Origin of the sequence: Micromonospora sp. NPDC049523 (assembly GCF_040676775.1) — a bacterium.
Lineage (GTDB): Bacteria > Actinomycetota > Actinomycetes > Mycobacteriales > Micromonosporaceae > Micromonospora_G.
In genome coordinates, this window is sequence record NZ_JBFAPP010000026.1 from 56,163 (window position 1) to 107,671 (window position 51,509).

49 protein-coding genes (1 of these 49 only partly in view) are annotated in these 51,509 nt (G+C 71.0%); 16 read left to right on the forward strand and 33 right to left on the reverse strand.

Going from position 1 to position 51,509, the window contains the following annotated elements:
• Positions 1-476, forward strand: partial view of a glycoside hydrolase family 3 N-terminal domain-containing protein gene (locus AB0J90_RS30290; RefSeq protein ID WP_363601658.1) — the end only. The gene continues 1,936 nt to the left of window position 1, outside the view; only the last 476 of its 2,412 coding nucleotides appear in the window; its start codon lies beyond the left edge, outside the window; its stop codon occupies positions 474-476.
• Between the two features lie 19 nt (positions 477-495).
• Here the strand turns inward: AB0J90_RS30290 and AB0J90_RS30295 are convergent, their stop codons facing one another.
• The 4 genes from AB0J90_RS30295 to AB0J90_RS30310 form a co-directional block, all read right to left on the reverse strand.
• Positions 496-927, reverse strand: a complete 432-nt coding sequence (locus AB0J90_RS30295) for a DUF2267 domain-containing protein (RefSeq protein ID WP_363601660.1) — start codon at positions 925-927, stop codon at positions 496-498.
• Positions 928-1,031: 104 nt separating this feature from the next.
• Complete coding sequence (locus AB0J90_RS30300) at positions 1,032-1,448, reverse strand: TraR/DksA C4-type zinc finger protein (RefSeq protein ID WP_363601662.1); 417 nt, start codon at positions 1,446-1,448, stop codon at positions 1,032-1,034.
• A 173-nt stretch (positions 1,449-1,621) separates the two neighbouring features.
• Positions 1,622-2,260 carry a uridine kinase gene (locus AB0J90_RS30305; RefSeq protein WP_363601664.1) on the reverse strand — a complete coding sequence of 213 codons (639 nt, stop codon included), beginning with the start codon at positions 2,258-2,260 and terminating at the stop codon, positions 1,622-1,624.
• Between the two features lie 23 nt (positions 2,261-2,283).
• On the reverse strand, positions 2,284-2,940 hold the full coding sequence (locus AB0J90_RS30310; protein WP_363601666.1) for a winged helix-turn-helix domain-containing protein: 657 nt from the start codon (positions 2,938-2,940) through the stop codon (positions 2,284-2,286).
• Between the two features lie 193 nt (positions 2,941-3,133).
• Here AB0J90_RS30310 and AB0J90_RS30315 point away from each other — a divergent pair, with 193 nt between their 5' ends.
• A complete protein-coding gene (locus AB0J90_RS30315) occupies positions 3,134-4,057 on the forward strand; it encodes an AEC family transporter (protein ID WP_363601668.1) in 924 nt (307 codons plus the stop codon).
• 30 nt (positions 4,058-4,087) lie between these two features.
• Here AB0J90_RS30315 and AB0J90_RS30320 read toward each other — a convergent pair whose 3' ends face one another.
• From AB0J90_RS30320 to AB0J90_RS30370, 11 genes are all read right to left on the reverse strand, one after another.
• On the reverse strand, positions 4,088-4,693 hold the full coding sequence (locus AB0J90_RS30320; protein ID WP_363601670.1) for a winged helix-turn-helix domain-containing protein: 606 nt from the start codon (positions 4,691-4,693) through the stop codon (positions 4,088-4,090).
• Between the two features lie 57 nt (positions 4,694-4,750).
• Complete coding sequence (locus AB0J90_RS30325) at positions 4,751-5,233, reverse strand: rhodanese-like domain-containing protein (RefSeq protein ID WP_363601748.1); 483 nt, start codon at positions 5,231-5,233, stop codon at positions 4,751-4,753.
• Positions 5,234-5,250: 17 nt separating this feature from the next.
• A complete protein-coding gene (locus AB0J90_RS30330) occupies positions 5,251-5,703 on the reverse strand; it encodes a cysteine dioxygenase family protein (protein WP_363601672.1) in 453 nt (150 codons plus the stop codon).
• 162 nt (positions 5,704-5,865) lie between these two features.
• A complete protein-coding gene (locus tag AB0J90_RS30335; RefSeq protein ID WP_363601674.1) occupies positions 5,866-7,008 on the reverse strand; it encodes an ABC transporter substrate-binding protein in 1,143 nt (380 codons plus the stop codon).
• A 91-nt stretch (positions 7,009-7,099) separates the two neighbouring features.
• Positions 7,100-7,885: an ABC transporter permease gene (locus AB0J90_RS30340; RefSeq protein ID WP_363601676.1), complete on the reverse strand. Its 786-nt coding sequence runs from the start codon at positions 7,883-7,885 to the stop codon at positions 7,100-7,102.
• Positions 7,882-8,733: an ABC transporter ATP-binding protein gene (locus tag AB0J90_RS30345; RefSeq protein WP_363601678.1), complete on the reverse strand. Its 852-nt coding sequence runs from the start codon at positions 8,731-8,733 to the stop codon at positions 7,882-7,884. Before AB0J90_RS30345 ends, AB0J90_RS30340 begins: the two co-directional genes overlap by 4 nt.
• Entirely contained in the window at positions 8,730-9,581 is an 852-nt protein-coding gene (locus tag AB0J90_RS30350; RefSeq protein ID WP_363601680.1) for an ABC transporter permease subunit, read from the reverse strand. Before AB0J90_RS30350 ends, AB0J90_RS30345 begins: the two co-directional genes overlap by 4 nt.
• Before the next feature lie 80 nt (positions 9,582-9,661).
• Positions 9,662-10,714 (reverse strand): TIGR03842 family LLM class F420-dependent oxidoreductase, encoded by a 1,053-nt coding sequence (locus AB0J90_RS30355; RefSeq protein ID WP_363601682.1) that lies wholly within the window; start codon positions 10,712-10,714, stop codon positions 9,662-9,664.
• Between the two features lie 21 nt (positions 10,715-10,735).
• Positions 10,736-12,217 carry a CoA-acylating methylmalonate-semialdehyde dehydrogenase gene (locus AB0J90_RS30360; protein ID WP_363601684.1) on the reverse strand — a complete coding sequence of 494 codons (1,482 nt, stop codon included), beginning with the start codon at positions 12,215-12,217 and terminating at the stop codon, positions 10,736-10,738.
• Between the two features lie 22 nt (positions 12,218-12,239).
• On the reverse strand, positions 12,240-13,643 hold the full coding sequence (gene hydA, locus AB0J90_RS30365; protein WP_363601686.1) for a dihydropyrimidinase: 1,404 nt from the start codon (positions 13,641-13,643) through the stop codon (positions 12,240-12,242).
• A gap of 48 nt (positions 13,644-13,691) precedes the next feature.
• A complete protein-coding gene (locus tag AB0J90_RS30370; RefSeq protein WP_363601688.1) occupies positions 13,692-14,531 on the reverse strand; it encodes a nitrilase-related carbon-nitrogen hydrolase in 840 nt (279 codons plus the stop codon).
• Positions 14,532-15,073: 542 nt separating this feature from the next.
• On the opposite strand from AB0J90_RS30370, the gene AB0J90_RS30375 reads away from it, so the two are divergent.
• On the forward strand, positions 15,074-16,216 hold the full coding sequence (locus tag AB0J90_RS30375) for a cellulose binding domain-containing protein (protein ID WP_363601690.1): 1,143 nt from the start codon (positions 15,074-15,076) through the stop codon (positions 16,214-16,216).
• Between the two features lie 128 nt (positions 16,217-16,344).
• Here the strand turns inward: AB0J90_RS30375 and AB0J90_RS30380 are convergent, their stop codons facing one another.
• The gene (locus AB0J90_RS30380) at positions 16,345-17,280 is read right to left on the reverse strand and encodes an RNA polymerase sigma-70 factor (RefSeq protein ID WP_363601692.1); all 936 of its coding nucleotides are present in this window, start codon (positions 17,278-17,280) and stop codon (positions 16,345-16,347) included.
• Positions 17,281-17,481: 201 nt separating this feature from the next.
• Here AB0J90_RS30380 and AB0J90_RS30385 point away from each other — a divergent pair, with 201 nt between their 5' ends.
• Positions 17,482-17,967, forward strand: coding sequence for a carboxymuconolactone decarboxylase family protein (locus AB0J90_RS30385; RefSeq protein ID WP_363601694.1), 486 nt, complete (start codon positions 17,482-17,484; stop codon positions 17,965-17,967).
• Between the two features lie 117 nt (positions 17,968-18,084).
• Here the strand turns inward: AB0J90_RS30385 and AB0J90_RS30390 are convergent, their stop codons facing one another.
• Entirely contained in the window at positions 18,085-18,861 is a 777-nt protein-coding gene (locus tag AB0J90_RS30390) for a class I SAM-dependent methyltransferase (RefSeq protein WP_363601696.1), read from the reverse strand.
• Positions 18,862-18,919: 58 nt separating this feature from the next.
• Positions 18,920-19,903, reverse strand: coding sequence for a 4-hydroxy-tetrahydrodipicolinate synthase (dapA, locus tag AB0J90_RS30395; RefSeq protein ID WP_363601750.1), 984 nt, complete (start codon positions 19,901-19,903; stop codon positions 18,920-18,922).
• On the opposite strand from dapA, the gene AB0J90_RS30400 reads away from it, so the two are divergent.
• Positions 19,902-20,819, forward strand: coding sequence for a LysR family transcriptional regulator (locus tag AB0J90_RS30400; RefSeq protein WP_363601699.1), 918 nt, complete (start codon positions 19,902-19,904; stop codon positions 20,817-20,819). The two genes, dapA and AB0J90_RS30400, sit on opposite strands and share 2 nt — an antisense overlap.
• A 160-nt stretch (positions 20,820-20,979) precedes the next feature.
• Here AB0J90_RS30400 and AB0J90_RS30405 read toward each other — a convergent pair whose 3' ends face one another.
• A complete protein-coding gene (locus tag AB0J90_RS30405; protein ID WP_363601701.1) occupies positions 20,980-22,053 on the reverse strand; it encodes a lytic polysaccharide monooxygenase in 1,074 nt (357 codons plus the stop codon).
• A 406-nt stretch (positions 22,054-22,459) separates the two neighbouring features.
• A complete protein-coding gene (locus AB0J90_RS30410) occupies positions 22,460-23,905 on the reverse strand; it encodes a hypothetical protein (protein ID WP_363601703.1) in 1,446 nt (481 codons plus the stop codon).
• Between the two features lie 142 nt (positions 23,906-24,047).
• Here AB0J90_RS30410 and AB0J90_RS30415 point away from each other — a divergent pair, with 142 nt between their 5' ends.
• The 4 genes from AB0J90_RS30415 (at position 24,048) to AB0J90_RS30430 (ending at position 26,465) form a co-directional block, all read left to right on the forward strand.
• On the forward strand, positions 24,048-24,761 hold the full coding sequence (locus AB0J90_RS30415) for a DUF305 domain-containing protein (protein ID WP_363601705.1): 714 nt from the start codon (positions 24,048-24,050) through the stop codon (positions 24,759-24,761).
• 64 nt (positions 24,762-24,825) lie between these two features.
• Positions 24,826-25,218, forward strand: coding sequence for an ankyrin repeat domain-containing protein (locus AB0J90_RS30420; RefSeq protein ID WP_363601707.1), 393 nt, complete (start codon positions 24,826-24,828; stop codon positions 25,216-25,218).
• Between the two features lie 52 nt (positions 25,219-25,270).
• On the forward strand, positions 25,271-25,522 hold the full coding sequence (locus AB0J90_RS30425) for a hypothetical protein (RefSeq protein WP_363601709.1): 252 nt from the start codon (positions 25,271-25,273) through the stop codon (positions 25,520-25,522).
• Positions 25,515-26,465: a DUF3500 domain-containing protein gene (locus AB0J90_RS30430; protein ID WP_363601711.1), complete on the forward strand. Its 951-nt coding sequence runs from the start codon at positions 25,515-25,517 to the stop codon at positions 26,463-26,465. Before AB0J90_RS30425 ends, AB0J90_RS30430 begins: the two co-directional genes overlap by 8 nt.
• A 113-nt stretch (positions 26,466-26,578) precedes the next feature.
• Here the strand turns inward: AB0J90_RS30430 and AB0J90_RS30435 are convergent, their stop codons facing one another.
• The 6 genes from AB0J90_RS30435 to AB0J90_RS30460 all read right to left on the reverse strand — a co-directional run bounded on the left by AB0J90_RS30435 (position 26,579) and on the right by AB0J90_RS30460 (position 34,497).
• Entirely contained in the window at positions 26,579-27,067 is a 489-nt protein-coding gene (locus AB0J90_RS30435; protein WP_363601713.1) for a DUF2231 domain-containing protein, read from the reverse strand.
• A 152-nt stretch (positions 27,068-27,219) separates the two neighbouring features.
• Entirely contained in the window at positions 27,220-27,963 is a 744-nt protein-coding gene (locus AB0J90_RS30440) for a GAF and ANTAR domain-containing protein (protein ID WP_363601715.1), read from the reverse strand.
• A 187-nt stretch (positions 27,964-28,150) separates the two neighbouring features.
• The gene (gene secA2, locus AB0J90_RS30445) at positions 28,151-30,445 is read right to left on the reverse strand and encodes an accessory Sec system translocase SecA2 (RefSeq protein ID WP_363601717.1); all 2,295 of its coding nucleotides are present in this window, start codon (positions 30,443-30,445) and stop codon (positions 28,151-28,153) included.
• 88 nt (positions 30,446-30,533) lie between these two features.
• The gene (locus AB0J90_RS30450; RefSeq protein WP_363601719.1) at positions 30,534-32,282 is read right to left on the reverse strand and encodes an ABC transporter ATP-binding protein; all 1,749 of its coding nucleotides are present in this window, start codon (positions 32,280-32,282) and stop codon (positions 30,534-30,536) included.
• Positions 32,283-32,366: 84 nt separating this feature from the next.
• Complete coding sequence (locus AB0J90_RS30455) at positions 32,367-33,479, reverse strand: zinc-binding alcohol dehydrogenase (protein WP_363601721.1); 1,113 nt, start codon at positions 33,477-33,479, stop codon at positions 32,367-32,369.
• Complete coding sequence (locus AB0J90_RS30460) at positions 33,472-34,497, reverse strand: Gfo/Idh/MocA family oxidoreductase (protein WP_363601723.1); 1,026 nt, start codon at positions 34,495-34,497, stop codon at positions 33,472-33,474. The genes AB0J90_RS30455 and AB0J90_RS30460 overlap by 8 nt, the downstream gene beginning before the upstream one ends.
• A gap of 200 nt (positions 34,498-34,697) precedes the next feature.
• Between AB0J90_RS30460 and AB0J90_RS30465 the strand changes: the two genes are divergently transcribed.
• From AB0J90_RS30465 to ctaD, 4 genes are all read left to right on the forward strand, one after another.
• Positions 34,698-35,720, forward strand: coding sequence for a glucosyl-3-phosphoglycerate synthase (locus AB0J90_RS30465; RefSeq protein ID WP_363601725.1), 1,023 nt, complete (start codon positions 34,698-34,700; stop codon positions 35,718-35,720).
• Between the two features lie 16 nt (positions 35,721-35,736).
• Positions 35,737-36,891: a glycosyltransferase gene (locus AB0J90_RS30470; RefSeq protein ID WP_363601727.1), complete on the forward strand. Its 1,155-nt coding sequence runs from the start codon at positions 35,737-35,739 to the stop codon at positions 36,889-36,891.
• A 67-nt stretch (positions 36,892-36,958) separates the two neighbouring features.
• Positions 36,959-37,435 carry a DUF4383 domain-containing protein gene (locus tag AB0J90_RS30475; RefSeq protein WP_363601729.1) on the forward strand — a complete coding sequence of 159 codons (477 nt, stop codon included), beginning with the start codon at positions 36,959-36,961 and terminating at the stop codon, positions 37,433-37,435.
• 313 nt (positions 37,436-37,748) lie between these two features.
• The gene (gene ctaD, locus AB0J90_RS30480) at positions 37,749-39,749 is read left to right on the forward strand and encodes a cytochrome c oxidase subunit I (protein WP_363601731.1); all 2,001 of its coding nucleotides are present in this window, start codon (positions 37,749-37,751) and stop codon (positions 39,747-39,749) included.
• Between the two features lie 65 nt (positions 39,750-39,814).
• On the opposite strand, the gene AB0J90_RS30485 is transcribed toward ctaD, so the two are convergent.
• The 4 genes from AB0J90_RS30485 to AB0J90_RS30500 form a co-directional block, all read right to left on the reverse strand.
• The gene (locus tag AB0J90_RS30485; RefSeq protein WP_363601733.1) at positions 39,815-41,008 is read right to left on the reverse strand and encodes a SigB/SigF/SigG family RNA polymerase sigma factor; all 1,194 of its coding nucleotides are present in this window, start codon (positions 41,006-41,008) and stop codon (positions 39,815-39,817) included.
• Between the two features lie 254 nt (positions 41,009-41,262).
• On the reverse strand, positions 41,263-42,669 hold the full coding sequence (locus AB0J90_RS30490) for a hypothetical protein (protein ID WP_363601752.1): 1,407 nt from the start codon (positions 42,667-42,669) through the stop codon (positions 41,263-41,265).
• Positions 42,670-42,944: 275 nt separating this feature from the next.
• On the reverse strand, positions 42,945-44,735 hold the full coding sequence (locus tag AB0J90_RS30495; protein ID WP_363601735.1) for a thiamine pyrophosphate-requiring protein: 1,791 nt from the start codon (positions 44,733-44,735) through the stop codon (positions 42,945-42,947).
• Positions 44,728-45,852 carry a Vms1/Ankzf1 family peptidyl-tRNA hydrolase gene (locus AB0J90_RS30500; protein WP_363601737.1) on the reverse strand — a complete coding sequence of 375 codons (1,125 nt, stop codon included), beginning with the start codon at positions 45,850-45,852 and terminating at the stop codon, positions 44,728-44,730. Before AB0J90_RS30500 ends, AB0J90_RS30495 begins: the two co-directional genes overlap by 8 nt.
• Positions 45,853-45,996: 144 nt before the next feature.
• On the opposite strand from AB0J90_RS30500, the gene AB0J90_RS30505 reads away from it, so the two are divergent.
• A complete protein-coding gene (locus AB0J90_RS30505) occupies positions 45,997-46,551 on the forward strand; it encodes a hypothetical protein (protein WP_363601754.1) in 555 nt (184 codons plus the stop codon).
• A 35-nt stretch (positions 46,552-46,586) separates the two neighbouring features.
• Here AB0J90_RS30505 and AB0J90_RS30510 read toward each other — a convergent pair whose 3' ends face one another.
• Entirely contained in the window at positions 46,587-46,922 is a 336-nt protein-coding gene (locus AB0J90_RS30510; protein WP_363601739.1) for a DUF3817 domain-containing protein, read from the reverse strand.
• A gap of 213 nt (positions 46,923-47,135) precedes the next feature.
• Here AB0J90_RS30510 and AB0J90_RS30515 point away from each other — a divergent pair, with 213 nt between their 5' ends.
• Positions 47,136-48,617, forward strand: a complete 1,482-nt coding sequence (locus tag AB0J90_RS30515) for a glutamate--cysteine ligase (RefSeq protein WP_363601740.1) — start codon at positions 47,136-47,138, stop codon at positions 48,615-48,617.
• Between the two features lie 2 nt (positions 48,618-48,619).
• Here the strand turns inward: AB0J90_RS30515 and AB0J90_RS30520 are convergent, their stop codons facing one another.
• Complete coding sequence (locus AB0J90_RS30520) at positions 48,620-49,792, reverse strand: zinc-dependent alcohol dehydrogenase (RefSeq protein ID WP_363601742.1); 1,173 nt, start codon at positions 49,790-49,792, stop codon at positions 48,620-48,622.
• 37 nt (positions 49,793-49,829) lie between these two features.
• Positions 49,830-50,783, reverse strand: coding sequence for an SRPBCC family protein (locus tag AB0J90_RS30525; protein WP_363601744.1), 954 nt, complete (start codon positions 50,781-50,783; stop codon positions 49,830-49,832).
• A gap of 547 nt (positions 50,784-51,330) precedes the next feature.
• Here AB0J90_RS30525 and AB0J90_RS30530 point away from each other — a divergent pair.
• The coding region (locus tag AB0J90_RS30530) for a glycogen/starch synthase (protein ID WP_363601756.1) at positions 51,331-51,509 on the forward strand (179 nt) is incomplete at its 3' end.

Below are 51,509 nucleotides of genomic sequence, written 5' to 3' on the forward strand. Positions count from 1 at the left end.
CGACCGCCCGCCACCCGTTCGGACACGGCCTGTCCTACACCCGCTTCGAGTGGAGTGACGTCCTCGTCGACGGTGTCGAACCCGCCGACGGCGAGCGTACGGAGATGGCGACCGGCGGTACGGTGACGGTCTCGGTGGCGGTACGCAACACCGGGGAACGCGACGGCGCCGAGGTGGTGCAGCTCTACCTGCACGACCCGGTGGCGCAGGTGACCCGGCCGGTGGTCCGGCTGACCGGCTACGCCCGGGTCCCGCTCGCCGCGGGTGAGGCCCGGCGGGTGACCTTCCGGGTGCACGCCGACCTGACCTCGTTCACCGGCCGCGACGGCCACCGGGTGGTCGAACCCGGCGACCTGGAGTTGCGGCTGTCCGCGTCGAGCGCCGAACACCGGTTCGTGGTGCCGCTGCGGCTGACCGGCGCCGAGCGTCGGGTGGACCACCGGCGGCGGATGGTCGCGGAGGTGACGGTGCGCTGAGATCCGACCGGTGCGCAGGTCAGGGGATGATCGTCGCCAGGTCCTCGGGCATGGTCGACCTGACGTCGTCCCACTCCCCCGGGCTGATGTGCCGCCGCAGGGCGTCGAGGACGGTCTGCACCACACCCTCGGCGCCCCCGTCGACCTCGTACGGGAAGCCCTGCCGAACCTCGTAGAGGAAGTCCTCGCGGTTCAGCTTGACCGGTACGTCGCTCGGTTCCCAGCCCTCGTAGTAGACGCCGCGCACCAGTACCGGCAACTGGGCCGCGAACTGGACGCTCTCCTGCACCGGCAGCCGGTCACGGAGCAGTTGCAGCACCGTGCGCAGCGCCGCGTACGACTGGTTGCGCCGTTGCTTCGGCCACCCGTACGCCTGCTCGATGTCCTTCAGGATGAGGTTCGTCTTCTCGATCGACGCCTCGAAGGTCGAGTACGGATTACTGGCCACCATGTTCCCCCGTCCGGTGAGTTCACCGGCTCTCCCGCCGGTGATCTCACCAGGCTGGCGCCGGGGCGGGTGAGCGGGGTTCACCCCGGCCGGGTGAACGGGTCCGCTCAGGCGGCCCGACGTTCGCGCGACTGCTTGCAGGAGACGCAGGTGGTGGCGGACGGGAAGATTTCCAACCGCTCCACCGGGATCGGTGCCGAGCAGCCCTCGCACCAGCCGTACGTGCCCTCTTCCAGCCGGGCCAGCGCGTGCTCGAACTGCGCCCGGCGGTCGAGGATGGTCCGCAGCAGCGACTGCGCGGTGTCCCGCTCGGCGGTCTTGGTTCCGCTGTCGGCCTGGTCGTCGCCGGCGGTGTCGCCGACCTCCACCAGCCGCAGCACCTGGCTCTGTAGCACGGCGTCGTCGTACTCGCCGGTCAGCTCGTCGTAGCGAGCCTCCAGCGCGAGCCGGATCAGGTCGGTGTCCGCCTGGGAGCGGGCCGTGTCGACCGCATCGTTGACGACGACCGCATCGTTGACGAGCATGCGTTGCCCTGCCTTTCCGTGACGGCGGTGGACTCGCTGCCAGGACCCGGTTGGTCCGGCGCGGTCCACCGTGACCGGGCGCATACCCAAACGGGGCGGCCGTCAAACAGGGAAAATCCGCGCCGTGATCGGGTCCGCGACCCCTACGTCAGGGACTGGGTCGGGGGCGAGGTTCAGGCCGGGTCGCCCGGTTCCACCAGGGCGGGGTGGCGTGGGTCGTCCATCCGTACCACCACGTCGGCGAACGTGGCCGGGAACACCTCTTCGCGGTAGCGGGCGAAGGCGGGCAGGGTCCAGGAGTCTGCCGGGTCGGTGCGCCGGGCCAGCGCCGCGGGCGACAGGACAAGGTGGATGGTGAGGTCGAAGGGCAGCCCTCCGCCGAGCAGGAACGGGCCGCTGACCAGGAGCACCGCACCGGTCGGCAGGTCGAGGTAACCGGCCCGGCTGGCCCGGTCGGTACGCGGATTCCACAGCGAGGGCAGGATCCGGCCGCTGCCCGAAGGCCCGGCCGGATCGAGCACCTCGCGCCGCAGCCCCGCCTCGTCGAGCCAGTCGGTGTAGAACGCGTCCGGGTTGTCCCGGCCGAACTCGTAGCGCAGTGACGCGGGCCGGAGGAAGTCCTCGGCCCTGATCGGCAGCGCCGGCCGACCTCGCAGGCGCAGCGGGTCGACCAGGGCGTCGGCGAGTTGGTCGGGCCCGGCGGCGGCCGGACCGTCGACCGCCACCCGCAGCGGCTGCCCGGGACGTTCCGCGGCGAGCCGGTCGGCCAGTTCCTGGACCAGTGACTCCGGGCTGATCGGGCGGATCTTCACCCGGCCCATCCTGCCCGAACGGGTCAGCCGGTCTGGTCGATGGTGACCCGCGCCTCGTCGGCGAGTCGGTAGCCGACGCCGTAGACGGTGGTCACCAGCGGTACGTCGGCACCGACCTTGCCGCGCAGCCGGCGTACGTGCACGTCGACCGTACGGACGCCGGTGTGCTCGTAGCCCCAGACCGCGGCGAGCAGTTGCAGCCGGGTGAAGACCCGGCGCGGGTGCTCCACCAGGTGCAGCAGGAGGTCGAACTCCAGTCGGGTCAGCGGCAGCGGCTGGCCGTCGACGAGCACGGAGCGGGAGGCGGCGAGGATGCGTACCTCGGGCACGTTCGGGTCGGCGGTGCCCGGGTCGGTGATGGACGGTCCGGTCTGGATCGGCTCCGACACCGGCCGGGGCGGTGGGCGCAGCGCGGCCGGTTCGGCGGTACGCCGGTCCGCGTAGACCGGTCCGGGGGTGACCGTGGCCTGTCCGTGCTCGATCAGTTCACGGGCGGCTTCCAGCAGTCGTTGCGCCGACGGGGTCAGCGCCTCCTCCCCGCCGAGCGGGATGGACAGTGTCACGGTCAGCGCGGGCGCCCCGGCGCTGGTCGGGCGCCGCTGGGCACCCGGCGGGCGACCGGGTCCCGCTGGCTGGGACGTATGCCATCCGGCACGCGACGAGGCGGGGCTGACCGACATGGTCCTCCTTGGCTGATGGGGGGAACTCCCCGCGGCTCGTGGTGCCGCACGCTCGATGTTTCCGGGCACCACCGTTAGGGTCAAGGGGCCACTACGTTGCATGAATGTGACAATTGACGCACGCATCGGAATTGAACGCTCGCTCTGCGTACCAGATCTTGGGAAATCCGGCGGGGCGGTCCACGATGATCGAGTGCGGGGAGTACTGACCGGTTTCACGGTCATCTGGACGGTCACGCTCGCCGGTTACCTGATCGGCCGCATCGGCCTGCTCGGCCCCGACGGGACCACCGTGCTGGCCCGACTCGCGTTTTTCGTCGCCGCACCGGCACTGCTGTTCACCACGCTGGCCCGCTCGTCGCTCGCCGAGGTGTTCACCCCGGCCCTGGCCGCGTTCGTGCTCAGTACGGTGCTGGTCGCCGCCGTCTACCTGGCGCTCGCCCGCTGGGTGTGGCACCGGCCGGCCGGCGAGGCGACCGTGGGCGCGCTCAGCGCGTCGTACGTCAACGCGGCGAACCTCGGCTTGCCGGTCGCGGCGTACGTGCTCGGCGATCCGTCCTTCGTGGCGCCGGTGCTGCTGTTCCAGGTGCTGCTGGCCTCACCGCTGGCACTCGGGGTGCTGGACGCGACCGCCACCGGACAGCGGCCATCGGTACGCCGTCTCGCCCTGCTGCCGGCCCGCAACCCGATCATGCTGGGCTGTGCCGCCGGGCTGGCCGTCACGGTCACCGGGCTGCCGCTGCCCGAACCGGTGATGCGGCCGTTCGAACTGGTCGGGTCGGCCGCCGTACCGCTGGCGCTGCTCGCCCTGGGCATGTCGCTGCGCGGCAGCCGTCCTCTCGACCGCGGCCCGGAGGCGGGCGAGCGGTACACGGCGGTCGGCCTCAAGGTGCTGGTGCAGCCGGCGCTGGCCTACCTGATCGGACGGTTCACCCTCGGGCTCACCGGGCCGGCCCTGCTGGCCGCCGTGGTCACCTCGGCCCTGCCGACCGCGCAGAACGTCTTCGTCTACGCCACCCGGTACCAGCGAGCCGAGTCGCTGGCCCGGGACACGGTGGTGCTCTCCACCCTCGCCGCCGCCGTCACGCTGGTGGCCATCGCGGCCTGGCTGGGCTGAGCCGCACCCCGCCGTCGCGTGGAGTACGCGCTACGCGTCGCGGTCCACGCTGATCCGGGCCTCGTCGGCCAGCCGGTAGCCGACCCCGTACACCGTCGTCACCAGCGGCACCGTCTCGCCCACCTTGGCCCGCAGCCGGCGTACGTGCACGTCGACCGTACGGGCGACCGCGTGTTCGTAACCCCAGACACTGTTGAGCAGTTGCAGGCGGGTGAAGACCCGGCGCGGGTGCTCGGCCAGGAAAACGAGCAGGTCGTACTCCAGCCGGGTGAGCGGGACCGGCGTACCGCCACGCAGCACCTTGCGGGACCCGGCGAGGATCCGAAGTGGAGCGGACTCCGGCCCACCCGCCTCGTCAGCCCGGGGCAGGGCCGGTGCCGGCTCGACGACCAGCCCGACGACACCGGGAGCAGCGGCGACGGTCGCCCGGTCGCCCTGCTCGACGAGCTGCTGGACCAGCTCCAGCAGCCGGGACGCCTGCGGGGTGAGCGTCTCGCCGCCGTTCAGCGTGATGTCGAAGGTGACGGTGAGGGTGGCGGGGGCGTTGCCCGGTTCGATCCGTCGGCGGCCGATTGTCGACCGTACCGATCCGCTCGACGGTGGGTACGTGCGCGGGCTGATCGCGATGACCGACATGAGGGGCCTCCTAGCGCTGGTGTGCCGTGCCGTCCCGCGGCGCGGTGGCGCGCGGGATCAGGTGTACGCCCGGCCGGCGATCGCCGGGGGCGCGGTGGTCAGGTGGGCGTAGACGTCGGTGGGGCCGAACGCGGGCAGACCGGCCAACCGCCAGGCGGCGAAGCCACCCGCGATGTCGGTGGCCAGGTAGAGGCCAAGGTCCTGGAGCGCGGCGGCGGCCAGGGAGGAGGTGTAACCCTCCTGGCAGAAGATCACCACCGGCAGGTCGTACCGGTCCGCGACCGGCAACCGGGCGCTGCTGCGCGGGTCGAGCCGCCACTCCAGCACGTTGCGTTCGATCACCAGCGCGCCGGGGATCGAGCCGGTCGCGGCCCGCTGGGCGGCCGGCCGGATGTCGACCAGCAGCGCCCCTTCCCGGTACGCCAGGTGCCCCGCCTCCGGTTCGAGCCGGTGCAGTCGCAGCCGGGCCGACTCGAGGATGTCGTCGATGCCGCGGGAGCCGGCCGGTGCGGTCGTGTCCGGACAGCTCGCCTGCCGCAGCGATGAGTTGATCAGTTTCACCAGGCCACCCCTGCCTCGGCTACCTCGGCCACCCGCAGCTTGCCGCCGTCGAGTTCGTAACGGGTCATCCGGCGCAGCGCCGGAAGGTAGACGTGCACGCTGACCGCGGGCTCGGTGCCCCGGTTGCTGACCCGGTGCACGTGCCGCGGGCCGAACTGCCGTCCGCTGTCGGCCGCCAGCACGGTGGGCCGCAGCTCGCCACCGACCACTATCTCCTCGGTGAGCGCGCCGGCGGCCACGAGGAAGCCGCCCGACGAACCGCCGTGGTCGTGCAGGTCGGTCGTCTGACCGGGCAGCCAGGTGAGCAGCCAGACCTCGTACGCGTCGGTGCTGGCCAGCCGGGCGTACCAGCGTTCGACCGGGTCGAACTGGGCGGTGACCGGCCAGGCGGCCGGGTTCGAGGCGTACTTCCGGGCGATGGCGAGCGGGTCGGTGGAGTTGATGGTCATCGTCATTCCTCGTCGAAGGCGATCGGTCCAGTGCCACCACCCTAGCCAATAAAACCTATAGGCTTGGTAGGTAATTGACTTCGTCTCATCTGATGGGAAGCGAGGGAGACCCGCCCCGCCGGACAGGACGGAACGGGCCCCTCGACGCGGCCGTACCGAAGCTCAGGCGCCGCCCTCGTTCAGGGTCACCGTGGCCGGTTGGAAGCCCGCACCGGTCACGTCGACCCCCGAACCCTTGAGCGCGTCCAATGCCCGTTGGACGTACTCGTTGGTGTACGCGGCCGGATCCGGCTGCTTGGTCAGCACCGTCTGGCCGTCCTGGTTGCGGGCGGTCAGGGCCAGGTCGACGGTGGCCTTCCAGGCCGCCTCGTCGATCAGCCCGACCCCCTTCGGCGCCGGCCAGATCAGCTTGTTGACCTCGTTGGTCTGCCAAAGCTGGTGGCTGGCACCGAGCTTGGCTCCCCGGGCGACCACCAGGTCCCGGCACACCTGCGGGTTGTCCCTGCAGTACGCCCACCCCTTGATCGTGCCGGTGAGGAACTTCACCGCCGTCTCCTGGTACGCCTTGTCCTTGGCCAACCGCTCGCTGTTGGCCCAGACCGCGTCCTGCAGCATCGCGGTGCCGATCGTGTTCCAGTCCAGCACCGTGAACGCCTCCGGCCGGTAGAGCTGACCGGTCTTCGGGTCCTTCGCCTCCAGTAACTGGGCGTACTCGTTGTAACTCATCGCCTGTGCGGCATCGATGTCGCCGCGCAGCAGCGCCTGCATGTCGAACTGCTGCTGCACCAGCGTGACGTCCTTGCCCGGATCGAGGCCCGCCTTGGTCATCCCGGCGAACAGCTCGAACTCGTTGCCGAAGCCCCAGTTGCCGACCTTGCGACCCTTGAGGTCGGCCGGCGTACGGATCCCCCGGTCGGCGAAGCTCACCTGGTACGTCCCGGACCGCGCGAAGATCTGGCCGATGTCGGTGATCCCGGCACCCTGCTCCCGCGAGGCGAGCGCCTTCGGCACCCAGGCCACGGCGAAGTCGGCCTGTCCCTGCGCCAGCACCGTCTGCGGGACGATGTCGACACCGCCCTCGACGATCTCCACCTCGAGGCCCTGCTCCTGGTAGAAGCCCTTGTCTACAGCGGCGATGTAACCGGCGAACTGGGCCTGCACGAACCACTGCAGCTGCAACTTGACCGAGGTCTTCCCGCCCGGCGCGGTGGATCCGGAACCGGTGCCGTCCGCGGTGCCGCAACCGGCCAGCACCGCACAACTCACCAGCCCGGCGACAAGGCGCCGTCTGCTGAGACTACCCATCTGTCCTCCAGCGGTTGACTCTGCGCATCGGGGCCGGTCGGCCCCGACGTCGGGCGGCGCCGGGCGGGCGAAGGCCCAGCAGCGGCCACCGTCAGCCGGACCGCCGCGCCCGCCAGGGCATCGTCAGGCGCTCCAGGCCGAGGGCGGCCAGGTAGAAGACAAGACCGAGTACGCACGCGCCGACCACGAACGCCCAGGCACGCGGGTACGCGGTGTACGACGCCGCCGAGGTGATCCGCGATCCGAGGCCGTCCTGCCGACCGCCGAAGTACTCCGCGACCACCGCCGCGATCACCGCCAGGGAGGACGCCTGACGCAGACCGGTGAAGACGAACGGCAGCGCGCCGGGCAGGCGTACCAGCCGGGTGAAGGTCCAGCCGGTGGCGGCGTAGCTGGTCATCAGCTCGCGGTGCACCGGGTCGATCTCCCGCAGCCCGCGCAGGGTGTTGAGGAAGACCGGGAAGAACACCACGATCGCCACCACGCTGCGGCGCGGGATGCTGCTGGTGGACTCGAACATGTTGTTGAGGATCGGCGCGAGCGCGATGATCGGCAGCGCGTTGAGTGCCGCCGCGACCGGCACCGCCACCTCGCCGAGGAAGTCGAACCGGCTGGCCACCATCGCCGCGAGGATCGCCAGCACCGCTCCGGCGACCAACCCGACCAGCGCGTTCGCGCCACTGGCCAGACCGACCTGCCAGATCACCGCCCGGTTGTCCACCAGTTCGGTGCCGATCGCGGACGGCGCCGGCAACAGGAACGGTGCCACCCGCCCCAGCGTGACGGTCAGCTCCCACGCCACCAGCCCGCCCACCCCGACCAGCAGCGGCGGACCGACGCCGCGCAGCGCCCGGCGTAGCCGGCCCGCGGTGGTCACCGGGACACCGCCGGGTCCGCCGGTTCCGCCTCGCCCACCGGTCCCGCCTCGTCCGGGCGTTGCGCCGCCGGCCCGCCCCGCAGCGCCTGCCGGACCCGGGTGATGCCGGCGAAGAACTCGGCGGTCTGCCGGGTGGTCTCGTTCCGCTGCGCCAGCTCGATGTCGATCTCGGCGGTGATCCGTCCGGGACGGGCCGACATCACCACCACCCGGTCGGAGAGGTACACCGCCTCCGGGATCGAATGCGTCACGAAGATCGTGCTGGTGCCGGTACGGGCACAGACCCGCAGCAGCTCGTCCTGCAGCCGCTCCCGGGTCATCTCGTCCAGCGCCCCGAACGGCTCGTCCATCAGCAGCAACGGCGGGTGTACCGCCAACGCGCGGGCGATCGCCACCCGCTGCTGCATGCCGCCGGACAGTTGCGCCGGATAGTGCCCGGCGAAGTCGGCCAGCCCGACCAGCTCCAGCATCTCGCGGGCCCGTACCCGCCGCTCCCGGCGCCCGGTGCCGCGCAGTTCCAGCGGCAGTTCGACGTTGCGCTGCACCGTACGCCACTCGAACAGACCCGCCTGCTGGAAGGCGATGCCGTACTCCCGGTCCAGGCGGGCGGTGCGGGCCGGTTTGCCGGCCACCCGTACGGTGCCCTCGCTGACCGGGATCAGGTCGGCGACCAGGCGCAGCAGGGTCGACTTGCCGCAGCCCGAGGGCCCGATGAGGCTGACGAACTCGCCCCGCCGTACGGTCAGGTCGACGCCGGTCAGCGCGGTCACCCGGTCCGGGCGGCCGGGGTTGAAGACCTTGGTCACGCCGGTGATCTCGACCGCCGGTTCGTGTTCCGTGGTGGTCACCGCATCGACGCCCTTCGTCCGGGGGTGAGCAGGATTTCCGCGAGCCCGACCACGCCCGCCACCAGCAGGCCGAGCAGCACCGCGCCGAGCAGCGCGGTGTAGACCTTGGCCGGGTCGGTGGTCGCCTCGCGCGAGTATTCGATGACCAGCCGTCCGATGCCGCCGCGGGTGCCGGTGGAGATCTCCCCGACCACGGCACCCACCACCGCCGCCGCACCGGCCAGCCGCAGCGCCGGATAGAGGTACGGCGTGGCCGCCGGCAACCGCAGTTTCACCAGCGTCCGCCACCAGCCGGCGGCGTAGCTGCGCATCAGCTCCTCGGCGATCGGTGCCGGCGAGGTCAGCCCGCGCAACAACCCGACGGCGATCGGGAAGAACGCCAGGTACGCCGCGATGGTCGCCACCGACATCCACGGCTGCCACGGGTACGAGCCGATCGACAGCCGCCCGCCCCAGCCGGCGATCACCGGGGCGAGCGCGATCAGCGGCACGGTCTGCGACAGCACCACGTACGGCAGCAGCCCGCGCCGGACCCAACGCAGGCGCTGCATCAGCACCGCGAGCAGCAACCCGACCAGCGCCCCGGCGAGGAAGCCGACCGCGACACTGCGCAGCGTGACCAGGCCGGCGTTCGTCACCACCAGCCAGATCGGATCGCCGCCGACCCGCTCCGGATCGCCGAAGCGGCCCAGTATCTCGGTCAGGTGCGGCATGGCGGCGTCGTCGGCCCGGGGCAGCACCCGTACGCCGAACAGCAGCGTGCCGTCCGGGTCACCGACCGCCTTGTAGCCCTCCCAGACCAGCCCCCCGAGCAGCACCGCCCCGAGCACCCCGAGCGCCGTACGCACACCGCGTCGACCCGGTGCCGGGGCTGCCGATCCACCCGCCCGTGCCGGGGCTGCCGATCCGCCCGCCGGTGCGGCGCCGGTCATCCGGCGTTCGCGGCGGACTCGGCCCGCTCGACCGGACCACCCCGGCCGGACCCGTCCCGCAGGACCGGGATGACCTGCTCGCCGTACGCGGCCAGGGTTTTCTCCTTGGCGTCGTGCTGCAGGTAGACCGCGAACTGGTCGACCCCGAGGGCGCGCAGCCGCTCCAGCTTGTCCAGGTGCTCCGAAACCGGGCCGAGCAGGCAGAACCGGTCGACGATCTCGTCCGGTACGAAGTCCGCGTGCCGGTTGCCGGCCCGGCCGTGTTCGGCGTAGTCGTAGCCCTGCCGGCCGGCGATGTAGTCGGTGAGCGCCTGCGGCACCGCTCCGGTCGCGCCGTACCGGCCGACGATGTCGGCGACGTGGTTGCCGACCATGCCGCCGAACCACCGGCACTGGTCGCGCTGGTGGGCCAGGTCGTCACCGACGTAGGCCGGGGCGGCGACGCAGAACCGGATCGCCGCCGGATCCCGACCGGCCCGTTCCGCCGCCGCCCGCACCGCGCCGATCATCCAGGCGGCGATGTCCGGGTCGGCGAGTTGCAGGATGTAACCGTCGCCGACCTCGCCGGCCAGGGCCAGCGCCCGCGGCCCGTACGCGGCCACCCAGACCTCCAGCCCACCGTCGGTGGCCCAGGGGAAGCGCAGTTCCTGTCCGCGGTAGTTCGCCGGTCGCCCGTTGGCCAGTTCCCGGATCACCGTGACGCAGTCGCGCAGTTCGTCGATGCTGGTCGGCGGGTAGCCCAACGTACGCAGCGCCGAGTCGCCGCGACCGATGCCGCAGACGGTGCGGTTGCCGTACATCTCGTTGAGGGTGGCGAAGTGCGACGCGATGACGGTCCAGTCCCGGGTGCCGGGGTTGGTCACCATCGGCCCGACCACCACCCGCTCGGTCTGGGCCAGGATCTGCGAGTAGATGACAAACGGTTCCTGCCAGAGCAGGTGCGAGTCGAAGGTCCAGACATGACTGAATCCGGCCGCCTCCGCCCGCTGGGCCAGCGACACGAGTTCCCGGGCGGGTGGGTCGCACTGGAACACGACTCCGATGTCCATCGTCTGCTCCTCGTGGTCGGGCTAGCGGACCTTGGGGAAACCGAGGTCGACCTCGCTCGTCGCCGGGTCCGGCCAACGGGAGGTGACCACCTTGGTACGGGTGTAGAACCGCAGCCCCTCCGGCCCGTACATGTGCAGGTCGCCGAAGAGGGACGCCTTCCAGCCGCCGAAGCTGTAGTAGGCCACCGGCACCGGGATCGGCACGTTCACCCCGACCATGCCGCAGACCACGTCGTACTGGAACCGGCGGGCCGCACCGCCGTCACGGGTGAAGATCGCCGTGCCGTTGCCGTACTCGTTGGTGTTCACCAGGTCCACGGCCTGCTCGTAGGTGTCCACCCGGACCACCGACAGCACCGGCCCGAAGATCTCGTCGGTGTACAGGTCGGAGTCGGTGCTGACGTGGTCGACCAGCGAGGCGCCGAGGAAGAACCCGGGTCCGTCGGCGGCCGGTAGCGTCCGCCCGTCGACCACGAGTTCGCCGCCGGGCCGGTCCAGGTACGACCGCACCCTGTCCCGGTGCTCGCCGCTGATCAGCGGCCCCATCTCGGCGTCCGGGTCGGTGGCCGGGCCGACCCGGATCCGTCCGATCCGCTCCGCGATCGCCGCGACGAGGGGGTCCGCGACCGCGCCGACGGCAACCACCACGGAGACCGCCATGCACCGCTCCCCCGCCGACCCGAAGCCGGCCGAGATCGCCGCGTCGGCCGCCGCGCCGAGGTCGGCGTCGGGCAGCACCACCATGTGGTTCTTCGCCCCGCCGAGCGCCTGCACCCGCTTGCCTGCCCTGGTGCCGGCCTCGTAGACGGCACGGGCGACCGGGGTCGAGCCGACGAACGACAGCGCGGCCACGTCCGGGTCGGCGAGCAGCGCGGTCACCGCGGAGCGGTCCCCCTGCACCACGTTGAACGCCCCGTCGGGCAGGCCGGCCCGGCGCAGCAGGTCGGCCAGGAGCAGCGAAACACTCGGGTCCTTCTCGCTCGGCTTGAGGACGAACGTGTTGCCGGCGACGAGCGCGGTGCAGAACATCCACATCGGCACCATGGCCGGGAAGTTGAACGGGGTCACTCCGGCGACCACACCGAGCGGCTGGCGGATCGAGTAGACGTCCACCCCGGTCGCGGCCTGCTCGCTGTAGTCGCCCTTGAGCAGGTGCGGCGCCCCGGTCGCGAACTCGACGTTCTCCAGCCCGCGGGCGAGTTCACCGGCGGCGTCGGCGACGGTCTTGCCGTGCTCGGCGGAGAGCAGGGTGGCGATCTCCTTGCTGTGCGCGTCCACCAGGTCCCGGAACCGGAACATCACCTCGGCGCGGCGGGACAGCGACGCGGCCCGCCAACCGGGCTGCGCGGCGCGGGCGGCGAGCACCGCGGCGCGTACCTCCTCGTCGGTGGCCGCGACCACGGCGGCCTGCTGCTCGCCGGTGGCCGGGTCGAAGACCGGCAGCCGGCGGTCGCCGCTGCCGGCCACCTCGACCCCGTTGATCCAGTGTGGAATCTCACGCATGGTTGTCACGTTCCCTTGCTCGCTAACCGAGGTACGACGACAGGCCACGGGGCAGGTACCGGCCGTGACCGGCTCGCCCGTGGTATGTCCCGTCGGAGACCAGCACCGTGCCCCGGGAGATGACCGTGTCGACCCGACCGGCGATCCGGTAACCCTCGTACGCGGAGTGGTCCATGTTCATGTGGTGGGTCTCGACGCTGATCGTGGTCTGCCCAGCGGGGTCGTAGAGCACGATGTCGGCGTCCGAGCCGGGCGCGATGATGCCCTTGCGCGGGTAGAGGCCGAACATCCGGGCCGGTGTGGTGGAAATCGTCTCCACCCAGCGTTCCAGTGACAGCTTGCCGTCGACCACGCCCTGGTAGACCAGGTCGACCCGGTGCTCGACGCCGCCGATCCCGTTCGGGATCTTCGAGAAGTCGCCCAGGCCCAGTTCCTTCTGGTCCTTGAAGCAGAACGGGCAGTGGTCGGTGGAGACGATGGCCAGGTCGTTGGCGCGCAGCCCGCGCCACAGGTCACGGCGGTGCGACTCGTGCCCGCTGCGCAGCGGGGTGGAGCAGACCCACTTGGCACCCTCGAAGCCCGGCGCGCCGAGCTGCTCCTCCAGGGTCAGGTAGAGGTACTGCGGGCAGGTCTCGGCGAAGACGTTGCGTCCCGCGTCGCGGGCCGCCGCGACCTGTTCGAGTGCCTCGCTGGCGGACAGGTGCACGATGTAGAGCGGGCAGTCGCGGGCCACCTCGGCCAGCCGGATCGCCCGGTGTGTCGCCTCCGCCTCCAGCGCCGCCGGCCGGGTCAGGCCGTGGTGGATCGGGTCGGTGTCGCCACGGGCCAGGGCCTGCTGCACGAGCACGTCGATCGCGATGCCGTTCTCCGCGTGCATCATGATCATCGAGCCGTTCTCCCGGGCCCGCTGCATCGCCCGCAGGATCTGGCCGTCGTCGGAGTAGAAGACCCCCGGGTACGCCATGAACAGCTTGAAGCTGGTGATGCCCTCGTCCGCGACGAGCTGGTCCATCGCCTTGAGCGAGTCGTCGTCGACCCCGCCGAGGATCATGTGGAAGGCGTAGTCGACGTGACAGTTGCCGGCCGCCTTCGCGTGCCAGGCCGCCAGCCCGTCCTGGACCACCTCACCGGTCCGCTGCACCGCGAAGTCGATGATCGTGGTGGTGCCGCCGTACGCCGCCGCACGCGTGCCGGAGTCGAACGTGTCGGAGGCGTTCGTGCCACCGAACGGCAACTCCATGTGCGTGTGCGCGTCGATGCCGCCGGGGATCACGTACCGCCCGGTGGCGTCGATGACCTCGTGGTCGCCGTCCGGCGCCCGCCCCGGCGCGAACAGGGCGGCGATCGTCTCGCCCTCGACCAGCACGTCCGCGCTGTGCGCCCCGGTCGGGCCGACCACGGTGCCGCCGGTGATCAGCAGTGCCATCTCCCGCTCCTCCCGTACGTTTCGATCGACCCGAAGCCGGGCTCGGGGCTACGGCTGCACGAGCCCCTGGTACGCGTCGGGCCGCCGGTCCCGGTAGAAGGCCCACCGGTCGCGTACCTCGGCGAGCAGCCCGAGGTCGAGGTCACGCACGATCAGCTCCGGCTGGTACGCGTCACCGACCGCGCCGACGAACTTGCCCTCGGGGTCGACGAAGTACGAGGTGCCGTAGAAGTCGTTGTCGCCGAGGTCCTCGATGCCGGTCCGGTTGATCGCGCCGATGAAATACTCGTTCGCGACCGCCGAGGCCGGCTGTTCCAATTGCCACAGGTACGACGAAAGCCCCCGACTCGTCGCGGACGGGTTGAACACGATCGTCGCGCCGGCCAGGCCGAGTGCCCGCCAGCCCTCCGGGAAGTGCCGGTCGTAGCAGATGTAGACGCCGATCCGGCCGACCGCAGTGTCGAAGGTCGGGAAGCCGAGATTTCCGGGACGGAAGTAGAACTTCTCCCAGAAGCCGTGCACCTGCGGAATGTGCGTCTTGCGGTACTTGCCGAGGTAACTGCCGTCGGCGTCGACCACCGCGGCGGTGTTGTAGAGCACGCCCGGCTGCTCCTGCTCGTACATCGGCAGGACCATGACCAGGCCGAGTTCGGCCGCGAGGGCCTGGAAGCGCTCGGTGGTCGGCCCGGGAATCGACTCGGCGTACGCGTAGTAGCCGGGGTCCTGCACCTGGCAGAAGTACGGACCGTAGAAGAGTTCCTGGAAACAGATGACCTGGGCTCCCTGGGCGGCCGCCTGCCGGGCGTACTCCTCGTGGGCCTTGATCATTGACTCTTTGTCCCCGGTCCAGTTCGTCTGCACCAGGGCGGCGCGGATGCTGTCGGCCACGGTCGTTCCTCCCTCGGGTGTTTCCGGGTGGATGGCGTAGGACCTTAGTGACACTTGCCGGGGTGGACAATGGCCAATCTGTTACAGGCTTGTTCGGAGAAATGACACGCTGCAATTGATCATCGTCGCGGGGATACCCGCGTCCACCTCGGCAGGTTAAGATCGGCACCGGTGATGAGGTGCGGCCGGACGACCCAAGCCGGGTCGACGCGAACACCGCCAGCGCGACCTGGTACGTGTCGAACGCGCGAGCCGCACCCGCGTCCGCCTCCGAGTGCACGAAGAGGTCGACGATCTAATCGTCGCTGACGCCGACGGTCAACGCGATCCGCAGTTGCCCGCGGGGTTCGTGGGTGCCCGGCGTGGCGGCGGTCGCGACGCAGACCAGGGCCCGGCTCCGGTCGTCGAGCGCGGTCCTGGTCCAGGAGTCACCGCAGGTGTGAGCGGGGACCGCAGTTGAACCACAGGAAGTTACCTGCTTCAATGCCTTGGGAGCACCGGGCCGTCATACCTTTCACTGCGCACCGTGACAGGAGACGACCATGCTCCGCAAACCCCTCGGTCAGGCCGTGCTGGCCACGCTGGCCGTACTGATCGGGCTCGCCATCGCGACGCCCACCCTGCCGGCCGCGTCCGCGCCGGTCACCGCGCTCGCCCCGGTCAGGATCATGCCGCTCGGCGACTCGATCACCGGCTCGCCCGGCTGCTGGCGCTCCATGCTCTGGAACCGGCTGCAGAGCACCGGCTACACCAACGTCGACTTCGTCGGCACGCTCGGCCCACAGGGCTGCGGGCAGCCGTACGACGGTGAGAACGAGGGCCACGGCGGGGCCCTGGTGACCAACGTGGCCAACCAGAACCAGTTGCCCGGCTGGCTGTCGGCCACCCTGCCGGACATCGTGCTGATGCACTTCGGCACGAACGACGTCTGGAGCAACGTCGCACCGGCGACCATCCTCACCGCGTACGGCAAGCTGGTCGACCAGATGCGGGCCAGCAACCCGGCGATGAAGGTCCTGGTCGCGAAGATCATCCCGATGGCGCCGAGCACCTGTTCGGAGTGCGGCCAGCGGGTGGTCGCCCTGAACGACGCCATCCCCGGCTGGGCCAGTGCGAAGAGCACCGCGGCCTCACCGGTCGTGGTGGTCGACCAGTGGACCGGCTTCAGCACCGGCAGCGACACCTACGACGGGGTGCACCCGAACGCCGCGGGCGACCAGAAGATGTCCGACCGCTGGTACCCGGCGCTGACCGCCGCCCTCAACGGCGTCAGCCCGACCACCAGCCCGACACCCACCCGTACGCCCACGGCGAGCCCGACTCCGACCCGTACCCCGACGACCGGGCCGCCGACCACCCCGCCGACGACAACCGCTCCCCCGATCGGTGGCTGCACGGCGACGTACCGGGTGATCGGGCAGTGGCAGGGCGGTTTCCAGGCCGAGGTGACCGTACGCAACGGGAGCAGCGGGGTCTTCGCCGGTTGGGCCGCCTACTGGTCCTTCGGGGCCGGTCAACAGGTCAACCAGGCGTGGAACGCGACGTTGACCCAGAGCGGGACGAACGTGTCGGCCCGCAACGTGGGCTACAACGGCAACCTGGCGCCGGGAGCGACGGCAACGTTCGGCTTCCTAGCGAGTTGGAACGGCTCGAACCCCGTACCGACGGTGACCTGCACCGCCTGAACCTCACGATCGACGCGGGCGGAGGGTACGAGGCACGACAGCGCAACGGCCCGGACCTGAGGGTTCGGGCCGTTGCGCGGTCGGTCGTCTGCACCAGGAAACGCCGTTCACTGGTCGAGGGGTCGACATCAGCGACGTAGCACGGTCTCCCGCTCCATGTGCGACAGCTTCTCGGGATTGCGCACCGCGTAGAGGCCGGTGACGAGGCCGTCGTCGATGCGTACCGCGAGAACGGTGTCGATCTCGCCGTCGACTCGGAAGATCAACGCCGGGTAGCCGTTGACCTGGGCCGGGCGCAGCGACCCCAGGGCGGCGACCCTGGGCAGCCCGGCGGCCAGCACGCGGGCCACCTTGTCCGCTCCGACGATGGGCCGCGGCACCGCCTGCTTGACCCCGCCACCGTCACCGAGCAGGACAACGTCCGGTGCGAGGATGTCGAGCAGACGCTGCAGGTCGCCGGTTTCCGTCGCCCGCTGAAAGGCCTCCATCGCCTCCCGGGTCTCGGCCCGTGTGACGACACCGCGTGGTCGGCGCGCTGCGACGTGTGCCCGTGCCCGGTGGGCGACCTGCCGGACCGCGGCAGGGGTCTTGTCGACGGCTTCCGCGATCTCGTCGTACCCGAGGTCGAACACCTCGCGCAGCACGAACACCGCCCGCTCGGTCGGCGTGAGGGTTTCCAGCACCAGCAGCATCGCCATCGAGACGCTGTCGGCTAACTCGACGTCCTCGGCCACGTCGGGCGTGGTCAGCAGCGGCTCGGGCAGCCACGAGCCGACGTAGGACTCCTTACGTCGGCCGAGCGTACGCAGCCGGGTGAGCGCCTGGCGGGTCGTGATCCGGACCAGGTAGGCGCGCTGGTCCCGTACGGTGTCGAGGTCGACGCCCGCCCACCGCAGCCAGGCTTCCTGGATGACGTCCTCCGCGTCGGCGGCCGAGCCGAGCATCTCGTAGGCGACGGTGAACAGCAGGTTGCGGTGCGCGAGGAACGCCTCGGTGGCGGGGTCCGGACGGTCGTCCCGGCTGTCGCTGCGCTCGTCGGACGCGCTCCGCGGCGTGCCGGTCATGACGGACTCCTCTTCACGTTCGACTGGGTCACCCCATCAGACGCCGGGCACCGCTGTTCTGTGACATCCGGACCGTACCGATGTCCGCCCACCTGCCGGTGTCGCTCGTCACGTCACCGGCGTTGTCACAAGGATCGGGCCGCCGGCATCTCGTGTTCGTCCAGTGCAGTCGCACCCGACACCACGAGTGAGGACGAAGCCATGGAAGCCCGTATCGACCTGTTCAGCAACGAGATCGGCGTCAAGTTCGCCAAGCGGTTCGCCAACGCCGGTCTGGTGGTCGTCCAGTCGACGCTGCCGAAGGCCACCCAGGAACTGGTGAGCCTGCGCGCCAGCCAGATCAACGGCTGCGGTTGGTGCATCGACATGCACACCAAGGAGGCCACGGCCGGCGGCGAGACCGCCGTCCGGCTGCACCTGGTCGCCGCCTGGCGCGAGTCCACCGTGTTCACCGAGGCCGAGCGGGCGGCGCTGGCGCTCGCCGAGGAGGGCACCCGGCTCGCCGACGCCCACCAGGGCGTCTCCGACGAAACCTGGGACCAGGTACGCAAGCACTACGACGACGACCAGATCGCCGCGCTGGTCTCCCTGGTCGCCCTGATCAACGCGGCCAACCGGCTGGCCGTGATCGTGCATCAGAGGGGCGGTTCCTACGAGCCTGGCTTGTTCGCGGCGTTCAACCGGTAGGCGGGCCGCGTCCGGGCCCGGTCCAGGATCAACCGATCCGGGCCGGGCCCGCGCATGCCCGGGCGGGCGCTACGGCGCACGAGTGTCCTCCTGGTCGAACGTCGTGGTCGGTGGCGTTCAGAGCTGCCGGACGCGCAGGACTCCGGTCAGCATCGGCAGGGTGAACTCGCCGCTGGCGGTCTCGGGCCTGCTGGCGAGGTACGCGCGGATCCGGCCCAGCGTGGCCACTCGCTCCCGTTCCGGCATGACCAGCATCCCCGCGCGGGTAGCGATTGTGGCGACGAGGGAGTCGGCGGTGCGACGCTGCCCGTGCGGGAACTCGGCCTGCTCCGGCGAGCCGAACCGGGCGACCAGGCCATTGTCGGGAAGGTGTGCGCCTGCCGTCGCGGTGCGCCAGTCGCCGAGGGTGTCGCGAGGGCCAATGGCCGCGCTGCCGCTGACCCGCGCGAGTCCGGCAACCCAGTCGACCCGGTCGTCCATGACGTTCCACAGGCCGGCCAGGATGCCGCCGGGCGTGAGGACCCTGGCCATTTCGGGGCCGGCGACCGCCATGTCGAACCAGTGCAGGGCGTTTCCGGCCAGCACGGCATCGACGGACGCGTCCGGCAGGGGTATCGCCTCGGCACCACCGGGTAGGGCACGGACAGCCGGCAGCGTACGGCGCAACTCGGCCAGCATCGCGGGGTCGGGCTCGACCGCGACGACGTCGACGCCCGACGCGACCAGCGTGCCGGTCAGCTTGCCGGTTCCGGCGCCCAGGTCCAGCACTCGCGGGCCGGGCGCGAGGTCCAGCGCCCAGCGCACCGCGGCCGGCGCGTAGTCCGGGCGGTGCTCGGCGTACGCGACCGCCGCCGCGCCGAACGAGGACTGAAGTAGCCGCGCATCCTGTTCCATACCGTCAATCTAGCTGCGCCGCAGGTGTCCGTACCGGTGCCGAAGGTCGGGGGCGGTGTCAGACGGGCGCGGCGATGGTTGCCAGCACGTCCGATAGCCGCTGGCGGTGAAGCGGCGGCGGTTCGAGCAGCGGAAGGCGCACCGTCGCGTACGGGATGATTCCGAGCTCGGCCAGGGCGGCCTTGGCCATCACGGCCCCCTGGGAGGTACCCATGATGGCGTCCACCAGGGGTATCAGCGAAACTTGGATCGCCTTCGCCGAATCGAGGTCGCCACTGCGGACCGCTCGCACGAGCGCGGCGTTGCGGTCGGCGACGACGTTGCCCACGACGCTGAGCACACCGGTGGCGCCGCACGCGAGATAGGGCAGGTTGAGTTCGTCGAGGCCGCAGTAGTAGTCCAGCGACGTACGGGCCATGACGGACATCGCTTCGAAAAGGTCGCCCTTGGCGTCCTTGACCGCCCGGATCCGGGGATGGCCGGCGAGTTCGATCAGCGTGGCCGCCTCCATCGCGATCCCTGTACGGGCGGGGACGTCGTAGAGCATCACGGGTAGCTCGGCGGCGTCGGCCACCGCCACGCAGTGGGCCACCACCCCGGCCTGAGACGGCCTGGAGTAGTAGGGGCAGACGAGCAGCAGCGCGTCCGCCCCGGCGGCCTCGGCTTCGCGTGCCCGACGAATGCTCGCGGCCGTGTCGTAGGTGCCGACACCGGCGACCACCCGAGCCTGGTTCTTCGACTGGGCCGCCACGGCACGCACGAGCCGGGCCGTCTCGGCTTCGGTCAGGGTGGGCGACTCGCCGGTGGTGCCGCCGACGACGATGCCATCGCACCCTGTGGTCAGCAGGTGGTCGACGAGGTTGGCGAGCGCGGGTTCGCTGATCGTGCCGTCGGGGTGCATCGGGGTCACCATGGCGACCAGGTTGGAGCCGAAGAGCAGGTCAGCAGGGTGCTGAGGGTCGGTCATGGTTCGATCCTGCCTCGGCCCGACAGGTACGGTCCAGCGACGCTTTCTTGCCAATATTGCGTAGCCTGTCTTCATGATTGACGTCGGGGCGCTGCGGGCGCTGCGCTCGGTGGCCGCTCTCGGGACGCTGGCGCGGGCAGCCGACGAACTCGGGTTCACCGCCTCGGCGGTGTCGCAGCAGATCAAGAGGCTGGAACGTCAGGTCGGCGTGCCCGTGCTCGCGCCAGCGGGACGCGGGGTCGTGCTCACTCCGGCCGGACAGGCCATCGTCGACTCGGCGCCCGAAGTGTTCCAGGCGCTGGAGCGCTGTGCCGAAGCGGCTCAGTCCGTCTCGGCGGGCGCGCCGCGCGGCGTACTCCGTGTGGTTGCCTTCTCGACCGCTATCCGCGGGCTGCTCGCGCCCGCCATCGCGCGCCTGTCGACGCGCTGCCCGGACCTACGCGTGCACGTCACCGAGCAGGACCCAGACCTTGCCCTGCACAGCGTCGATGCCGGTACGGCCGACCTTGCCTTCGTCCACGACGCCGACGGGCTGCCGGCCGCCGCGCCGTCGTCCCTGACCCAGCGCCACCTGCACACCGACGTCGGCGACGTCGTGATGAGTCGGACGCATCCGCTCGCGCGGCTCGATCCGCCACTCGCCGGTGCCGACCTCGCCGGCCACGCGTGGGTGACCAGCCCGCCCGGCTCGGTGTGCCACCAGTGGTTCCGACGACTGTTCGCAGACGTACCGGAAGACCCCGACGTGCGCCATCTGGTAGACGATTTCGCCACCCAGTTGTCGCTGGTCGCCGCAGGCGACGTCATCGCCCTGATCCCTCGGCTCGCCCGCCCGCCCCTGGGAGAAATGCTCGTCTCCCGTCCGCTGCGGCGGCAACCGAAGCGGGAGGTACACGCGGCCTGGCGGCGCAGCGCCGACGCCAGCCCGGCGATCCAAGCGGTGCTCGCGGAGCTTGGCGCCGCAGTCAACCCCGAGAACGCCCTCGAATAGCGCAAGGCCGAGACCGGCGAGCGGCCCGTCCGCGGGCAGCACGAACCGCGAGGCGCATGAGGGCGGGGCGCCATCCGATCGAGCCGGTGGCACCCCGCCCCTCTCGCCAGACCCGCAATACTGCCGCGCATCGAATGCGGGAGGTTCTGCCGTCAGTGGCTCAGGCGGTGCAGGTGGCGCCGTTCAGCTTGAACCCGCTGGGTGGTGGGCTGGACGAGCCGCTGCTGATGAACCCGATCGTCACGGACGCGCCCGGTGCCAGCGAGGCGCCCCAACTCGGTGCGGTGGCGGTGGCCGTACTGCCGCTCTGCGAGACGGTGGCGTTCCAGCCCTGGCTGATGGTGTTGCCGCTGGGCATGGTCCAGCTTGCCGTCCACGGGTTGACCGCCGCGGTGCCGTTGTTGCGTACGGTCACGGTGGCCTGGTAGCCACCGGACCAGGAACTGTCGACGCGTACGGAGCCGGCGCACGCTCCCCCACCGGCGGGCGGGGTGGTCGGAGGTGCCGTGGTGGGTGGCGGAGTCGGCGGTGCGGTGGTCGGTGGCGGGGTGGTCGGGCCGCCGTTACCGCCGAAGTTGACGTCGGAGCAGTTGTAGAACGCCTCCGGGCTGTCCGAGCGCTGCCAGATCGAGTAGATGATGTGCCGGCCGCTCTTGTTGGGCAGGCGGGCGTTCCAGACGTACTCGGCGCCCGATGCCCCGCTGCCCAGCGGTGGGTTGGTGATCTGGTCGAACGGCGTCGCGTCGAGGTCCGACCACTTCAGCGGCGCGTTCGGGTTCCAGCCGTCGCGGGTGACGTACTGGTACCAGGTGCCGGGGTGCGGGGCCCAGGCGTTGTAGCGGAAGGTGATGGCCGCGCCGGACTGCAGGTTCGTCGTGGGCCAGTCGGCCGAAGCCGCGTTGTACGCGGCGTACTTCGTCGTCCCGGCGCCGCAGAGCGTGCCGTCCGGGATGATCTCCCGGTGCCGACCGGCCGCGTTGCTGATGAGCACGGCGAAGAAGTCCCAGAGTGGCTGCTTGCCGCCCTGGGCGACGGCCGCGGCGCAGGCGGGGTTGGTCGGGTTCAGGTCGCCGCCACCGCCGGCGCGACCGTCGAGATAACACGCGTACGTACGCGTCGCGGGGTACGTCATCGCCCCGTGGGCCAGTACGGCGTCGGGCTTGAGGAGCAGCGGGAGCCCGCTGCCCAGGATCGCGGCGGCGGCGATGACCGCCAGCCTGCGTCTGAATCTCAACGTATTTCCTTTCGATGCGGCCACGGCCGCCACCTCACGCGTCCGTCCCGAGGACGGGTTGCGCGAGCTGCGGCAGCGTGGGCTCGGGCCGCCGCAGGAGTCACACCCGGGTGCCCGACGCCGAAGATCTGGACGGTGTCTCTCGCCCGCACCACTCGGTCCGCATCCGGAGCGTCGCCCATCTCGCTCCGTGCCCAGGCACCGTCGGCGCAGACGGCCATTCGCGACCGGCACGCACCGACATTCGACCACAGGAAGATCCCGGATAGCAACATACGTCGATGGATTCGTGCTCGCGCCGTACACGTGCGACAGCGGGCCCGACCTCCGCAAGAGGAGGTCGGGCCCGCTGGTGTGGAACCGTCGACCCGGCTCCGGCAGCGACGCTACCGGTGCCGGGGTTCGCTCACCAGGACCAGTAGCTGGGCTGGGTCTGCGGGTTGAACTCCTTGTACGGCTGCAGCTTCGCAGTCCAGGTACGCCAGTCGTTCAGGTCGAGCACATCCAGGCCCTTCTGGATGTCGTTCGAGTAGATGTAGCCGTTGTAGTAGTACGCCGACCACGATCCACCCGTCACCAGGCGCGTGTCCGAGATCGGGCCACGCTCCCAGTAGGCGATTTCCTTCGGCTGGGCCGAGTTGGTGAAGTCCCAGACCGAGATGCCGCCCTGGTACCACGCCTGCACCATGATGTCGCGGCCGAGCACCGGGATCAGCGAGCCGTTGTGGGCCACGCAGTTCTCGAAGTTCGTGTTCTCCCGCGGAATCTTGTAGTAGCTACGGAAGACCAGCGTGCGGCCGTCGCCCCGACCGGTGATGTCGTAGATACCGTCGGCACCACGGGTGGCACCGATCGTCGGGTTGCAGGTCGGGCCGCCGCCGCCACCGAGCTCGTCGGTGAAGACGACCTTGGTGCCCTCGTTGTTGAACGTGGCCGAGTGCCAGAACGAGAAGTTCACGGTGTCGCGTACCGAGCTGATCACTCGGGGCGCTTCCCGGTTCTTGATGTCGAACAGCACACCGTCGCCCATGCAGGCGCCCGCGGCGAGGTCCTTCTCCGCGTAGACGGTGATGTCGTGGCAGCCGGCCGTGGCCGAGCTACCGTTGCCGCCCGGGTTACCGCCGTCTGGGAAGAGCACCGGCGTGGCCACCACAGCGGCGTCGGTCGGCTTCTTCAACGGAACCTTGATGATGGAGATCAGGTCGTGCGGCGGCTGGCAGTCCGGGAAGGCGGCGTTCGGGCTGTACGAGGAGACGTACAGGTAGAGCGTCTTCTTGTCCTTGGCCGGAACCAGGGTGTGGGTGTGCGACCCGCACTTGGTCTCGACGGACTTGATGTAGCGGGGGTTCTTCTTGTCCTTGATGTCGAAGATCTTGATGCCCTCCCAGGAGGCGGGGTTCGCCGCCGACTGGGACGTGCTGGCACAGGAGTCATCGCTGCGGGACGAGTCGGTCGACAGGAACAACAGGTCACCGTAGACGGTGATGTCGTTCTGCGAGCCGGTGCAGAGCACCTGCGACACGACCTTCGGCGACCGCGGGTTCTTGACGTCGAAGATGACGAACCCGTCGTAGTTGCCGGCGAAGGCGTAGTTTCCCGAGAAGGCGAGGTCGCTGTTGAGAGCGGCCTCGGTGTTGAACGGGCCCACCTTCGGTACGTTGGCGATCTGGCGCAGGTTCGGGCTGCTCGAGATCTCATCGACACCGGGTATGGCGTCCGCGGTGGTCGGAGCGGTGGTCCGCTCCTGGGCGCTGCTGGGCGGAGCGGTCGCCACGCCGAGCACGAGCAGGGCACTCGCGGCAAGCCCGACGATGCGGAGTCGCCGCGACCCTGGTGGGGAGAGGTTGAACATCTGGCGGCACCCTTCGAAAGGGGTTATCGATGTTGAGGACCTTACCTAACCCATCAATTCCTCGATGTGATGAGTATCACATCGAGGAACTCGCGCGTCACCTGGCTATTATCCAAGACGATCTTCGACGAGGAGAGGTCAGATGACTGGAACAAGCCGACGGCGGATCGTCCTCGTCGCCCTGGTGGCCCTGCTGGTGGTCGCCGGAATCGCCGTCGTACAAGGGTTTTCCGGCGGGCCGTCCACTGAGGACCGTACCTTCGGGGCCACCGGCGGCGGTACCCCGAGCCCCTCTGCCGGTGCCGGCGGGGACGCCCCGGTGATCATGCCCGGCCGGCCCGGGGAGTCCGCCTCGGTCGCTCCGCCCGGCGAGCAGGTGGCACCGAACAAGCCGCGTTACAACACAATGGACGCCGAGTACATCCGGATGATGATCCCGCACCACAGCCAGGCCCTGCTGATGACCGACCTGGTGCCCGACCGCGCCGCCGACCCCCGGGTCAAGGTGCTGGCCGCACGGATCAAGGACACCCAGGGGCCCGAGATCCTGCGCATGCGCGGCTGGCTCGAGTCGTACGGGCTGGACCCGGACGAGGACAAGCGTCGCGGCCACGACCACGGCACCATGGCCGGAATGCAGAGTCCCGAGGCGATCGCCCGGCTCACCGCAGCCCGTGGCGCGGAGTTCGACCGGCTCTTCATCGAGATGATGACCAACCACCACCAGGGCGCGATCGACATGTCGGTCAACCTGCTCAAGGTCGGTGTCGACCTCATCGTGGAGGAGATCGCCACCGCCGTGGCGTCCGAGCAGAACATCGAGATCCAGCGCATGCGCGGGCTGCTGACCGAGTAGGCGAAATCCTGATCGCCAGCGTGGCCGGGCCGCCCACCGAGCGCGTGCTGCCTAAGCTGTTCCGATGGCCGAGGAGTTGGACGAGGAAACCCTGGCGTTCGCGCACCGGATGTTCGACCTCGCGCGCGCGGGCCAGACCGCCGAACTGGTCGCCAACGTGGCGGCCGGGCTGCCGGTCAACCTGACCAACGACAAGGGCGACACGCTGCTGATACTGGCCGCGTACCACGCGCATCCCGACACCGTCGCCGCGCTGCTGAGCCACGGCGCCGACCCGGCCCGGGCCAACGACCGGGGACAGACGGCACTCGCCGCGGCAGTGTTCCGCCGCTCCACCGAGACCGTGACCGCCCTGTTGGACGCCGGTGCCGACCCGGCCCACGGCAGCCCGTCGGCGATCGAGACGGCCCGGTTCTTCGAACTGCCCGACATGCTCGCCCTGCTGCAACGCGACTGACCAGCGGGTCGCCGCCCGTTTGACACCGCCCAGGACGGGTAGCCCGCCGGCCATGACGACCCCGCAGACACCGGACGCCCTGCTCGTCGGAGGACCCCGGGACGGCACGCTGTTCAGCGCCGAGGACGCCTCGAGCGTCGAGTTGGAGATCGACGGGTTGGTCCAGCGCTATCTGCGTACCGACCGGGAACACGACCAGGACGGCACGCCGATGGTGGTGTTCGCGTACGACGGCGTCACCGACGCGGGCGTCACCCAGGCCGAGGTCGAGGCGGGCGACCAGGTATACAGGGCGGGTGGATGATCCCGTACACCGGCAGATGCGCACCGCGGCGACGGCACTGCTGAACGCGCTCGCCGGCCCGGAGCGCGAACTCGCGGCCCGCCCGTTCGACGCGGACGCCGACCGGCGGTGGATCGAGTACCGTCCCCGACCCCGGCCCGGTGCCTGCATCGCCGACCTGGACCGGACCGCCCGCAAGGCCGCACACCGGCTGCTCGCCACCGCGCTGAGCCCGCACGCGTACGCCCAGGCGATGGGCATCATCGCGCTGGAGGAGGTGCTCGACCGGCAGGAGGACTGGCGCCGACGCCGGCACAGTGACGACTACTGGGTGGCCGTGTTCGGCGACCCGGATCGGGACGACCACTGGTCCTGGCGGTTCGAAGGCCATCACCTCTCGGTGACCATGACCGTGCTGGGCGACCAGGTCTTCCCCACCCCCGTTTTCCTCGGCGCCAACCCCGCCACGGTCAGTTACGCGGGTCGGCCGGTCAGTCGCCCGCTGGCCCCGGAGGAGGACCTCGCCCGCGAGTTGCTGGACGCGATCGGCCCGGTCGGCCGTGCTGCCGCGATCGTCTCCGACCGGGCGCCGGACGACCTGCGCAGTGGCACCTCGCCGGTGGCACCGGCCCGGATCGAACCGCTCGGGCTACGGGCCGCCGGGCTGGGTCCGTCCGCGCGGGCGATGCTGGACCAGCTCGTCGCCCTCTACCTCGACCGGCTGCCGGCGGAACTGGCCGCCCGTGAAGCGCTCCGGGTCGCCGACGGCGACCTGCACTTCGCCTGGCAGGGCCCGACCCTTGCCCGCCAGCGGCACTACTACCGGATCCAGGGCGACGACCTGCTGATCGAGTACGACAACACCAGCGAGGACGGCAACCACCCGCACACGGTTCTCCGCCGACCCCGCAGCGACTTCGGCGACGATGTCCTGGCCACCCACCGCGCCACCCACCCCCACTGACTGCCCCGCCCCGCACCCCACTTCAAGACCCTGTTGCAGAGAAAGAGGGGCAATCCCGCGCTGGATTGCGCCTCTTCCAGTGAATCAGCGCTGGGCTGGTGACGGGGTGGGGGTCAGGGGCGGTGGGGGGCGGGTTCGAAGTCGGGGCGGAGGGTGTCGAGCGAGCCCGGTTCGCCGCGACCCTGGTCGAAGCGGCGTACGAGGACGGCGCCCAGCCAGACCCCGATGGCGCCGACCAGCAGCGCCAGCAGCTCGACCGCGACCAGGACACCGGTGGCGGCGTACTCGGGTGAGCCGGAGCGGATCAGGCAGGTGAAGACGAACAGCACCGCCACCGTGGCGTTGACCAGGTTGAACGTGACAGCGGTCCGTCGGGTCCGCCCGTCCGGCACGTCCCACAGGTCGACCAGTCCGGCCCCGGCGGCAAGTGCGGCGGCGACCAGCGCGGCCACCACCGTCCAGTAGCCGACCTCGCCGAGGAACACCGGCCCGCCCGCGAGGTAGGTCAGGTCGAACACCACTGCGCTGACGAACAACCCGAAGGGAAAGGTCACCAGCATCGGTTGGATCGGGTGACCATGCACCCGCAGACGGCTCTCCATGGTGGCGACCTCCCCGGTTCGTTCATCGACTACCGTCAGGCCCTACCCGCACGGTATCGCGTCGAACCAGATTTTCGACACGCTGTGTATCGCGTTCCGGCGCGATCAGCGAGAATCTCCCGACGCGCCGCCCGCGGCGCGTCGGGAGAAGATCACGACGTACGCGGCCGGGCCACCGATCGGACCAGCCGTTCGGCCACCTCCCGCAACGGGATCGACAGGGCTCCCGAGGTACGCCGGAGCACCTGCAGCGCCTCCGGCGCGGAACAGCCCCGCTCGGTCATGATCACCGCGATCGCCTGCCCTACCAGCTCACCGTTGGCCAGGGTCTGGTCCAGCTCACCGCTGAGCGCATGCTGCCTGGCCCGGTCCCGTACCGAGGCGAGCAGCAGTCCGGCATGCTCGGCGAGCAGCATCGCGGTCACCTGCCTCTGCTCACCCAGCGCCCCCGGCTCACGGGAGTAGAGGTTGATCGCCCCCAGCACGTGGTCGTCCACGTCGACCGGGGCGGAGATCACCCCGCGTACGCCGAGCGCCCGCGCCCGCCGGGTCCAGCCCGGCCACCGCGACTCCCGGCGCAGGTCGGCGACGTGCACCAGGTCCCGGGTACGGATCGCGGTGAGCGCCGGCCCGTCGGTGCCGTACTCGATGTCGTCCAGGCTCCGGGACGCCGGATCGGAGGCCACCACGGCGGCCGGCGCGCCGGCCCGCAACACGGTCACCCCGCACCAGGTGACCCCCGGAATGGCCCGTTGGCTGGTCCGGACGAGTCGCTCCAGGGCGTCGTCGAAGTCGTTGCTCGCGATCAGCCCGGCGGTCAGTTCGCGCAGCAGGGCGGCGGTCTCCAGCACACCCAGCGTCTCGGTGGGGTGCGCCGCCCGGATCTCCAGGCTCACCGGGCCGGGGCCCAGGCCACCACCGCGTACCGCGCGGCACGCCCCGTTCGTTCGCTCGCCTCGGTCATGTCTCGCCTTTCCCCGGCCTGATCGGACCCGCCCTACTACCCGAGGGGGCTGAGGGTCAAACCGGGAAAAGCCGAGGCCCCGCCCACCGACCTGCGGTGTGCGGGGCCCCGGCTTCCGGTCAGCGGGAGGCGGCGGTGAGCCGCCGGCCGACCGCGGCGATCAGGCGGTCCAGTTCCGACCCGAACGGGTTGTCGTGGACCAGGTACGTCCAGGTCGCGCTCGGCCGTACCAGCTCCGACTCGTCCGGCTGCCAGTCCTCGCCGATCTCGGCCTCCTCGAAGGTCGCCACGGTCCGAGTCTCGATCTCCGGTACCAGGGCCGTGAACGCCGGCACCGCCGCGCGGTGGAACTCGTCGAGCGGGTCGAGCCGGCCCAGCGCGCGCAGGTGCACGCCCTCGCGGACCTCGGAGAGTTCGGCCAGGTGCTCGGCCCAGAGCCGGTCGAGGTGGTAGAGCGCGATCGACCGGGCGGCCCGGGACAGCACCTCGGAGTCGATCTCCTCGGTCTTCTCGGGGAATCGGTTCTTCAGCATGTCGGCGGCGACGTCACTGCTCAGCAGCCGCTCGCGGCGCTCGGCCAGGGCCTTGCGCTGCTGCTCGATTACCACGCTGTAGCGCCAGGTGTTGCGGTGGATCTCGTGGTTGACACCCTCCGCGACCCGCTGGGCGTGCTCGACCGCGAAATCGACCTGCTCGTCCTGGACCAGGCCGTCGGCGTTCATCTTGGGCGAGGGCGGGATGGCGTCCGAGGCGTGCCGCAGGACCAACTCGTCCTCGAGGCTGACGAAGAAGACCGACCGACCGGGGTCACCCTGCCGGCCGGCCCGGCCACGGAGCTGGTCGTCGACCCGGCGGCTGTCGTGCCGGCCGCTGCCGATGACGTACAGGCCGCCGAGTTCGGCGACCCGGTCGCGGTCGGTCTGCTCGCTGCCACCGAGCCGGATGTCGACACCACGACCGGCCATCTGGGTGGAAACGGTCACCGCGCCGTACGCGCCGGCCTCGGCGATGATCGCGGCCTCTTCGGCGTCGTTCTTCGCGTTCAGCACCAGACAGGGCACGTCGGCGGCGAGCAGGGCCTTGGCCAGGCTCTCCGACTCCTTGACGTCGAGCGTGCCGACCAGCACCGGTCGGCCCGTCTCGTGGCTGGACTTGATCTCGGTGACCAGGGCCTCTTCCTTCTCGGCCCGGGTGGCGTAGATCCGGTCCGGCTCGTCCACCCGTACACACGGGGTGTTCGGCGGGATCACCGCGACCTCGAGCGAGAAGAACTCCCGGAGCTGGTCACCGACCAGGACCGCGGTGGCCGTCATGCCGCACACGGTCGGGTAGAGCGCGACGTACGCCTGCACGGTGATCGTGCCGAGCACCTCGCCCTCGGCGGTGGCGGTGAGTCCCTCCTTGGCCTCGACCGCCGCCTGCAAACCGTCCGGCCAGCGACGGCGCTGGGCGACCCGGCCGCGCATCTCGTCGATCAGCTCCACCGCGCCGTTACGGACGATGTAGTCCACGTCGCGGTGCAGCAGGGCGTGCGCGTGCAGGGCAACGTTGACCGCCGAGAGCTGTTCCATGTTCTCGTCGGCGTAGAGGTTGACGTCCTCGAGCTTCGCCTCGATCACGGACAGCCCGGTGGTGGTGAACGCGACGCTGCGGCCGTCGTCGGCGATCTCGTAGTCCTCCCCGGCGCGCAGCCCGCGGACCAGCGCCGCGGCGGCGTGCACCGGGTCCTGCTCGCCGGGCACCGCGCCGGCCAGCACCATCGGCACCCGGGCCTCGTCGATCAGGATCGAGTCGGCCTCGTCGACGATCGCGGTGGTCAGCTTCGGCTGCACCCGATCGGCAAGGTCGGTGACGAGCTGGTCACGGAGGTAGTCGAAACCGGCCTCGCTGACCGAGACGTAGGTGACGTCGCACGCGTACGCCTCGCGGCGCTCCTCGGGGGTGGACGCCTCGGTCACCCAGCCGACGCTCAGCCCGAGCAGCCGGTAGATCGGCTCCATCCACTCGGCGTCCCGGCGGGCCAGGTAGTCGTTGACGGTCAGCACGTGCACCGGCCCGTTACCGCGCCGTACGTGCCCGTACGCGGCGATCGTGGCGGTCAGCGTCTTGCCCTCACCGGTGGCCATTTCGGCGACCTTGCCGGCGAGCAGCGACATCGCGCCGAGCAGCTGTACGTCGTACGGCCGCTGGTCGATGCCGCGACGGGCGGCCTCGCGGCCGACGGCGCAGATCTCCGCGAAGTCCTCGGCCTTGCCGGCCGCCTCGGTCAGCTCGGCGTCGTCGAGGGCCGAAAGCTCCTCCTCGCGCGCCTCGATCGCGGGCAGCAGCTTCTCCAGCGGCGCCAGATCCACCGTGCTACCCGGCCGCTGCAAGAAACGCCGGAACCTGCTCTTCAACCGTGTCGACACACCCATGAGCGGCAACGGTAGCCGACTTCGGCGCAACTGTGCGGCCCGGCTTGCCGCAGCGGTATGTCCGGTCCCGGAAGCCCTGGTCAGCGGCTCAGCCGACGAGCAGCTGATGTGCCGCCAACTCCCGGTACAGCGGGCTGGTCTCGGTCAGTTCCGAGTGCGCTCCGACCGCCACCACCCGCCCCGCGTCGAGGACCACGATCTGGTCCGCGTCGACCACGGTCGCCAGCCGGTGCGCCACGATCAACAGGGTCCGGTCGGCGGCAACCGCGTCGATCGCCCGCCGCAACGCCGCCTCGCTGCGCGCGTCGAGGTTGCTGGTCGGTTCGTCGAGCAGCAGGACCGGCGGGTTCGCCAGCAGCGTACGGGCGATCGCCAGGCGCTGGCGCTCCCCGCCGGAGAGCAGCACCCCGCCCTCGCCGACCTGGGTGTCCAGCCCCGACGGCGACCGTCGCACCACCCGGGTCAGGTCGACCTCGGCGAGTACGGCGAGCAGTTGCTCCTCGGTCGCGTCCGGCGCGGTCAGCAGCAGGTTCTCCCGCAGCGTGCCGGCCAGCACCGGCGCCTCCTGCTCGACGTAACCGAGTTGGGCGCGCAGCGCGTCGCGGGACAGGTCACGAATGTCCGTCCCGCCGACCCGCACCTGGCCGCCGGTCACCTCGTAGAAGCGCTCGACCAGCGCCAACAGGGTCGACTTGCCGGCGCCGGACGGGCCGACCAGCGCGGTCCGGGTGCCGTACGGCACGGTGAAGCTCACCTCGTGCAGCACCGGGCCGGCGTCGGCGTAACCGAAGCTGACCCGGTCGAACTCGACCGCGGCGGTGGCCGGGTGGCGGGGCGACGGCAGTGGCGCCGGGGTGTCCCCGGCCCCCTCCATCGGCAGGTCCAGCACCTCCTCGATCCGCTGCAACGCACCCAGACCGGTCTGCAACTGGGTGTACGCGTTCAGCGCCTGGCCCAGCGGCAGCACCAGGAAGAACAGGAACATGATGAAGGCGACCAGGTCGCCGACGGTGATCGCCCCGGTCGCCACCCGGGCGCCCCCGACCCCGAGCACCACCAGGAAGGCGCCCTGGACAGCGGTCGTGCTGACCGGGCCGATCAGCGCCTGCAACCGGGCCACCCGCAGGCCGGCCGCGTACGCCTGGGTGGCGGCCGTACCGACCCCGTCCGTCTCGCGCTCCTCGGCCCGGCTGGCCCGGATGGTGCGGGCCGCGGAGATCGCCCGTTCCACCGCCGAGGTCATCTCGCCGACCCGCGCCTGCGCCTGCTCGGACAGGCCGCGTACCCGGCGGGCGAAGAAGAGGGCGACGCTCAGGCCGACACCGACCCCGGCGAGGGTCACGCCGAACAGCAGCGGGTCGAGCAGGATCATCGCGGTCCCGGCACCGAGCACCATGACGAAGCCGGTGACGGTCTCGAACAGCCCGGAGGTCACCACCGCCCGCAGCAGGGTGGTGTCGGCGCCGACGCGGGAGAGCAGGTCGCCGGTGCGGCGCTGGTCGTACTCGACGATCGGCAGCCGGAGCAGGTGGCCGGCGAGGCGGTGCCGGGTGCCCAGCACCAGTCCCTCGGCGGTGCGCTGGAGCAGATAGTCACGTACGCCGTCGAGGGCCGCGCCTACGACGAGCAGGGCGACCAGCAGCCCCACCAGCCCGCCGACCGGCTGCGCGGCGCCGATGGCGTCGAGCACCTCCCGGGTGAGCAGCGGTTGGACCAGCGCGGCCCCGGCGCTGAACAGCGACAGCACGGCCACGACGAGCAGGGTGCCGCGGTGTGCCCGCAGGTAGGGCAGCAGCGCCGGCAGGCCGACGCGCCGAGCGGTGGGGGGCGCGGTCATGTTCTCCACCGTAACCGGGGTGACCAGCGTCCCGGCCCGAGCGACGCGCCGCCGGAGGGCATGACCTGGCGCTCCGGTCGGGAGTCAGCAGGCGAGCACGACCTGGAGTTCCTGCCGCTGGCGGGAGGCCAGGTCGGCGAGGAGGGCGGATCCGTCGTCGAACGGCACGACGGCCGACACCAGGTGCTCGGCGACGAGTTCGCCGTACGCCCGGAGCAGGGCGACGGTCTCGCCGGAGAGCCGCTCGCGGTCCCAGGTCGGTGCGAGCCCGCGCGGCACCCGGCCGATCTGCGCGGACCGCAGGGTGAGCCCGTTGTGGTGGAACTCCTCGCCGAGTCGGACCTGCTCCGCACCGGACTGGTAGAAGGCCAGGTCGACGACGGTTCCCTGGGGACGCAGCAGGCGCAGGGCCAGCCGCAGCGCACCGCCCTGCCCGCGGCACTGGAACACCACGTCGGCGCCCCGGTCGCCCGGCCCGTGCGCCCACCGGGTCTTGAGCAGCACCGCCGGGTCACCGGATTCCTGATCCTTGTCGGTCAGCGAGCCCGGGTCCAGCGTTTCCAGGCCGAGGGACGCGGCCACCGCTCGGCGCTTCGGGGTGGGGTCGAGGACCACCACCGACGCCGCACCGTGGTGGCGGGCGAGCAGCGCGGTGAGCAGCCCGACCACCCCGGCACCGGTGACCGCCACCCGACGGCCCCGCACCCCGTCGCCGACCGTGCGGACGTCCGGGCCGAACAGGTCCGCGGCGGCGTGCAGCAGCCCGTTCACGCAGATCGGACCCATGTGCGCGACGTAGATCCCGAGCAGCGGGTCCAGGTCCTCGGGCAGCGGCACGAACCGGTCGACCAGCGGATCGGCAACGTAACCGGTGCGGTGTCCGTAGGCCATCGCACCGATGGTGCCCTCGCTGACGGCCGGGGTCCGGCTCTCGGTGACCTGGCCGACCTCCATGTAACCGAGCCGGTTCACCGGGTAGGCGGTGGCCGGTTCGCCCGGCTGGAAGAGTCCCAGGTCGGCGTTCCAACCGGCGGACAGGTAGGGGTTGGTGCCCTTGACGTAACTCAGTTCGGTACCGGCGGAGATCCCGGTGTAGAGGGTCCGGACCCGGTAGGTGTCCGGCCGCAGCGGCGCCGGTTCCTCCTCGCGGATCGTCACCTCACCCGGCCCCGACACCACGATCACCCGTTCAGCCATCGAACCCGGTTCCGACGCGCGCACCGTGGGCGGCGGTCGCGAGCGCCTCGACTTCGGGGGCGACCCGTACCGGGCGCCCGGTCGCCGCCGACTGCGCCACCGCGCAGGCCAGCCGGTGCGTACGCAACGCCTCCGGGTACGGGACCCGGATGTCGTCGCCGATGCCGCGTACGGCGTCGACGAAGGCCCGGTCGACCGCGATCCGGGCGGCCTCCGGGTCGGCCGGCAGCCAGCCGTCACCGGTTTCGTCCCGCCAGCCCAGGCCGTCCTCGCCCAGCGTCAGCACCAGCCCGTTCGCGACGATCTCCACCCCGGCCCGGTGCTTCCAGCCGAGCGTGCAGCCGGAAACCAGCGTCCCCACCGCCCCGGTGGCGAAGCGCAGACTCGCCGTGGTGACCGAGTCGATGTCGGCGCCGTCCACGTCCGGCGGGACGCCGTCGCCGTACGCGCTGACCTCGATCGCCTCACCGGCAACCAGCCGGAGCAGGTCGAGCACGTGCGCGGCCTGTTCGACCACCGGGCCACCGGACAACTCCCGCCGGCTCCACCAGGTCACCGGCGGCACCTTGTCCAGCCAGGTGCCGGCGGCCATCCGTACCGGCCGGTCGGCGAGCAGGTCCCACATCCGGTCCAGGACGGTCAGGTAACGCCAGTGGTGGCCGACCGCGGTGAGGATGCCGCGTTCGGCGACGAGGCCGGCGATCCGCTCGGCGGTTGCCAAATCGGCGGCGACCGGCTTCTCGACGAACATCGGCAGTCCGGCGGCGATCACCGCCTCCTCCGCCGGGCCGTGCGCGAACGGCGGTACGCAGACGTAGACGGCGTCCAGGTCCGCTTCCAGCAGTGCGGCGACGTCCGGGTACGCCGGGGCGGCGTGCTGTACGGACAGTCTCTCGCAGGCATCGGGCAGTACGTCGGTGACGCCGGTGAGGTGCACGTCGGCAAAACCGGACAGGACCCGGGCGTGACGCTGCGCCACATTCCCCGCGCCGATGAGGCCAATGCGACACCTGGCCATCAAACCCGCCCTCCGCTCAGACCCCAGTGACATCATCGGTTACCTGGTGCCACGAGAGGGGCGACATCAAACGTTCATCAGGACGAGACAGGAAATAGCAGATTTTGGTGATCAATATGTTAGAGCGTCACCGGTTAGTCGGGTCCCGGTCCGGGAAATCCGCTAACGCTTCGATCGACTCATGACTCGGGGGTGGGCCTGTGCGGCACTCGCAAACGACCGTCTCACCCGTGGTGGAAGCCTGGTCCACGTACCGTACCGGCTCGGCTCGGCAGTGGACCGCGCACCAGCTCAGCCGGGCCAAGGGCGACACCACGGTCAGTGTGGTCATACCCGCTTTCGACGAGGAGGCGACCGTCGGCGCGATCGTGGCGACGATCCGCGAGCATCTGGTCGAACGGGTGGCACTGGTCGACGAGGTGATCGTGGTCGACTCCCGGTCCGGCGACCGCACCGCCGAGGTCGCGGCCGCCGCCGGGGCGCGAGTGGTCAGCCAGGACGAGGTGACCCGCGGGCTGCCCAGGCTCGACGGCAAGGGTGACGCCCTCTGGGCCGGCCTCGCCGCGGCGGCCGGTGACGTCATCGCCTTCGTCGACGCCGACCTGCGCGAGTTCCGTCCGCACTTCGTCACCGGGCTGCTCGGGCCGCTGCTCACCGACCCGTCGGTCTCGTTCGTCAAGGGCTTCTACCACCGTCCGCTGATCGAGGCGGGCACCGTGGAGCCGGACGGGGGCGGACGGGTCACCGAACTGATGGCCCGGCCCCTGTTCAACCTGTTCTGGCCGGAGCTGGCCGGGTTCGTCCAACCGCTCGCCGGTGAGTACGCCGGTCGCCGCGAGGTGCTGGAGCGGGTCCCGTTCGTCTCCGGTTACGGCGTCGAGACGGCGATGCTGATCGACCTGCTCGAACTGGTCGGGCTGGACGCACTGGCCCAGGTGGACCTCGGCGAGCGCCTGCACCGGCACCAGGACACGGCGGCGCTGGGACGGATGTCTGCCCAGATCATGCTGACGGCGTGGTCCCGGCTGCACCGGCAGGGTCAGGTCAGGTCGAAGACCCCACCGGCCACCCTGCTCACCCAGTTCCGCCGGGGCGGTACGGAGACACTGCCGAACCTGGAACGGGAGATCGTGGTCAGCGACGTGTCGGTGCAGGAGCGGCCGCCGCTGATCCAGTTCCGCCAGCGGATGCGGCGTTGGCAGGGCGAAGCGGTGCCGCAGTGAGCGAGGCGGGGTCCCGATGGGGCTGACCGTGCTGATGAACGCGGGACCGTGGTTGTCCGTACCGCCACCGGGTTATGGCGGGATCGAGAACGTGGTCGCCACCCTGGTGCCCGAGCTGCGACGGCTCGGCGTACGGGTGGTGCTCGCCTCGGTCGGCTCCAGCACCCTGGCCGCGGACGAACGACTGTCGGTCTTCGCCGACGGCCAGTTCCCGTCGTTGCAGCGGCCGTACAACCAGGTGTGCGGGATCGCCCAGGCACACCTCGGCGGGGTGGTCCGGGCGGTACGCGGGCGCGACGACATCGACCTGGTGCACGACCACGTGGAGGCGGTCGGCCTGGCCACACTCGCGGCGATGGGTGCCGACGGCCCACCCGTGCTGCACACCCTGCACTGGGACCTCGGCAAGCACCCGGACCTCTACGGGCAACTCGACGGTGGAAACCGGGTACGGGTCAACGGCGTCTCGGCGGCGCAGTTGACCCGCGCCCCGGCGGCGCTGCGCGCGCACTCGGTCGGTCACGTGCACCTGGCTACGCCGCTGGCGGTCGACGCGGACCGCCGACCGGCGGTGGAGAAGGGCGAGCACGTGGTGGTGCTCGGTCGGATCAATCCGGGCAAGGGGCAGGACGTCGCCGCGCGGCTGGCCCAGCGGGCCGGCTTTCCGCTGGTGCTGGCGGGACCGGTCGGCCCGTACCACCGGCCGGAGGAGTTGGCCGCCGCGGACGGGCAGGCCCGGCAGAACCCGGACGTACGTTACTGGGACGAGCGGGTGGCGCCGCACGTCGACGGGGTGCGGGTGCGCTGGGTCGGTACGGTCGCCGGCCGGGACCGTGACGACCTGGTGGCGAGCGCCCGCGCGACCCTGTTCCCGCTGCGCTGGGAGGAACCGGGCGGCACGGCGGTGGTCGAGTCACTGGCGCTGGGCACACCGGTGGTGGCCACCGCACGCGGTTGCCTGCCCGAGCTGGTCACGCACGGGCGGACCGGTCTGCTCACCGACGACGAGGACGAGTTGGCGGACCTGCTGGTCGCGTCGAGCCTGATCGACCCGGACGAGTGCCGGCGGGAGGCGGCCCGCCGGTTCACTCCGGCGATCATGGCGGAGCGCTACATCGAGCTCTACGACCGGGTCCGCTCACTGGCCGGGCCGGTGCTCAGGGCGGCCTGAGCCGACAGGGGACGTTTGTCCGCTGCCGTACCGGGAATCCGGCCGGCCGGCGGACGGAGGTACGGCAATGGCCGGAGAGTTCCACGCCCCGACCGGCGGATCCACCGAAGCGAACCGCGGATGGTCCCGACCGGCCCTGGTCCGGATCTCGGCGGCGACGGTGGGCGCGGTGTTCCTGCTGATCGGTGTGCTCGGTTTCATCCCCGGTGTCACCACCGGGTACGACCGGCTCGGCTTCGCCGGGCACGCCTCCGGCGCCGAGTTGTTCGGGGTGTTCCAGGTGTCGGTCCTGCACAACCTGGTGCACCTGGCGTTCGGGCTGGCCGGCATCGCGCTGGCGCGTACGATCGCCGGGTCCCGGGGGTTCCTGGTCGGCGGCGGCGCGGTCTACCTGCTGCTGTGGCTGTACGGCCTGGTGATCGGGCACGAGACCGGGGCGAACTTCCTGCCGCTCAACCGGGCCGACGACTGGCTGCACTTCGGCCTCGGGCTCGGCATGGTCGGCCTCGGGCTGCTGACCACCCGCGCCCCGGTCGACCGGTGACGGCGACCGTCTCCCCGCGTGCCGGTCGACCGGTGACGGCGACCGACTCCCCGCCCGGCTCGTCCGGGACGGGGCCGGCCGACCTCCGGTGTCGCCACGCCAGCCGGTCGGCCGGGCGGCACCGGAGGCCCGGTCCGGCGTGCCCTCCGCCGGTTCGCGGCCCGACGGCGCGATCGGGTCCCGACTGCTCGAAGATGCCGCCCCGAGGGGCGGCGTCCCGCTAGACCGAAATTTCCCGACGTGCCGGGTTTCGACCCGCGCAGACCGGGTAGCCACGCCCGTCCTTTCTGCGGTGATGACGGGGTGAGAAGCGATGCCGAAGCGGGTAACCACCGAGCCGGAACGCGAACGAGGGCCGATCGTGCTGGCACCGGCGCGCTTCGGCGGGTACCCCGGACCCATCCGGTCGTCGATCCGGGGCAGCCACCTGATCAAGCTGCTGGGCACCACCGACGCGAAGCAGATCGGCCTGCTCTACCTGATCACCTCGTTCGTGTTCTTCATCCTCGGCGGCGTGATGGCGATGCTCATGCGGGCCGAGCTGGGTCGACCCGGACTCCAGTTCCTCTCCAACGAGCAGTACAACCAGCTCTTCACCATGCACGGCACGATCATGCTGCTGCTCTTCGCGACCCCGCTGGTCTTCGCGTTCGGCAACTACGTCGTACCGCTGCAGATCGGGGCGCCGGACGTCTCCTTCCCCCGGCTGAACGCGTTCGCGTACTGGCTCTACCTGCTCGGCGGCTCGCTGGTGATGCTCGGTTTCCTCACCCCCGACGGGGCGGCCGACTTCGGCTGGACCGCCTACACCCCGCTGAGCCGGGCCCAGCACAGCCCCGGCATCGGACCCGACATGTGGGTGATCGGCCTGGTCGTCTCCGGCCTCGGCACCATCCTCGGCGCGGTCAACATGATCACCACGATCATCACCCTGCGGGCGCCCGGCATGACCATGTTCCGGATGCCGATCTTCACCTGGAACATCCTGCTCACCGCGGTGCTGGTGATCCTGGTCTTCCCGCTGCTCGCGGCCGCGCTGCTCGCGCTCTACGCCGACCGCCGCATCGACGCCCACGTGTACGATCCGGCTACCGGCGGCCCACTGCTGTGGCAACACCTGTTCTGGTTCTTCGGCCATCCCGAGGTCTACATCGTGGCGTTGCCGTTCTTCGGCATCATCACCGAGATCATCCCGGTCTTCTCCCGCAAGCCGATCTTCGGCTACAAGGGCATCGTCTTCGCCACCATCGCCATCACGGTGCTGTCGATGACGGTCTGGGCCCACCACATGTTCGGCACCGGGCAGGTGCTGCTGCCGTTCTTCAGCATCCTGAGTTACCTGATCGCCGTACCGACCGGGGTGAAGTTCTTCAACTGGATCGGCACCATGTGGAAGGGGCAGATCAGCTTCGAGACGCCGATGCTGTTCGCCATCGGCTTCCTGGTCACCTTCCTGTTCGGCGGGCTCACCGGCGTGCTGCTGGCCAGCCCGCCGGTCGACTGGCACGTCACGGACACCTATTTCGTGGTGGCGCACTTCCACTACGTACTGTTCGGCACGATCGTGTTCGCGGCGTTCGGCGGGATCTACTTCTGGTTCCCGAAGATGACCGGGCGGATGCTCGACGAGCGCCTCGGCAAGCTCCACTTCTGGACCATGTTCGTCGGCTTCCACGGCACCTTCCTGGTCCAGCACTGGCTGGGCAACGAGGGCATGCCCCGCCGGTACGCCGACTACCTGCCCACCGACGGCTTCACCGTGCTGAACATGGTCTCCACGATCAGCTCGTTCATCCTCGGCGCCTCGACCCTGTTCATCATCTACAACCTGTGGAAGTCGTACCGGTTCGGTCGGATCGTGGCGGTCGACGACCCCTGGGGCTTCGGCAACTCGCTGGAGTGGGCGACCAGTTGTCCGCCACCGCTGCGCAACTTCGACCGGATGCCGCGGATCCGCTCCGAGCGCCCCGCCTTCGACGCCAAGTACGGCCCACTCGTGGCCGACCTCGGTCGGGATCTGCCGCAGCGCTCGACCAAACCGCCGCAGGACATCGGCGACGAGTTGCACGCCGAGCAGCACCACGGCTCGGACAAATCAAGCCCCGAGGGTGCGTACGGTGCCCGCGAGGCGACCCGCTGGCAGCCCGATCCGCGCTCGGGTGCCCGCCCGATCGAGGTCCCGGAGCCGGAGGAGGTACGCCGGCCGAGTTTCGAGCCGAGCGCACCCGATGTGCACCTCGACAACGACCGGGGCGGCCCGAGTAGCGAGCACTGGCGTACCGGTCGACCACCGGACGAGGAAGGGAAGGCCTGAGTTCGATGCCGGCGCAGTGGCGGCCTGGACCGGCGGGCGGTGGTGACGAACCCACCGCCCGGCGGTCACTCGTGCAGCGGTGCCAGTCCGGCCGAGGCGAGCGAGTGCCGTACGCCGGGCTGGGCCCGGGTCAGCTTCAGGGCCACGCCACTGCGGGCGGCGGCGTCCCGGCCTGCGATCAGCGCGGCGATCCCGCCCGGTTCGAGCAGTCCCACGTCGACCAGGTCGACCACCACTTCGGCGGGCTGGCCGCTGGTCACCGCCTCGACCACCGCGCGCCGCAGCTGGTCGCTGGTGTCGCGGTCGAGTTCGCCGCCGATCGCGATGACCGTGCGGTCGCCGGACTGGCGGACCGACAGCCGGGTCTCCGGTGCGTCCGGATCCACTCCGCCGGCCTGCCAGGGTGCCGGGGCGTCGGCGAGCATGGCCTGGCGCAGCCAGGTGAGCGCACGGGAGAGCAGCCGGGAGACGTGCATCTGGGAGATGCCGAACCGGGCGGCGATCTCGGCCTGGGTCTGGTTGCCGTAGAACCGCATGGCCAGGATGCGTCGCTCCCGCCAGGGCAGCCGGCCGAGCAGGCCGCTGACGGTCACCCGGTCGTCCACCGACTCCAGGTCGGCGTCGGACTCACCCACCAGGTCACCGAACTCGGCCGAACTCTCCCCGCCGACCGGCGCGTTGAGCGAGGCCGGGCTGTAGCCGGCGGCGGATTCGAGGGCCGCGAGGATCTCCTCCTGCGGGGTTTCGAGCCGGGTCGCCAGTTCGGCTACCGTCGGTGCCCGGGACAGTTCGCTGGTGAGCGCGGCGGTCGCCTGGCCGACCTCGAGGATCAGGTCGCGCAGCCGGCGCGGCACGTGCACCCCCCAGGTGCGGTCCCGGAAGTGCCGCTTGATCTCACCCACGATCGTGATCGCCGCGTACGCGGTGAACGAGCCGCGCTCCGGGTCGTACCGGTCGACGGCGTTGACCAGACCGAGCCGGGCGACCTGTTCGAGGTCCTCCAGCGGCTCGCCGCGTCCCCGGTATCGGCGGGCCAGCCGGCCGGCGAACGGCAGCGCGAACCGGACCAGGTCGTCCCGGGCCTCCTGCCGGCGCTCGTCCGGCAGACCCTCGATCCGTGCCGCGTACGCCAGCGCGGCCGCGTCGAGGTCCTCCAGCCCGCGCTCGTTCGGCGCTGGTGTGGGCGTACTCGTGGGCGTACCAGTGCTCGTGGTCGTACTCGCGTTCGTGGTCGTGCCCGTGCTGATCTGTCCGAACATCCGCGCCTCCCTCAGGAAGGTCCCCCACCCGGATTTACGGAACCGGCCAGTGACGCCCTCGCCACGGTGGACCGGACCGGAGCGCGAAGATCTGACCGGAAACAGCCCAACAGCGCCCGCTCACCATTTCGTCACGTAGCGCAGTTAACCGGTTGCAGTCAGCGACGTTCCCGCTCTGTAGGTACTCAATCACGGGACCGGACTTTCGCGGGATGTTTTGCCGGCGGACCCCCTCGACAGAACGGCGGATGCCCTCAACAGACCAGCAGACCGTGCGCGGTGCCGCTGGCCCGCAGGCCAGCCAGTGCCTCCTGCACCCCCAGGCGCGGCGGCGCCGGCAGGTCGTACGGCTGCCCGCGCAACACCTCGGTGGCGTGTCGGGTCGGTACCGAGGTGACCGGATAGCCCCGTGCCGCGATCCGGTCCAGAGCCCGGCGACGGCGGCCGAACGACGCCACCGCCAGCCACTGCGGCAGTCCGGCCAGGGCCGGTGAACGCATCCCGGGCGGTTCGGGCAGTACGTCGACCGAGCTGAACGCCGTACTGCCGGCCAGCCACCACTCCGCACCGGCCACCCGGCGACTGGTGGCGTTCTCGCACCAGTACGGCACCAGCCCCGCCCGTACCACCTGCCACGGATCGATCAGCCGGCCGCACTCCACCACACACCGGTCACCGCTCTTGCCGGCGGCACGCAGCCAACCCCGGTACACGTCGGCGGTCGCCGCGCTGAGCGCCTCCGGCTCGGCGAACAGCACCCGGTGCAGCGCGCTGTCCGCCTCCCGGACCCAGTCCAGCAGGCTCTGCTCGAAGCCGGGCTCGATGCCGTGCTCGGCGTAACCCTGCGGGCCGACCGGTGCCGGCGGTTCCCACCGCTGCGGATCACCGCCCGCCGTACGCAGCACCTGGTCCAGCGGGTCGCTGAGGACACGGAAGTCGGCCGGGGTCAGCCCGCTGCCCGGACTGCCCAACTGGAACGCGTGACCCTCACCCTGATCGGCCACCGGCCAGGTCCGTACGTCACGCAGCAGCAGCACGGGCGCACCCGGCGCCAGCCGCTCGTCGAGGAAGTCCCGGTACGCCTGGGGCAACTGCCGCCAGCGCAGCACCAGGGACACTGTCGAACCGGCGAGCACGCCCCGTACGGCCGGGTCGTGCACCTGCCGGACGCGGATGCCGGGATTCGCCGCGACCAGCCGCTGCGCCACCTGGGCGCCGTACGCGTAGGAACCCGCCAGGTTGTCCACCGCGCCCTGCGGCCACTGCACCGCGACCTCGAAGCCGGCCGGGAGCCACGGCATGCCCAGGGCGGTGGCCAGGTGCACGGCGGCACCGCTGGGCGAGCCGAGCACCACGCCGGGGAACTCGCCGGACGGGTAGTGGTCCACCATCCAGCGGGCCACCCACTCGGCGTCGACCTGACCCACCTGGCGCACCGGCAGGGCGGCCCGACCACCCGCTCGAGCCACCGCCGCCCGGCGTACCGCCTCCGGGGTGCCCGGAAACCGGGCCAGCATCGGCTGGTAGCCGAGGTCGGCGCAGTCCTCGCCGCGCAGGGCCCGGGACGCCGCGGCGAGCAGCACCCGCGCCGGACTGTCCAGCGCCACGATCCGTCGCGGTCCGGGGACGTCGGGCCCACTCGCGGCCACCCATTCCTGCATCTCCCGCACCGGGACCCGCCCTTCATCCGTCCACTTGCCACACGCGGGCTTCCCGTCCGGATCGCGTTCAAACGACCTTTCCGCAACCCTGCGTGACTAATCCGAGGACGGGCCCCTTCTGCATCACCGGGCCACCAACGCACCGGCAGGCCCCGCTCACCCGGTTACGTACCGGGTGACCGCTTGCCTGCCGCGCGGCGTCCGGGACACGCTGTGCCGCGCGCCGTCCTGGGCACGCGGGCGTCGGCTTCCGGCCGCCGCCCGCAAAACGCCGGTCAGGTCAGCTCGTCGCCGCCGTCGGCCCGTTCCCGGACCAGTTCGGCACGGGCCCGGCTGGCCACCTCGCCGCCGTCCTCCGCGCGCTCGGTCAACAGCCCGCGCAGGTCCGCGAACGGCTGGTCGGGCGGGGAGAGCGGCACCGAGGCGTCCACCACCGCCTCGATCAGGGTGGGCCGGTCCGCGGCGAGCGCCTCGTCCCACGCCGCCCCCATCATCTCCGGCCGGTCGATGCGCAGGCCGTGCATGCCGAGCAGCCGGGCCCATCCCGCGTACGGGACGTCCGGCAGCCGCTGGGCGTCCGGCACCGCCACCTGTCCCGACCCGCGCTGGGTCTGGCTCATCCCGGCCTGGTCGCGGTTGTTGAGCACCAGCACGACAAACCGGGGATCGGCCCACTCGTGCCAACGGTTGGCCACCGTGACCAGCTCGGCCAGGCCGTTGTGCTGCATCGCCCCGTCACCGGCGAGGACGACCACCGGCCGGTCCGGCACCGCCAACTTCGCCGCGATGCCGTACGGCAGGGAGCAGCCGGTGGCGCCGAGGGTGCTCGACAGGTGTGCCGGCACACCGGGCGGCAGTTGCACGTGGCGGGCGTACCAGTAGGTCACCGAGCCGACGTCCACCGCGACCGCGCTGTCCCAGGGCAACCGGGGCGACAGCTCGCGCAGGACGTGCTGCGGGTTCATCGGCTCGGCCGGGGCGTCGGCACGGGTAGTCGCATCACTCCACCAGCGGTCGAAGGAGACCTCGATGGTCTCCCGCCACTCCCGGTTGGCCCGCTGCGGCACCCGGTCGAGCAGGGCGCGCAGCGTCTGCGCCGCGTCCCCGATCAGCGGCACGTCCACCGGGTACCGGTTGGCCACCCGGCGGCCGTCGATGTCGATCTGGATCACGGCCGCCTGGCCGGGCATCGGGTAGTAGTCGGTCCACGGATCGTTCGTGCCGACCAGCAGCAGGGTGTCGCAGCCGCCGAGCAGTTGCGCGCTCGCGGTGGTGCCCAACTCCCCCATCACCCCGGTGTGGAAGGGCAGCCGCTCGTCGAGCACCGGCTTGCCGAGCAGCGAGGTGGTGATGCCGGCGCCGACCCGGTCGGCGAGGGCGACGATCTCCTCGGCCGCACCGTAGCCGCCCTGCCCCACCAGCATGGCCACCCGCCGACCGGCGCCGAGCAACTGCGCCGCCGCGTTCAGGTCCTCCTCGTGCGGCACGACCCGGGCCGGGGGCAGTCCCGGCGCCATCGAGAAGACGCCGTCCGAGCGTGGCGGCAGATCGGGTACGGCGGCCGTCTGCAACTGCTGCGGCACGATCACACAGGTCGGGCTCCGGGTGGCGACGGCGGTACGGAACGCCCGGTCGATCAGTGAGGGCACCTGTTCCGCGCTGCTCGCCACCCGGACGAACTCGCACACGTCACTGAACAGCCGGAGCAGCTCGATCTCCCGGTACGCGGCACCGTACGGGCCCTCCAGCTGCTGGCCGACGATCGCCACCACCGGCTTGCCGTCGAGCTTCGCGTCGTACAGACCGCCCAGCAGGTGGATCGCGCCCGGTCCCTGGGTGGCCAGGCAGACACCGACCCCGCCGGTGTACTTGGCGTGGCCGGTGGCCATGAAACCGGCCGTCTCCTCGTGTCGCGCCTGGACGAACGCGGGCTTGCCGCCGGCCCGTTGCAACGCGGCGACGATCCCCTCGATGCCGTCACCGGAGGCGCCGAAGACACGCGGCACGTGCCATGCGCGCAACCGCTCGACGAGCAGGTCCGCGACCACCCGGGTCGGCTCAGCCATCCGTCCTCCCCGGGGTGCTGGCGTCGGCGTACCGCAGGATCGCGCCCACGCCGTCGGGCAGGTCCGGCGCCTCGTCCGGCCCGAGTACGGTCAGCCCCGCGTCGGTGGCGACCAGTGCCCGTACCAGGGCGGCGTCGGCCCGTACGGGTTGCGGGTCGGCCACCGACATGGCGGTGAGCTGGTCCGGCCCGGTGGCGATGTCGGTCGGCTCCGGGCCGATCCAGAGCTGGTCGGTGGAGGACGCGTCGTCGACCAGCAGCATGTTCTCGACCTGGCTGCGTTGCAGCGCGGTCACCACCGCGTCCATCCCGTTGCCGATCTGCTCCTGCATGCCGAACTTGTCCAGCGCGGCGTCGGCGTGCGCGGTCGCCACCTCGGCGATGGCCTGCACGGTCACGTCGTCGAGCGCGGAGTTGTCGCTGCCGGCCGCCCGGAAGCCCGCGTCGGTGTGCACGATCCGGTCCTGCCAGCGGGCGGGCAACTGGGCGGCGAGCATCGTCCGGGCCTGGGTGTCGCCGGCCACCACGACGACCTCGGCACCGACCGCGTCGGCGAGTTCGGCGGTGGCCGCCGCGGCGTCACCGGCGTTGCGTTTCCACGCGGTGAGGGCCGCCCGCTGGAAGTTCCCCTGCGACCAGGCCCCGGGCTTGACCCGGCGGACCGGGAACGTGTTCCCGCCGCCGACCTCCGCGCGCCGGGCCACCCCACCGGCACTGACCCCGTCCACACTGGCGCCGGTACGGTCGGCCAGTACGCGTACCCAGGGCACCTGTTCGCCGCGCTGGGCGAGCAGCGGCATGGTGTGCGCCAGCGGTCCGTTGGCGGCGATGTCCTTCAGTGGCGGGGCGGACAGGTACTCGGTGAGCACCACCTCGCCCTCGGTGGCGAAGGCGGCGATGCCGTAGTCGCCCGCCATCGGGTCGTGTCCGCGTACCACGCTGTCGAGTGCCGCGACCGTCGCCGGGTCGGCCCGCTGCTGGGCCAGCCGTTCCCGCAGGGCACGCCAGCGTAGGTCCAGCGCGGGCCGGGCGTCCTGACTGTCACGTGAGGCGTCCAGGTAGACCGAGGCCCAGGGTCCCGGTCGGGCGTAGATCGGGCGCAGGAAGGACAGCTCCATGGTTGTCGACCCCTCTCCAACTCGACCCCGGCATACCCGCGCCACCCGGCTTGTCACCTGACCGCGATCACCGGAGGCGGGATTCACTCACTTTCCGCCCAGCGGTGGCTACAGATACAATGCGTGAACCAAAGCGGACTCTCGGTGGTGAAAATGGACAGCGAGCTCTATCCCGAGCGAGTGGCGTACCGGCGCGGGCCGATCGTCACCGGCCGGGTCATCCGGTTGCTCGAGGGCTACTCACGCGAGATGCGGGTACAGCAACCCATCGTCGTCGCGGTGCTCGCCACGGCCGGGGTGGCCCGGGTGATCCTGCTGCTGTTCGCCTCGCTGCTGCGGTCGGGGGCCGGAGCCGGGGCGCAGCGTCGCTGGAAGGAACTGCGCAAGGGCCCGGAGTTCCTGGTCACGCCGTTGCGGATCCGGGACAGCGAGGGTGTGCTCTGCGAGATGGAGATCCACGGCCACCTGCCGCAGAGCGCGATCGAACCGTCCGACCACATCCAGGTCACCATCCGACCACAGAAGGACATGCAGCTCGCGCCACGGGTGGAACGGATCGTGAACCTGACCACCGCGCAACTGCTCACCCCGCGCCCGCCGACCGTCTGGTCGCACCTGGGACCGGCACTGCTGCTCCAGGCGATCTTCGGGCTGCTGCTGATCGGTGCGATCGCCGCCTGCACCGTGGTCAACGGCTGACCCGCGCCGGCCGAACCCGGCTGGGCGACGGTCGGTCAGGCGACCGGTACCGGGGTCCTGGCCGGGGCGGGGTCGGACAGCAGGCCGCGACGCCGGGCCCAACGCTCGAAACCGAGGGTGGCCAGCGGCGGCACCGCGCAGGCCAGCGCCACCAGCGTCACCGGCCAACTCCACCGGCCCAGGCGGCTGACCAGCAGGACCAGCCCGACGTACGCGACGAAGAGACCGCCGTGGATCGGGCCGAAGATCTGCACCCCGATCTCGTTCTCGGTCGGTCCGTACTTGAAGATCATTCCGGTCAGCAGCGCCAGCCAGGAGATCGCCTCCGCGATCGCGGCCACCACGAACAGTTTCTGCGCCGTACGCCGCATCGGCCCTCCTTCGACTTCCGACCCGTGATCGTACGCGAACCCGTGGTCGCCCCCGGGTGATACCGCCGTATCCGGGTGTTCCCGCGCGACCGGAGGCGCCCGGCGGCGGGCGTGTCAGCGCGACCCGCCCGGGGAACCATGTCGATCGAGACTTCCCATGCGGCAGCGGCCGTGCGAGGTTGGAACCACTCGGAGTAGCTGGATGGTGACCTGATGGGTGAAGAGGTTGGCCCGCGGACGTTCACGCGCGAGGATCGCGCGCGGTACCGGGAGAAGATCCGGCACTGTCTGGACGTCTTCGCCGAGATGCTGCGCGAGTCCCGGTTCGACGTCGACCGGCCGCTGACCGGGATGGAGATCGAGCTCAACCTGGTCGACGACTACTCGATGCCCGCGATGCGCAACGCCGAGGTGCTCACCGCGGTCGCCGACCCCCAGTTCCAGACCGAACTGGGACAGTTCAACGTGGAGATCAACGTCGCACCGCGCCAACTCGCCGGCACCGGTACCGCCGACTTCGAATCCGACGTACGGGCCAGCCTCAACTCGGCCAACCTGAAGGCCCGTACGGTCGACACCCAACTGGTCATGATCGGCATCCTGCCGACGCTGCGGTCGGACCACCTCACCGTCGACGCGCTGTCGGCGAACCCGCGCTACACCCTGCTCAACGAGCAGATCTTCGCCGCGCGCGGGGAAAACGTGGCGATCCGGATCGCCGGGGTGGAGCGGCTGGAGACCACCTCCGACACCATCACCCCCGAGGCCGCCTGCACCAGCACCCAGTTCCACGTACAGGTGAGTCCGGCCCAGTTCGCCGCGTACTGGAACGCCGCCCAGGCGATCGCCGGGATCCAGGTCGCGCTCGGGGCCAACGCCCCCTTCCTGTTCGGCAGGGAGCTGTGGCGGGAAACCCGGATCCCGCTGTTCGAGCAGTCGACCGACACCCGGCCGGAGGAGATCAAAGCCCAGGGCGTACGGCCGCGGGTGTGGTTCGGGGAACGCTGGATCACCTCGGTCTTCGACCTGTTCGAGGAGAACGTCCGCTATTTCCCCGCCCTCCTGCCGATCTGCGACCCCGAACAGCCGGCGGCCACCCTCGCCCGCGGCGACATCCCCGCCCTGTCCGAGTTGCGGCTGCACAACGGCACCGTCTACCGGTGGAACCGCCCGGTGTACGACGTGGTCCACGGACGCCCGCACCTGCGGGTGGAGAACCGGGTGCTGCCCGCCGGACCGACGGTCGTCGACACCATCGCCAACGCCGCCTTCTACTTCGGGCTGGTCCGCAGCCTGGCCGAGTCCGACCGCCCGCTCTGGTCGCAGATGTCGTTCAGCGCCGCCGAGGAGAACTTCCACACCTGCGCCCGTCAGGGCATCGCCGCCCATGTCTACTGGCCCGGCCTGGGCTACCTGCCGGTGACCGAACTGGTGCTGCGTCGGCTGCTGCCCCTGGCCCGCACCGGCCTGGACCGGTGGGGGCTGGCGGCGGCCGAGTCCGACCGGCTGCTGGGCATCATCGAGCAGCGCTGCCTGACCGGCCGCAACGGCGCGACCTGGCAGGTGGCGACCCTGCACGACCTGGAACGTGCCGGCGGCCTCGACCGGTCCGCCGCGCTCTGCGAGGTGCTCCGGCGCTACATCCCGCTGATGCACAGCAACCAGCCCGTGCACGAGTGGCCGTACCCGGGCTGAGCTCAGGCCGTCAGCACCACCTTGTTGCAGTCCTGCTGCTTGTTCTTGAACACCTCGTACGCCTGCGGCGCCTCGTCCAGCCGCATCCGGTGGGTGACCACGAAGCTCGGATCGATCTCGCCCCGGCGGATCCGGTCCAGCAGCGGCCGCAGGTAACGCTGCACGTGGCACTGACCGCTGCGCAGGGTCAGCGACCGGTTCATCAGCGATCCCATGGGGAACTTGTCGACGAACCCGCCGTAGACCCCGATGACGGAGACGATGCCGGCGTTGCGGCAACTCAGGATCGCCTCGCGCAGCGCGTGCGGCCGGTCGGTTTCCAGCCGTACCGCCTGCTTGCCCCGGTCGTACGCGTTGATCGCACCGGACGGGTGGTGCGACTCCGTTCCCACCGCGTCGATGCAGGCGTCCGGACCCCGGCCGGCGGTCATCTCCCGCAGCGCCTCCAGCACGTCGGTCTGCTCGTAGTTGATGATCTCCGCGCCGGTGTTCTCCTGAGCGATCCGCAGCCGTTGCGGGTACCGGTCGATGGCGATCACCCGCTCCGCGCCGAGCATCCGCGCGCTGGCCATGGCGAACTGCCCGACCGGGCCGGCACCCCAGACTGCGATGACGTCACCACGTTGGATGTCGCACATCTCCGCACCCATGTAGCCGGTCGGGAAGATGTCGGACAGGAAGAGCACCTGCTCGTCCCGGAAGTCGCCCTCGATCTTGATCGGGCCGACGTCGGCGAACGGAACGCGGGCGTACTCGGCCTGCCCGCCGGCGAAACCACCGAGCATGTGCGAGTAGCCGTAGACACCGGCCGGCGCGTGGCCCATCACCATCTCCGCCAGAGCCGCGTTCGGGTTCGAGTTCTCGCAGACCGAGAAGAAGCCGTGCGTACAGGCGGCGCAGTGACCGCAGGCGATCGGGAACGGCACGACGACCCGGTCACCGACGCGCAGGTTGCGGACCTCCCGACCCAGCTCGACCACCTCGCCCATGAACTCGTGGCCGAGGATGTCGCCCTTCTTCATGGTCGGGATGTAGCCGTCGTACAGGTGCAGGTCGGAGCCGCAGATCGCGGTCGAGGTGACCCGGACGATCGCGTCCCGATCACTGAGGATCCGAGGGTCGGGCACCTCGCGTACCTCGACGGTGTTGCGGCCCATCCAGCAGTTCGCTCGCATCGTGGCTCCCCCCGTTCGCCGAACCGCTACCGATCCCTCATCCGGCCAGCGGCTGGGCCGGACGCCGCATCATGTGTCGACGGAGATCCGTACCGTCCGGGCTGCTGTCCGAGCGGACGATCTCACCCGTCTCGATCACCTGCTTGAACCGGCGCAGATCATCCTTGACCTGCTGCGTCGGCTCCTCACCGAAGAGCTTGGCGACCATCCGTCCGAGCCTGCCGGCCGGCGGCGCGTAGCCCAGTTCCACCCTGACCTCGGTGCCCCGTCCGCCGGGAACCGCCACGAACCGCACCCGGCCCGCGTTGGGCACGATCGTGCCGGGCAGCGAGCGCCAGGCGAGCACCTCGGAGGGCCGGTCCTCGACGATCTCGGCGTCCCAGTACACGCTGCGCCCCGCCGGTGCCTTGGCAGTCCACCGTGACCGCCCGTCGCCACCCACCCGTACCGACTCCAGGTGCCGCATGAAGCGGGGCAGGTTGGCGAGGTCCCGCCAGAACCGGTAGACCTCGTCGGGGGGTCGGTTGACCGTCACCGATGCCCGCAGCCGCATCACCCGTCCGTTGGCGCGAGCGGCGCGGGTCGCCGACGCAGCGGCGAAGAGGTCGAGCGCGGTGACGGCGCCGATGACGCCCGTGGTGACGGCCAGACGCCAGCGCCGCTCCCGGTCTCCCGTCCGCAGGGCCAGACCGAGCACACTCAGGTCCATCGCGTCCCCGGCGACCCGGGTCCAGGTCCACAGCGCCGGCCGTCGCCCGCTGAGCAACCCGGCGGCACTGCCCAGCTCGCGTGCCCCAACGCCGCGCAGGATGGTCTGGTGGTCCGGGAGGTGGTCCAGGCCGGCGATCTCGGCGAGCCGCTCCGGTACGGCCAGCAGCGCGGCGCCGAGTCCGGCGCTCAGCAGACCGAGCAACCTGGGCAACGGCCCCGTCCCCCTGGTGGCCACCTCGGGCGACTCCTCCGGCGATCCGGCCCCGTCTGCGTTACCCACCCGGTCACACCTCTCGCCCGTGGCCCCGGTCGTCGAACAGACCGACCGGGGCGGCGGGTCACCCGTGCCCGACGACCGCCGCCGTACGCCCTCACCACAAGCTAACCTGCGGTTGGTGGCGCGCCGGGCAGAACGCGGAACAAGCACCCGACCGGGCCGGCGGCCATCCGGACCGGAGGTGGTCGAGCCCCACCGGGCATGGTCGAACGACGGTCGACGATCGACCCGATCGGAGGATGCTCGGTCACCACTGTGGAGGCGGTTGGCGGACACCCGGCCGAGGCGCCGGTGTCGTCGGTCACCTTCGGGCTTTTCGGGATGCGGATCCGGCCCGAGTGCCTTTTCCTTGTACGTGGGGTCGCGTGCCGCGGTGTGGCGGTGGGACGGCCCGCCCGGCCGGTTCGGCCGCACCCCTTCCTGTTCTTCCTCTGCCGGCACTGGTGCCGGCGTGCCCACTCTCGCTTGGACGGAGACGAATGTGACGCCCCGACGGGTCGGCGAGCACCTCGCGAACGGTTCCACCAGCCCGGACCTCACCTGCCGCCCCATCCCCACCTCGCGGCCGCACGTGGGGTTGCCGACCGGCTCCGGCGGTCCGGTCGAGGGCCGGCAGCGGATTCTGATGCTGTCCTGGGAATACCCACCCGTCCTCGTCGGCGGACTCGGCCGACACGTACACGCCCTCTCCGTCGCCCTCGCCGCCGCCGGCCACGACGTCACCGTCGT

Bases quoted from the DNA above. Each gene is read 5' to 3' on its own strand.
- AB0J90_RS30475 (WP_363601729.1), top strand. From the start codon at position 36,959: ATGGCCGGAGAGTTCCACGCCCCGACCGGCGGATCCACCGAAGCGAAC.
- AB0J90_RS30375 (WP_363601690.1), top strand. From the start codon at position 15,074: ATGCTCCGCAAACCCCTCGGTCAGGCCGTGCTGGCCACGCTGGCCGTA.
- AB0J90_RS30420 (WP_363601707.1), top strand. From the start codon at position 24,826: ATGGCCGAGGAGTTGGACGAGGAAACCCTGGCGTTCGCGCACCGGATG.
- AB0J90_RS30385 (WP_363601694.1), top strand. From the start codon at position 17,482: ATGGAAGCCCGTATCGACCTGTTCAGCAACGAGATCGGCGTCAAGTTC.
- AB0J90_RS30520 (WP_363601742.1), bottom strand. From the start codon at position 49,792: ATGCGAGCGAACTGCTGGATGGGCCGCAACACCGTCGAGGTACGCGAG.
- hydA (WP_363601686.1), bottom strand. From the start codon at position 13,643: ATGGCACTGCTGATCACCGGCGGCACCGTGGTCGGCCCGACCGGGGCG.
- AB0J90_RS30495 (WP_363601735.1), bottom strand. From the start codon at position 44,735: ATGGCTGAGCCGACCCGGGTGGTCGCGGACCTGCTCGTCGAGCGGTTG.
- AB0J90_RS30425 (WP_363601709.1), top strand. From the start codon at position 25,271: ATGACGACCCCGCAGACACCGGACGCCCTGCTCGTCGGAGGACCCCGG.
- AB0J90_RS30410 (WP_363601703.1), bottom strand. From the start codon at position 23,905: ATGTTCAACCTCTCCCCACCAGGGTCGCGGCGACTCCGCATCGTCGGG.
- AB0J90_RS30310 (WP_363601666.1), bottom strand. From the start codon at position 2,940: ATGTCGGTCAGCCCCGCCTCGTCGCGTGCCGGATGGCATACGTCCCAG.
- secA2 (WP_363601717.1), bottom strand. From the start codon at position 30,445: ATGGGTGTGTCGACACGGTTGAAGAGCAGGTTCCGGCGTTTCTTGCAG.
- AB0J90_RS30295 (WP_363601660.1), bottom strand. From the start codon at position 927: ATGGTGGCCAGTAATCCGTACTCGACCTTCGAGGCGTCGATCGAGAAG.
- AB0J90_RS30300 (WP_363601662.1), bottom strand. From the start codon at position 1,448: ATGCTCGTCAACGATGCGGTCGTCGTCAACGATGCGGTCGACACGGCC.
- AB0J90_RS30380 (WP_363601692.1), bottom strand. From the start codon at position 17,280: ATGACCGGCACGCCGCGGAGCGCGTCCGACGAGCGCAGCGACAGCCGG.
- AB0J90_RS30455 (WP_363601721.1), bottom strand. From the start codon at position 33,479: ATGGCTGAACGGGTGATCGTGGTGTCGGGGCCGGGTGAGGTGACGATC.
- AB0J90_RS30355 (WP_363601682.1), bottom strand. From the start codon at position 10,714: ATGGACATCGGAGTCGTGTTCCAGTGCGACCCACCCGCCCGGGAACTC.
- AB0J90_RS30450 (WP_363601719.1), bottom strand. From the start codon at position 32,282: ATGACCGCGCCCCCCACCGCTCGGCGCGTCGGCCTGCCGGCGCTGCTG.
- ctaD (WP_363601731.1), top strand. From the start codon at position 37,749: ATGCCGAAGCGGGTAACCACCGAGCCGGAACGCGAACGAGGGCCGATC.
- AB0J90_RS30490 (WP_363601752.1), bottom strand. From the start codon at position 42,669: ATGCAGGAATGGGTGGCCGCGAGTGGGCCCGACGTCCCCGGACCGCGA.
- AB0J90_RS30460 (WP_363601723.1), bottom strand. From the start codon at position 34,497: ATGGCCAGGTGTCGCATTGGCCTCATCGGCGCGGGGAATGTGGCGCAG.
- AB0J90_RS30390 (WP_363601696.1), bottom strand. From the start codon at position 18,861: ATGGAACAGGATGCGCGGCTACTTCAGTCCTCGTTCGGCGCGGCGGCG.
- AB0J90_RS30400 (WP_363601699.1), top strand. From the start codon at position 19,902: ATGATTGACGTCGGGGCGCTGCGGGCGCTGCGCTCGGTGGCCGCTCTC.
- AB0J90_RS30470 (WP_363601727.1), top strand. From the start codon at position 35,737: ATGGGGCTGACCGTGCTGATGAACGCGGGACCGTGGTTGTCCGTACCG.
- AB0J90_RS30330 (WP_363601672.1), bottom strand. From the start codon at position 5,703: ATGACCATCAACTCCACCGACCCGCTCGCCATCGCCCGGAAGTACGCC.
- AB0J90_RS30510 (WP_363601739.1), bottom strand. From the start codon at position 46,922: ATGCGGCGTACGGCGCAGAAACTGTTCGTGGTGGCCGCGATCGCGGAG.
- AB0J90_RS30360 (WP_363601684.1), bottom strand. From the start codon at position 12,217: ATGCGTGAGATTCCACACTGGATCAACGGGGTCGAGGTGGCCGGCAGC.
- AB0J90_RS30515 (WP_363601740.1), top strand. From the start codon at position 47,136: ATGGGTGAAGAGGTTGGCCCGCGGACGTTCACGCGCGAGGATCGCGCG.
- dapA (WP_363601750.1), bottom strand. From the start codon at position 19,903: ATGAAGACAGGCTACGCAATATTGGCAAGAAAGCGTCGCTGGACCGTA.
- AB0J90_RS30435 (WP_363601713.1), bottom strand. From the start codon at position 27,067: ATGGAGAGCCGTCTGCGGGTGCATGGTCACCCGATCCAACCGATGCTG.
- AB0J90_RS30320 (WP_363601670.1), bottom strand. From the start codon at position 4,693: ATGTCGGTCATCGCGATCAGCCCGCGCACGTACCCACCGTCGAGCGGA.
- AB0J90_RS30335 (WP_363601674.1), bottom strand. From the start codon at position 7,008: ATGGGTAGTCTCAGCAGACGGCGCCTTGTCGCCGGGCTGGTGAGTTGT.
- AB0J90_RS30485 (WP_363601733.1), bottom strand. From the start codon at position 41,008: ATGTTCGGACAGATCAGCACGGGCACGACCACGAACGCGAGTACGACC.
- AB0J90_RS30500 (WP_363601737.1), bottom strand. From the start codon at position 45,852: ATGGAGCTGTCCTTCCTGCGCCCGATCTACGCCCGACCGGGACCCTGG.
- AB0J90_RS30415 (WP_363601705.1), top strand. From the start codon at position 24,048: ATGACTGGAACAAGCCGACGGCGGATCGTCCTCGTCGCCCTGGTGGCC.